The organism is Amycolatopsis sp. EV170708-02-1, from assembly GCF_022479115.1.
In the GTDB taxonomy this organism is placed as follows: domain Bacteria; phylum Actinomycetota; class Actinomycetes; order Mycobacteriales; family Pseudonocardiaceae; genus Amycolatopsis.
Genome location: NZ_CP092497.1, coordinates 7,583,409 through 7,640,627 on the forward strand (window position 1 = coordinate 7,583,409; position 57,219 = coordinate 7,640,627).

General features: G+C 68.6%; 48 protein-coding genes and 3 pseudogenes (2 of these 51 running past the window's edge). 16 read left to right on the forward strand and 35 right to left on the reverse strand.

Annotated elements, in window-relative coordinates:
* The 5 genes from MJQ72_RS34275 to MJQ72_RS34295 form a co-directional block, all read left to right on the forward strand.
* On the forward strand, positions 1-782 hold the 3' portion of the coding sequence (locus MJQ72_RS34275) for an ABC transporter ATP-binding protein (RefSeq protein WP_240595229.1). 106 nt of this gene lie to the left of the window's left edge; the window shows 782 of its 888 coding nt (coding positions 107-888); its start codon lies beyond the left edge, outside the window; it ends in the stop codon at positions 780-782.
* Positions 779-1,825, forward strand: a complete 1,047-nt coding sequence (locus MJQ72_RS34280; RefSeq protein WP_240595230.1) for an ABC transporter permease — start codon at positions 779-781, stop codon at positions 1,823-1,825. The genes MJQ72_RS34275 and MJQ72_RS34280 overlap by 4 nt, the downstream gene beginning before the upstream one ends.
* Before the next feature lie 10 nt (positions 1,826-1,835).
* Positions 1,836-2,585 (forward strand): SDR family NAD(P)-dependent oxidoreductase, encoded by a 750-nt coding sequence (locus MJQ72_RS34285; protein ID WP_240595231.1) that lies wholly within the window; start codon positions 1,836-1,838, stop codon positions 2,583-2,585.
* 61 nt (positions 2,586-2,646) lie between these two features.
* Positions 2,647-3,630, forward strand: a complete 984-nt coding sequence (locus tag MJQ72_RS34290; RefSeq protein ID WP_240595232.1) for a hypothetical protein — start codon at positions 2,647-2,649, stop codon at positions 3,628-3,630.
* A gap of 116 nt (positions 3,631-3,746) precedes the next feature.
* Positions 3,747-5,003: an HNH endonuclease signature motif containing protein gene (locus MJQ72_RS34295; protein WP_240595233.1), complete on the forward strand. Its 1,257-nt coding sequence runs from the start codon at positions 3,747-3,749 to the stop codon at positions 5,001-5,003.
* A 287-nt stretch (positions 5,004-5,290) separates the two neighbouring features.
* Here MJQ72_RS34295 and MJQ72_RS34300 read toward each other — a convergent pair whose 3' ends face one another.
* From MJQ72_RS34300 to MJQ72_RS34310, 3 genes are all read right to left on the reverse strand, one after another.
* The gene (locus tag MJQ72_RS34300) at positions 5,291-6,487 is read right to left on the reverse strand and encodes an FAD-dependent monooxygenase (RefSeq protein WP_240595234.1); all 1,197 of its coding nucleotides are present in this window, start codon (positions 6,485-6,487) and stop codon (positions 5,291-5,293) included.
* A gap of 18 nt (positions 6,488-6,505) precedes the next feature.
* A complete protein-coding gene (locus MJQ72_RS34305; RefSeq protein ID WP_240595235.1) occupies positions 6,506-7,075 on the reverse strand; it encodes a TetR/AcrR family transcriptional regulator in 570 nt (189 codons plus the stop codon).
* Positions 7,076-7,140: 65 nt separating this feature from the next.
* The gene (locus MJQ72_RS34310; protein ID WP_240595236.1) at positions 7,141-7,839 is read right to left on the reverse strand and encodes a type 1 glutamine amidotransferase domain-containing protein; all 699 of its coding nucleotides are present in this window, start codon (positions 7,837-7,839) and stop codon (positions 7,141-7,143) included.
* 120 nt (positions 7,840-7,959) lie between these two features.
* Between MJQ72_RS34310 and MJQ72_RS34315 the strand changes: the two genes are divergently transcribed.
* Together MJQ72_RS34315 and MJQ72_RS34320 are read left to right on the forward strand one after the other, a co-directional pair.
* A complete protein-coding gene (locus MJQ72_RS34315; RefSeq protein ID WP_240595237.1) occupies positions 7,960-8,862 on the forward strand; it encodes a LysR family transcriptional regulator in 903 nt (300 codons plus the stop codon).
* Positions 8,863-8,951: 89 nt separating this feature from the next.
* Positions 8,952-9,140, forward strand: a complete 189-nt coding sequence (locus MJQ72_RS34320) for a hypothetical protein (RefSeq protein ID WP_240595238.1) — start codon at positions 8,952-8,954, stop codon at positions 9,138-9,140.
* Between the two features lie 9 nt (positions 9,141-9,149).
* On the opposite strand, the gene MJQ72_RS34325 is transcribed toward MJQ72_RS34320, so the two are convergent.
* Entirely contained in the window at positions 9,150-10,106 is a 957-nt protein-coding gene (locus tag MJQ72_RS34325) for a GlxA family transcriptional regulator (RefSeq protein ID WP_240595239.1), read from the reverse strand.
* A gap of 86 nt (positions 10,107-10,192) precedes the next feature.
* On the opposite strand from MJQ72_RS34325, the gene MJQ72_RS34330 reads away from it, so the two are divergent.
* The 3 genes from MJQ72_RS34330 to MJQ72_RS34340 all read left to right on the forward strand — a co-directional run bounded on the left by MJQ72_RS34330 (position 10,193) and on the right by MJQ72_RS34340 (position 13,067).
* Positions 10,193-10,336: a hypothetical protein gene (locus MJQ72_RS34330; RefSeq protein ID WP_240595240.1), complete on the forward strand. Its 144-nt coding sequence runs from the start codon at positions 10,193-10,195 to the stop codon at positions 10,334-10,336.
* A 25-nt stretch (positions 10,337-10,361) separates the two neighbouring features.
* Positions 10,362-11,117: a hypothetical protein gene (locus MJQ72_RS34335; RefSeq protein ID WP_240595241.1), complete on the forward strand. Its 756-nt coding sequence runs from the start codon at positions 10,362-10,364 to the stop codon at positions 11,115-11,117.
* A 201-nt stretch (positions 11,118-11,318) separates the two neighbouring features.
* Positions 11,319-13,067: a BCCT family transporter gene (locus MJQ72_RS34340; RefSeq protein ID WP_240595242.1), complete on the forward strand. Its 1,749-nt coding sequence runs from the start codon at positions 11,319-11,321 to the stop codon at positions 13,065-13,067.
* A 50-nt stretch (positions 13,068-13,117) separates the two neighbouring features.
* Here MJQ72_RS34340 and MJQ72_RS34345 read toward each other — a convergent pair whose 3' ends face one another.
* From MJQ72_RS34345 to MJQ72_RS34450, 22 genes and pseudogenes are all read right to left on the reverse strand, one after another.
* Complete coding sequence (locus MJQ72_RS34345; RefSeq protein WP_240595243.1) at positions 13,118-13,483, reverse strand: DoxX family protein; 366 nt, start codon at positions 13,481-13,483, stop codon at positions 13,118-13,120.
* Positions 13,483-13,959 (reverse strand): carboxymuconolactone decarboxylase family protein, encoded by a 477-nt coding sequence (locus MJQ72_RS34350; RefSeq protein WP_240595244.1) that lies wholly within the window; start codon positions 13,957-13,959, stop codon positions 13,483-13,485. Before MJQ72_RS34350 ends, MJQ72_RS34345 begins: the two co-directional genes overlap by 1 nt.
* Before the next feature lie 28 nt (positions 13,960-13,987).
* On the reverse strand, positions 13,988-14,851 hold the full coding sequence (locus tag MJQ72_RS34355; protein ID WP_240595245.1) for a sigma-70 family RNA polymerase sigma factor: 864 nt from the start codon (positions 14,849-14,851) through the stop codon (positions 13,988-13,990).
* Positions 14,852-14,968: 117 nt separating this feature from the next.
* Positions 14,969-16,861: an OmpL47-type beta-barrel domain-containing protein gene (locus MJQ72_RS34360; RefSeq protein WP_240595246.1), complete on the reverse strand. Its 1,893-nt coding sequence runs from the start codon at positions 16,859-16,861 to the stop codon at positions 14,969-14,971.
* Positions 16,862-16,932: 71 nt separating this feature from the next.
* The gene (locus MJQ72_RS34365) at positions 16,933-20,898 is read right to left on the reverse strand and encodes a ThuA domain-containing protein (RefSeq protein ID WP_240595247.1); all 3,966 of its coding nucleotides are present in this window, start codon (positions 20,896-20,898) and stop codon (positions 16,933-16,935) included.
* A 13-nt stretch (positions 20,899-20,911) separates the two neighbouring features.
* Complete coding sequence (locus MJQ72_RS34370) at positions 20,912-21,934, reverse strand: multicopper oxidase domain-containing protein (RefSeq protein WP_240595248.1); 1,023 nt, start codon at positions 21,932-21,934, stop codon at positions 20,912-20,914.
* A gap of 14 nt (positions 21,935-21,948) precedes the next feature.
* A complete protein-coding gene (locus tag MJQ72_RS34375; protein WP_240595249.1) occupies positions 21,949-22,845 on the reverse strand; it encodes a sugar phosphate isomerase/epimerase in 897 nt (298 codons plus the stop codon).
* A gap of 10 nt (positions 22,846-22,855) precedes the next feature.
* Positions 22,856-23,859, reverse strand: a pseudogene (locus tag MJQ72_RS34380) (sugar phosphate isomerase/epimerase family protein).
* Positions 23,859-26,948: a ThuA domain-containing protein gene (locus MJQ72_RS34385; RefSeq protein ID WP_315860778.1), complete on the reverse strand. Its 3,090-nt coding sequence runs from the start codon at positions 26,946-26,948 to the stop codon at positions 23,859-23,861. Before MJQ72_RS34385 ends, MJQ72_RS34380 begins: the two are co-directional and overlap by 1 nt.
* 214 nt (positions 26,949-27,162) lie before the next feature.
* The gene (locus tag MJQ72_RS34390; RefSeq protein ID WP_240595251.1) at positions 27,163-28,536 is read right to left on the reverse strand and encodes an alkaline phosphatase family protein; all 1,374 of its coding nucleotides are present in this window, start codon (positions 28,534-28,536) and stop codon (positions 27,163-27,165) included.
* Positions 28,533-29,603 carry a metabolite traffic protein EboE gene (eboE, locus tag MJQ72_RS34395; protein ID WP_240595252.1) on the reverse strand — a complete coding sequence of 357 codons (1,071 nt, stop codon included), beginning with the start codon at positions 29,601-29,603 and terminating at the stop codon, positions 28,533-28,535. The genes MJQ72_RS34390 and eboE overlap by 4 nt, the downstream gene beginning before the upstream one ends.
* Positions 29,600-30,463, reverse strand: a complete 864-nt coding sequence (locus MJQ72_RS34400) for a TatD family hydrolase (RefSeq protein WP_016331785.1) — start codon at positions 30,461-30,463, stop codon at positions 29,600-29,602. Before MJQ72_RS34400 ends, eboE begins: the two co-directional genes overlap by 4 nt.
* Before the next feature lie 4 nt (positions 30,464-30,467).
* Positions 30,468-31,880, reverse strand: coding sequence for an EboA domain-containing protein (locus MJQ72_RS34405; RefSeq protein ID WP_240595253.1), 1,413 nt, complete (start codon positions 31,878-31,880; stop codon positions 30,468-30,470).
* The gene (locus MJQ72_RS34410) at positions 31,877-32,725 is read right to left on the reverse strand and encodes an SCO3242 family prenyltransferase (protein ID WP_038518478.1); all 849 of its coding nucleotides are present in this window, start codon (positions 32,723-32,725) and stop codon (positions 31,877-31,879) included. The genes MJQ72_RS34405 and MJQ72_RS34410 overlap by 4 nt, the downstream gene beginning before the upstream one ends.
* Complete coding sequence (locus tag MJQ72_RS34415) at positions 32,722-33,879, reverse strand: inositol-3-phosphate synthase (protein WP_240595254.1); 1,158 nt, start codon at positions 33,877-33,879, stop codon at positions 32,722-32,724. Before MJQ72_RS34415 ends, MJQ72_RS34410 begins: the two co-directional genes overlap by 4 nt.
* 109 nt (positions 33,880-33,988) lie before the next feature.
* Complete coding sequence (locus MJQ72_RS34420) at positions 33,989-35,158, reverse strand: Gfo/Idh/MocA family protein (RefSeq protein WP_240595255.1); 1,170 nt, start codon at positions 35,156-35,158, stop codon at positions 33,989-33,991.
* Positions 35,159-35,200: 42 nt separating this feature from the next.
* Positions 35,201-36,252: pseudogene (locus MJQ72_RS34425) on the reverse strand (substrate-binding domain-containing protein).
* Between the two features lie 22 nt (positions 36,253-36,274).
* Complete coding sequence (locus tag MJQ72_RS34430; protein ID WP_240595256.1) at positions 36,275-37,288, reverse strand: ABC transporter permease; 1,014 nt, start codon at positions 37,286-37,288, stop codon at positions 36,275-36,277.
* Positions 37,285-38,774 (reverse strand): annotated as a pseudogene (locus MJQ72_RS34435) (sugar ABC transporter ATP-binding protein). Before MJQ72_RS34435 ends, MJQ72_RS34430 begins: the two are co-directional and overlap by 4 nt.
* 7 nt (positions 38,775-38,781) lie before the next feature.
* Complete coding sequence (locus MJQ72_RS34440) at positions 38,782-40,002, reverse strand: ROK family protein (RefSeq protein ID WP_240595257.1); 1,221 nt, start codon at positions 40,000-40,002, stop codon at positions 38,782-38,784.
* 352 nt (positions 40,003-40,354) lie between these two features.
* Entirely contained in the window at positions 40,355-41,557 is a 1,203-nt protein-coding gene (locus tag MJQ72_RS34445) for an ROK family transcriptional regulator (protein WP_007034224.1), read from the reverse strand.
* Between the two features lie 92 nt (positions 41,558-41,649).
* A complete protein-coding gene (locus MJQ72_RS34450; RefSeq protein WP_240595258.1) occupies positions 41,650-43,017 on the reverse strand; it encodes a DHA2 family efflux MFS transporter permease subunit in 1,368 nt (455 codons plus the stop codon).
* 92 nt (positions 43,018-43,109) lie between these two features.
* Here MJQ72_RS34450 and MJQ72_RS34455 point away from each other — a divergent pair, with 92 nt between their 5' ends.
* Positions 43,110-43,667, forward strand: a complete 558-nt coding sequence (locus tag MJQ72_RS34455) for a TetR/AcrR family transcriptional regulator C-terminal domain-containing protein (protein WP_240595259.1) — start codon at positions 43,110-43,112, stop codon at positions 43,665-43,667.
* A 23-nt stretch (positions 43,668-43,690) separates the two neighbouring features.
* On the opposite strand, the gene MJQ72_RS34460 is transcribed toward MJQ72_RS34455, so the two are convergent.
* Positions 43,691-44,353, reverse strand: a complete 663-nt coding sequence (locus tag MJQ72_RS34460; RefSeq protein ID WP_240595260.1) for a response regulator — start codon at positions 44,351-44,353, stop codon at positions 43,691-43,693.
* On the reverse strand, positions 44,350-45,882 hold the full coding sequence (locus MJQ72_RS34465; RefSeq protein ID WP_240595261.1) for a sensor histidine kinase: 1,533 nt from the start codon (positions 45,880-45,882) through the stop codon (positions 44,350-44,352). Before MJQ72_RS34465 ends, MJQ72_RS34460 begins: the two co-directional genes overlap by 4 nt.
* A 132-nt stretch (positions 45,883-46,014) precedes the next feature.
* Here MJQ72_RS34465 and MJQ72_RS34470 point away from each other — a divergent pair, with 132 nt between their 5' ends.
* The 5 genes from MJQ72_RS34470 (at position 46,015) to MJQ72_RS34490 (ending at position 51,270) form a co-directional block, all read left to right on the forward strand.
* Positions 46,015-46,983, forward strand: a complete 969-nt coding sequence (locus tag MJQ72_RS34470; RefSeq protein WP_240601490.1) for a tripartite tricarboxylate transporter substrate binding protein — start codon at positions 46,015-46,017, stop codon at positions 46,981-46,983.
* Positions 46,980-47,474, forward strand: a complete 495-nt coding sequence (locus MJQ72_RS34475) for a tripartite tricarboxylate transporter TctB family protein (RefSeq protein WP_007034229.1) — start codon at positions 46,980-46,982, stop codon at positions 47,472-47,474. Before MJQ72_RS34470 ends, MJQ72_RS34475 begins: the two co-directional genes overlap by 4 nt.
* Positions 47,474-48,991 carry a tripartite tricarboxylate transporter permease gene (locus MJQ72_RS34480; protein ID WP_240595262.1) on the forward strand — a complete coding sequence of 506 codons (1,518 nt, stop codon included), beginning with the start codon at positions 47,474-47,476 and terminating at the stop codon, positions 48,989-48,991. The genes MJQ72_RS34475 and MJQ72_RS34480 overlap by 1 nt, the downstream gene beginning before the upstream one ends.
* 120 nt (positions 48,992-49,111) lie before the next feature.
* A complete protein-coding gene (locus MJQ72_RS34485) occupies positions 49,112-49,666 on the forward strand; it encodes a hypothetical protein (RefSeq protein ID WP_240595263.1) in 555 nt (184 codons plus the stop codon).
* A gap of 167 nt (positions 49,667-49,833) precedes the next feature.
* Complete coding sequence (locus MJQ72_RS34490) at positions 49,834-51,270, forward strand: DUF1996 domain-containing protein (protein ID WP_396427020.1); 1,437 nt, start codon at positions 49,834-49,836, stop codon at positions 51,268-51,270.
* A 235-nt stretch (positions 51,271-51,505) separates the two neighbouring features.
* Here MJQ72_RS34490 and MJQ72_RS34495 read toward each other — a convergent pair whose 3' ends face one another.
* The 7 genes from MJQ72_RS34495 to MJQ72_RS34525 form a co-directional block, all read right to left on the reverse strand.
* Positions 51,506-52,195, reverse strand: a complete 690-nt coding sequence (locus tag MJQ72_RS34495) for a hypothetical protein (protein ID WP_016331765.1) — start codon at positions 52,193-52,195, stop codon at positions 51,506-51,508.
* A 121-nt stretch (positions 52,196-52,316) separates the two neighbouring features.
* Positions 52,317-53,018, reverse strand: coding sequence for a Crp/Fnr family transcriptional regulator (locus tag MJQ72_RS34500; protein WP_240595265.1), 702 nt, complete (start codon positions 53,016-53,018; stop codon positions 52,317-52,319).
* A 29-nt stretch (positions 53,019-53,047) separates the two neighbouring features.
* Positions 53,048-53,413 (reverse strand): hypothetical protein, encoded by a 366-nt coding sequence (locus tag MJQ72_RS34505; protein WP_016331763.1) that lies wholly within the window; start codon positions 53,411-53,413, stop codon positions 53,048-53,050.
* Positions 53,414-53,463: 50 nt separating this feature from the next.
* Positions 53,464-53,973 carry a hypothetical protein gene (locus MJQ72_RS34510; RefSeq protein WP_240595266.1) on the reverse strand — a complete coding sequence of 170 codons (510 nt, stop codon included), beginning with the start codon at positions 53,971-53,973 and terminating at the stop codon, positions 53,464-53,466.
* A gap of 1 nt (position 53,974) precedes the next feature.
* Positions 53,975-55,729 (reverse strand): substrate-binding and VWA domain-containing protein, encoded by a 1,755-nt coding sequence (locus MJQ72_RS34515; RefSeq protein ID WP_240595267.1) that lies wholly within the window; start codon positions 55,727-55,729, stop codon positions 53,975-53,977.
* 37 nt (positions 55,730-55,766) lie between these two features.
* Entirely contained in the window at positions 55,767-56,174 is a 408-nt protein-coding gene (locus MJQ72_RS34520) for a hypothetical protein (RefSeq protein WP_240595268.1), read from the reverse strand.
* A protein-coding gene (locus MJQ72_RS34525) for a P-loop NTPase fold protein (protein ID WP_240595269.1) crosses the window boundary here: on the reverse strand, positions 56,105-57,219 show its 3' portion. It continues 1,003 nt past the right edge of the window; 1,115 of the gene's 2,118 nt are visible here — the last part of the coding sequence; the start codon falls outside the window, past its right edge; the stop codon is at positions 56,105-56,107. Before MJQ72_RS34525 ends, MJQ72_RS34520 begins: the two co-directional genes overlap by 70 nt.

Here is a 57,219-nt window from a genome sequence, read left to right on the forward strand (position 1 = left end):
TCGGCCCCAACGGAGCGGGCAAGACCACGCTGCTGAACATGGCCGCCGGCCAGCTGCCGCCGACCACCGGCCGGATCACCGTGCTGGGCGAACGTCCCGGCGCCGGCCCGGCCCAGCTCGCCAAGGTCGGCTTCGTCGCACAGGACACCCCGACCTACGCCGGCCTTTCCGTCGAAGACCATCTGCGGCTCGGCGCGCGGCTCAACCCCGGCTGGGACGACGCGCTGGCCAGGGACCGCGTCGCCCGCCTCGGCCTCGATCCCGCACGCAAGGCCGGAAAACTCTCCGGCGGCCAGCGCGCCCAGCTGGCCCTCACCCTCGGCGTCGCGAAACGGCCGGAGCTGCTGCTCCTCGACGAACCCGTCGCCGCGCTCGATCCCTTGGCACGCCGCGAATTCCTGCAGGGGCTGCTCGAAGCCACCGTCGAGCAGGAGCTGAACGTGGTGCTGTCATCCCATCTGGTCTCGGACCTGGAACGCGCCTGCGACTTCCTGATCGTGCTCATCGATTCCCGTGTGCAGGTGTCCGGCGAGGTCGAGACCCTGCTCGCCACCCACCACCGCCTGACCGGCCCGCGCCGCGACGCCGCCCGGCTCCCGTCGAGCCAGCACGTCGTCTCGGAAAGCCATACGGACGTCCAAAGCACCTTCGTCGTCCGCACCGCGGAGCCGATCCACGATCCGGTCTGGACGGTGAGCAAGCTGAGCCTCGAAGACCTCGTACTGGCCTATCTGACCAAAACCACCGCGCACCACCGGCGGATCCTGGAGGTCCGGAGATGATCTGGCTGACCTGGCGTCAATTCCGGCTTCCCGCCGCGTCCGTGTTCGGGGCGCTGGCAGTGCTCGCGCTCGTCCTGGCCGTCACCGGGCCCGCCATTTCCGGCGAGTACGCCGCCGGGATCGCGACCTGCGCGGGCGACACCGCCGCCTGCGACGACTTCGCCCAGCGATTCCTCAACGACCACCAGAACACCTTCCTGGCCGTGACCGCGCTCGTGCTCCTGCTGCCCGCGCTCATCGGCCTCTTCTGGGGCGCTCCGCTGTTCACCCGCGAACTCGAGGCCGGGACGCATCGCCTGATCTGGAACCAGAGCGTCACCAGGACGCGGTGGCTGGCGGTGAAACTCGGGATCACCGGCGTGGCCGCGATGCTCGCCGGTGGCGTCGGCAGCCTGGCGGTGACCTGGTGGGCGAGCACCTTCGAACAGGCCGCGGTGAAGGACTTCCCGCGGCTTTCGGCGATGGTGTTCGACGCACGCGGCGTCGTCCCCATCGCGTACTCGGCGTTCGCCTTCGCGCTCGGCGTCACCATCGGCATGCTGGTGCGGCGCAGCCTGCCCGCGATGGCTGTCACGCTGGCCGCGTTCGCGGTGATCCAGGTCGCGGTGCCGATCGTCGTCCGGCCCCATCTGCTGCCCTCCATCGACGCGACCGTCGAGCTCTCTCCGTCCACTGTGGATGGAATCGGCCGGAACCCGAACACCGGGGTGCTGCATTTCGAGGCCAAGGCACCGGATCCCGGCGGCTGGCTGCTGGCGGGCGAAACCGTCGACCCGTCCGGAAAACCCGTCGAGAACGTCACCATGCCGACGTCCGGCGGCCCGTGTTCGCCGTCTTCGCCGCCCGGCGGCCGGGCCACCGCGGCCGACCCGATGGACCTGTGCCTGGCCGAAATCAACCGGCTCGGCTATCGGCAACATGTGATCTACCACCCGCCGACCCGATTCTGGCCGTTCCAATGGATCGAGAGCGCGCTCTATCTGGCGCTCGCCCTCGGTCTCGCGGGATTCTGCTTCTGGTGGATCCGCCGCCGTCTCGCCTGAAAGGACCTCGATGCTCGACCTGACCGGCACCACCACCCTCGTGACCGGGGCCAGCGGCGGGATCGGCCGCGGTATCGCGCTGCGCTTCGCCGAGGCGGGCAGTGCCGTCGCCGTGCACTATCACCGTGACGAAGCCTCGGCGCGCGCCGTCGTCGCACGGATCCACGACGCGGGCGGCACCGCCGAGACGTTCGCCGCCGACCTCACCGACGACGGCGAATGCCGACGCCTCGTGGCCGCCGCCGCGGCCTGGACCGGGAGGCTGGACACCCTGGTCAACAACGCCGGCGTGCAGCCGGTCGAACCTCTGCCGGAAATGTCGGCGGAGAGCTGGCGCGCCATCCTCGACGCGAACCTCACCAGCGCGTTCTCGTGCACCCAGGCCGCGGCCGAAGTGATGAACGGTGGCAGCGTCATCCACATCGCCTCGATCGAAGCGGCCCAGCCCGCGCCGGGGCACGCGCACTACAGCAGCGCGAAAGCCGCCCTGGTCATGCACGCCCGCGCCGCCGCGCTCGAATACGGGGCGCGGGGACTACGCGTCAACGCCGTCTCCCCCGGCCTGATCGACCGGCCCGGCCTCGGCGACGCCTGGCCGGAGGGCGTCCGCCGCTGGCGGCAGGCCGCGCCGCTGGGCAGGCTCGGCACCCCCGGCGACGTCGCGAACGCGTGCCTTTTCCTCGCCTCGCCGCTCGCGTCGTGGATCACCGGGCACAACCTCACCGTGGACGGAGGCGTCACCGCGCATCCCACCTGGTGATCTCGGCGTATGTGTCATCTGACGTGGAACCCCGGCATTCTTCGCGCCTAGCGTTTCGCACATGACGCGGACGACGAAGATCCTGCTGGCCGTGACACTGGTGTTCACCGGCCTCAGCACCGGCACCGCGAGCGCGGACGCCGGCTGCACGTGGACACCGGGCACCCTGCCGCTGCCCGCCGGGAGCACCACGGGTCAGGTCAGCGGCGCCGCGAACGGCGGCTGGTTCGTCGGCAGCGGCTCGACCACCGACGGCGTCCGATGGCACCACGGGACCGCCGAAATCCTGGGCCAGGCGTTCGGCCGTCAGACCATACTGAGGGACATCAACGACTCGGGCGTGTCGGTCGGCACCACGATCGTCGACTCGTTCGAAAACGGCGCCGTCGTCCACCGGAACGGGCGGTATGAACAGCTGCCGGTGCCGCAGGGCTATCGGGCCGGACGGGCCAAGGCGATCAACGACGCCGGCGACATCGTCGGCATGGCTTCGAGATTCGCGGACACCTTCGACCTGATGCTGTGGCCCGCTTCCACGCCCGGTGTGGTGCGGGTGATCAATCCCGACCCGGCCGTCTACTCGTATGTCAGCCCGGTCGACATCGACGAGCAGGGCCGGATCCTCATCCGCGCCGAAGGGCAGCGGCTCGCCTACTTCGTCCGCGAAGCCGGCGGTTCGCTGACCGAACTGTCGCTGAAGACCGACCGCGTGGACGCCTTTCGCGGCGGACGGATATCCGGTGAGATCTACGAGAACGGCAAGTTCGTGACGGTCGAATGGGATACCGCCGGGCGGATCGTGCGGCGGCTGGACGTCCGGGCCCGGGAGTCCGTGGTCGATTCGGGCACACTGACCTCGGGCACCTACCGGACCGCCGACAAGCGGTACGCGGTCGGCGTCTGGGAGAACGGCGCACTCACGCACACGCTGCTCACCGACACTGACGGAGCCTTCGGGAGGCCAGTGCTCACCGATGATGGCGTGGTCACGGTTTCGTACTACTACACCGGTGTCATCGCGACGTTCACCCGAAGCTGCTCGTGAAGCGTCAGGTATTCGGTTCTGACGGAGTCACCCGGCCCCCGTTTCATTGATGAATAGTGCGATATAGTCTGAATATGCTATAGCACAGGTGTTCGACTCGGCGTAGCGTTGATCTTGTGTCCAGCGACGATGCCTCTCCGAAGACGTCCACCGAGTGGTGGCGCGTCGATACGGCGACGCTGCATGCCCGTAAACAGGAACTCGAAGTGGTGAAGCGGCGGTTGGATGCGGAGCAGAACGCGATCCTCGCGGAAATCAACTCCCGTGGGGTGCGGGGTTGTAGTGGTCATTCGACGTTGGCGGGGTTGATTGTCGAGGATTTCCTGGTGTCGGACAAGGAAGCCAACGCCCGCGCCGACCGCGTCCTCGCCCTGCACCCTGGCCCGTCGATCGGCGGCGACCCCGAACCGCCGCTGGCGCCGTTGACGGCTGAGGCTGCTGCGGAGGGCGCGATCGGCGGCGGCCAGATCGACGCCATCATCAAAACCCTCGCCCGCATCCCCTCCACCGTCCCCGAAGCGGACGTCCGGGCCGGAGAGAAGATCCTGGTCGAACTGGCCCGGCACGCTGGGCCACGGCAGATCGCCCGCGCCGGACGCCGCCTGCTGGATGAACTCGACCCCGACGGGAAGGAGCCTCGCAACGAGGATCCGAAAGAGACCCGGCCGGAGTTGCGGTTCGTGAAGCACCGCGACGGCACCCTCGGCCTCAAAGCACGCCTGGACCTGGAAACCTACGCCCGCCTCAAATCCGACCTCGACCCGATGGCCAAACCCCACAAAGCCATCGACGGCGTGCGGGATCCCCGTAGCCAGGACGAACGTTACGGGGATGCCTTCACCGACTACGTCCGCCTGAAAACCACCAGCCGTAACCTTCCCGGCCAAGCCGGGGAAGCGACACACATCCTCGTCACCATGTCCTACGAGGATTTGATGAACGATCTCGGCGAAGCCCACCTCGACCTCGTCGGGCCGATCAGCGCCACCGACGCCCGCATCCTCGCCTGCGACGCCCGTGTCAGACCTGGCGTTCTCGGTACCGCGGGCGAACCGCTGGACATCGGCCGCTCCAAACGCACCGTGTCCCTCGCCCAGAAATACGCGCTCACCCTCCGCGATGGCGGTTGCGCCTTCCCAGGCTGTGACATGCCGGTGCCGCGGTGCACCGCTCATCACATTGTTTTCTGGCGGCACCACGGCGAAACGAAAATCGACAACCTCGTCCTCCTCTGCACCAAACACCACCGGCTCATCCACCGCAGCGAATGGAAAGTCCAGATCGCCCAAGACGGCCTCCCCGAATTCACCCCGCCCGCTTACCTCGACCCGACCGGGACCCCGAGGCGCAACACGATGCACCTGAGGACATAGACCGACCCGATCGGACTCGGAACCCCGGCCGCGACCGACCCTCCCCACGGATGGAAAGCCCAGGCCATCCAAGACAGACTCCCCAAATACGACCCTGCCCACCCGACCGGAACACCGGGCCATACCGACCCGCTCCGCTGAAACCGAAATCACGAAAAGCGATCACCCTGCCCGCGCATCGCCCAAGACGGCTTCCACGAATTGCCCGCTAGACCTCCGAGGCCCAGTGAAGCTTCCGGAACCGAGTCACCCGGCGGCTTCGGCGCTCCAGAGAGCGTGTCGAAAGGTCACCGGCTCCGGATCTCGGCCCCATGCTTCAGGTTCGTCACCAGTGCCGTCGACTTGCCCGTGACGGCGGCCGCGAGCGGTCGTTCGAGTCCCGGGAGCCGGGCCACGTGAAGAAAACCCCGGCGCGCCAGGAGCAGGAATCGGTTGGCGGGCAGGAACCATCGCGCACCCCGGCGGGCGACCTGCTGCTTCTCGGTCACCACCGGGCGGACCAGGCTCTCGTACTCCACGAGCGCGGTCTCGATCGAGGCCGCCCGGGTGAGCTGCTCGGCGAGCACGAACGCGCCCGCGATACCCAGTGAAGCGCCCTGACCGGCGAGAAGGGAGACGGCATAACAAGAATCGCCGACGAGCACGACCCGTCCGCGGCTCCAGGAAGACATCTCGATCTGCGCGACCTGGTCGTAGTACACCTCGCCGGGAGTCGGGCACAGGTCGAGCGCCTTCGGCACCGCCCAGCCGAGCGAACCGTAGGTCGCGCGCAGCGCCGCTCGCGCGTCGGCAGGCAGGGCCGGATCCGTCGTGCGGTGCACGGCGAACGCCGCGAGCTTGCCGTCGCGGAGACCGTAGAAACCCATCTGCATCCCGACGGTGTCGGTGAGGCAGAACCGCTCCCCCACCTGTGCCCGGATCTCCTCGTCCTCGAAAACGAAGGCCGCCGTATGAAACCCGAGATGACGCAAGAACCGGCTCTCTTCGCCGAAGACCAGCCGCCGCACGGTCGAATGGATCCCGTCGGCCCCGACCAGGAGATCGGCTTCGAGCGCCTCGCCGTCCGCCAGGGTGACCCGCACCCGGTCGCCGAGATCCTCGACGCCGTCGACCCCGGCACCGAACCTGACGTCCACTGTGGACGGAAGTCCGGTACGCAGCACGCGTTCCAGATCGGGCCGCATGATGCTGCAGAGCCGTCCTCGCACCGACTTGGCGAACTGGACGTAGTCGATCGCCGCCCGGCGGCGCCCGCGTTCGTCCAGCAAGCTCGCCTCGTCCACCTGATACGCCGCTTCTTCGACCTGGGGCAGCAAGCCCATTTCCTCGACGGCGTCGAAGCCGGGGCCGAAGAAGTCGATCATGTAGCCCTGCTCCCGCGGCCCCGCGGCGCGTTCCAGCACCACGACCTCGACGTCCAGCGCCGCGAGCCGGTGCGCCAGCGCCAGACCGGTGATCCCGGCACCGCAGATCGCCACCTTCATGGGGTCCCTCCCTTTCGTTCAGCCGACCAGCCTGCGCAGGACGGCCGGGGAGACGATCCGGCCGGACTCCGGTCCGAGCGCCCGATGCAGCAGAAGCCCGTCCACGGCGGCGAGAAGCGCAGCGGCGGTGTCCTCGGCGTCGGCCACTCCCCGCTGCGCCAGCCACCCGCCGAACCTGGCACGCAGGTCGGCGAGCAGCTCACGAATGCCTTCGCGCAAGGTGTCGTCGCGGGTCGCGGCGAGGTAGGCCTCGGCGAACAGCAGCGACATCGGGTCGGTGCCGGAGTATTCGCCGATCGACGCCAGCAACGCGTCCACCGCGTCGGCCGGCGTCTCGACGGCCTCCAGTGCCGGCTCGAAAGCGAGCGCGACTTCGCGCATCGCGCCGAGTACGGCCTCGATCATCAAGGCCTGCAGCGACGGGAAGTGGTAGTGCACGACGCTCGGCGTGACACCGGCGCGCTCGGCCAGGATCCGGGTGCTGACCGCGGACCAGCCGAGTTCGGGCACGAGCGCGACAGCCGCTTCGAGCAACCGTTGCCGAACGAGCCTGCCACGCGCCGCGGCCGGGGATCCTGCCACCGTCATCTCCTAGGGCGTTCGTCCTGTACGACTGCCCTGATCGTATGCCCGGATCCGGCCGCGGCGCAAACTCACGCCGTCTGCAGCCGCGCCACCACGCGTTCCGCGGTGGCGACACTGGACTGCGGGTTCTGGCCGGTGACCAGGTTTCCGTCGACGACGACCTCGCTCGACCAGGCGGCCGCCGGAGTGACGATCGCGCCCTGTTCCCGAAGCCGCGCCTCGACGAAGAAGGGGGTCTTCTCGCCCAGACCGCCCTGCCGTTCCTCCTCGTCGCTGAACGACGTCATCGAGCGGCCGGCGAAGGTGAACGAGCCGTCCTCGCGGCGCGCGCTGAGCAAGGCGGCGAGTCCGTGGCAGAGCGCGGCGATGGTCTTGCCCTGCGCGTCGGCGTCGTTCAGCAAGACGCCGAGGTCGGCGTCGTCCACCAGGTCGGTCATCGGGCCGTGTCCGCCGGGCAGGTAGAAGGCGTCGTAGGTGTCGGCCGAGACTTCGGAGAGCTTGAGCGGCGCCGAAAGATCGAGCCCCTTGAGGTACTCGGCGAATTTCGCGCCCGCGGCCGGGTCGACGCCGCCGCGTTCGTCGAGGCTGATCGGATCGACGGTCGGCCGGAGCCCGGACGGCGTCGCGATCTCCACCTGGTGGCCCGCCGCGGCGAGCACCCGGTGCGACTCGGCGACCTCTTCGGCCCAGAACCCGGTCGGGTGGTCGACGCCGTCCGTGAGCCGCACGTGGTCCGCGGCCGAGACGATCATGAGGATCCGCGCCATGACTGTTCCTTTCGTTGTCCGGGGGCGTTGTGCCCACTGCCCGCTTCAACCGGGTCGTTGCCGCGAGTACTCCGCGACGGCGGCTACGATCCATAAGATTTCTTATGGAAGGTGACTTGCATGCCCAATTTGGACCGGCTGGCGACCTTCCTGTCGATCTACCGGCTCGGCTCGCTCTCCGCGGCCGCCGCGGAGCTCGGCCTGACCCAGCCCGCCGTCACCGGGCAGTTGCTGAAGCTCGAGGAGGAACTCGGCGAGCAGCTCTTCGTCCGGTCACGGCTCGGTGCGGCGCCGACCGCCCGCGCGGCCGAACTCGCCGCCAGGATCGGCACCCGGATCGACGAACTGCGGGGCGCTCTGGCGACGGGCGACGACGACGTCCAGTACCGCGAACAGGTGGCGCTGGGCGGCGCGAGCGACGGCATGGCGACGCGGTTCCTGCCCGCGCTCGCCCCGCTGACCGAACGCGGCCTGCGGCTCGACGTCACCCTCGGGCTCGCCGACGAACTCCTGTCCACCCTCGAAGCCGCGCGCCTCGACCTCGTCATCTCGTCGGTCCGGCCGCGGCGACGCGGCATCACCTCGATTCCGCTGATCGACGAGGAATTCGTGCTCGTCGCCGCCCCCGCGCTCGCCCGGAGCGTCGATCCCGCGCTGCTCGCCGCCGACCCGGTGCCGGCGCTGGCCCATCTGCCGCTGATCGCCTACGCCGCCGATCTGCCGATCATCCGCCGCTACTGGCGCAGCGAGTTCGGGCGGCGGCCGCCGAACCGTGTCGCGATGGTCGTGCCCGATCTCCGCGCGATCCTCGCCGTCGTCGTCGCGGGCGCCGGGGCGAGCGTGCTGCCGCGCTACATCGCCGCGGCCGCGCTCGAAGCGGGCTCGGTCTCGATAGCGCACACCCCGGAAGTGCCGCCGCTGAACACCATCCATCTCGCGCACCGGTCCGGCCCGGTGCGGCCGGTCGTGACCCTCATCCGCGACAGGCTGCTGGACCGCGCCCGCGCCTGGGGCTCACTCTAGAACCGCCCGGGGCGCGGCAAAAATGACCTCTTTCCCCGTCGAAACCCCCGCGAGGCTTGCCCTTTTCCGAATCCGATCCTGGAGGGCACATGGTCTCGAAACCCCGCCTCGCGCTCGGAATGCTCGTCTTGGCCGCCTTGGCGGGCGGATTGCTCGCGTTGCTCATCTCGCTCGACGTCGGCGCGTTCTGGGCCAAGACGCTGCCGCTCGTCTTCCTGGCGGGTGGCGCCGCGTTCGCGCAATCCCTCGGCCTGTTCAACAAAGCACCGAAGGACTAGGGGCGGGCGTCAAACGCGCTGCGGCGCGAAGGTTCGCCGGTAGTCCTGCGGGGAAACGCCGACGACCTTGTGGAAATGGTGCCGCAGCAAGGCTCCTGAGCCGAAGCCGCAGCGGCGCGCGACCTCGTCGATGCTCATCCCCGTCCCCTCCAACAGCGACCTCGCGTGCAGAACCCGTTGTGTCGAAAGCCATCGGTGCGGTGTGGTGCCCGTCTCCGCGACGAACTTGCGGGCGAAGGTGCGCTCGGACATCCGGGCCCGGCGGGCCAGATCGGCGACGGCGTGTTCGTGGTCGATGGTGTCGAGCATCCAGGTGAGCACCGGCTGGAGGCTGTCCCCGGTGCACTCCGGGATCGGCACCTCGACGAACTGACGCTGCCCGCCTTCCCGTTGCGGCGGCACCACCATGCGCCGGGCGATCACGGTGGCCGCGGCGGAGCCGAGTTCCCGCCGGACCAGATGCAGGCACGCGTCGATACCGGCGGCCGTTCCGGCGCTGGTGATGATGTCGCCGTCGTCGACGAAGAGGACGTCCGGATCCAGCTGCGCCTGGGGAAAACGCTTCCGGAACTTCGCGCTGTGCCGCCAGTGGTTGGTGCACCGCCGCCCGTCGAGCAGACCCGCGGCACCCAGCACGAACGCGCCGGTGCAGACCGAAAGCAGCGTGGCTCCCCGCGCCGAGGCCGTCCGGAGCGCTTCGAGCACCGCGGGCGGGTATTCGTCGCGCACGTCGCAGGCGGGGACGACGACGAGGTCCGCGTCCTCGGTCGCTTCGAGACCGTGCTCCGGCGTGACCTTGACGCCGTGACCGAGGCTGAGCGGCTCTCCGGCACGCTCCCCGCACACGCGGAAGTCGAGCAGTGGCACTCCGTCATCGGTGCGGTCGTAGCCGAACACCTCACAGACGACACCGAACTCGAAGGCGGCGAAATCGTCCAGCAGCACCACGGCGACGCTCTTCAGCATGCCCGGAGCATAGCTGGCAGGATTTTGACGCACAACGACAGAACTGCCACTTTTGGCAGGATGTCGAGTGGCGCAAACTTACTGCCATGACCGCAATCATCGTCACCCTCGCCCTGATCGCCCTCGTCACCTACCTGCTGGAGCGCAACCACGCGCGGCAGGCCCGCCCGGACGCCGCCGGCGGAGACTCGCTCGGCCGGCCCTTCTGGAGAGGGGGCGCCACGGTCTAAAATCCCTCCGAACCTGGGGGGTTTGATGGCCGGCAGACGGCGTTTCGTTCGTCCTGTCCTGTGGAGCGCGGCCGTACTGCTCGGCGGCGGAGCATTCTTCGCCGCCGTCCTGGCGGCCGACATTCCGTACGCGGACACCGCTCCGGCGCCGACGAGTTCCGTACCGAAGAGCCCCACCTCGGTCGAAGCGGCGCTCCCCGACGCGACCTTGACCGTCGCGACCACGGGCGTCCGCGCGGGGCCGGACGACCGCACCCTCCTGCTCCAGGTGGCGATCCCGAAATGCGGCCGCGACCCGCGGATCGAAGGCCTGACCGAAGAGAACGACATCATCTATGCGTACGTCGTCATCACCCCCGGTGCCGCCGACTGCCGGGAAACGGTGCCTTCGGAGATCAAGCTCACCACCGCGGCCCCGATCGCGAACCGGACGCTGATGCTGGACTGGAGCGCGGGCCCCTGGAACAAACTGCCGGATGGGACCTGGGGTCACTGCGGCGCGCTGGGCTGCCACCCGCCCGCCGATCACTGCGCCGACGTCTGGGTCGAGCAGACCCGCGGCGAGGCCATCGACATCGACACGCGCGCCTGCGACCAGCGGTGGCTCGTCGTCGACCGCACGAACTTCCCCCAAAGCCCGTCTCTGCGCGTGCTCTACCGCTGGGCGACCGAGGGATGGCAGTCGGTGACGAGCGTCAAATCCAAGGGATGCGAGGAAATCCTCGCCAAGGAACCCCAGTTCAGCAGGGTTCTCTGCGAGAAACTCGGCCCGATCTCCTGACCGCCGGTGTCACGAGCGACACGTTCCCCGCCGAGATCGACGACGATGATCGCATCCGCCGAGGTCAGGCCCACAATCAGCGGTTTAAACCTCTTCGCCCGCATTTTCTGCCGGTTACCAGTTTTCTGGTTAGGGTGCAGTGGTGCAAACGGGTTAACTCGGGCGGAAGGAGATCGCGCCGTAGTCGGCGCGTGTCTGAACATGAGTTCGCAGGACGGTAAACAAGCGGAAGAAGAGGTCGTCGCGGAGACCGCGTCGGACCTCGCCCACGCGCCGGACACGACAGGTCCGGGGCACCCGCCCGATGAGCACGTCCCGCTCGACCTCGCCGCCGAACGCCCCGCCGAGACCGACCGGACCGTTTTCGGTGTGGCGGCGGTGCTCGCGCTCGCGATCATCGTCTGGGGTGTCCTCTCCCCGGAGAGTCTCGCGAGTGTCGCGTCGACCCTCCTCAACGACGCCGTGATCCCGTACGGCGGCTGGGCGTTCGTGTTGACCGCGAGCGGTTTCGTGCTCTTCGCGGTCTGTCTGGCCATAAGCCGCTACGGCCGGATCCCGCTGGGCGGCGACAAGGAACTCCCCGAATTCCGGACGTCGTCGTGGATCGCGATGATGTTCAGCGCCGGTATGGGTATCGGCCTGATGTTCTTCGGTGTGTACGAACCGGTTTCCCACCTCGCGAGCCCGCCCCCGGGCACCGCGGCACCGAACTCCGACGAAGCCGTCCACACCGCGATGGCGACGACGTTGTTCCACTGGACCGTGCACCCGTGGGCGATCTACGCCGTCGTCGGCCTGGCGATCGCGTACAGCACCTTCCGCAAGGGCCGCAGCCAGCTGATCAGTTCGGTGTTCGCGCCGCTGATCGGCAAGCGGCGCACCGAAGGGCCGCTGGGCAAGGCGATCGACATCATGGCGATCTTCGCGACCCTGTTCGGTTCGGCCGCTTCGCTCGGCCTCGGCGCGCTCCAGGTCGGTGGCGGGATGGGCGCCGTCGGCTGGATCGACGATCCCGGCAAGGGACTGCTGGTCGCGATCATCGCGATCCTCACCATCGCGTTCATCGCGTCGGCGGTGTCCGGGGTGGCCAAGGGAATCCAGTGGCTGTCCAACATCAACATGGTGCTCGCCGCGGTACTCGCGGTGTTCGTGCTGGTGGTCGGGCCGACCGTGCTCATCCTCAACATCGTGCCCGGCGCGATCGGCGACTACTTCCGCGAGCTGGCGGAGATGTCCGGCCGTACCGGGATGACCGGTGGCGAAGAGATGCAGACGTGGCTCGGCGGCTGGACGGTCTTCTACTGGGCGTGGTGGATCTCGTGGACGCCCTTCGTCGGCATGTTCATCGCGCGGATCTCGCGCGGCCGCACCATCCGGCAATTCATCTTCGGTGTCATCGCGATCCCGAGCGTCGTGAGCCTGATCTGGTTCGCGATCTTCGGCGGCGCGGCGATCAGCAGGCAGCGGGCCGGGACGGACATCGCGGGCGCGGGCAGTGCCCAATCGGCGACGTTCGAACTGCTCGAGACCCTGCCGTGGTTCGTCCCGATCGCGATCCTGGTGATGATCCTGGTGTCCATCTTCTTCGTCTCCGGCGCGGACGCGGCGTCGGTGGTGATGGGCACCTTGTCCCAGCGCGGAAGTGTGCATCCGAAGAAGGGTGTCGTCATCTTCTGGGGCGTGCTGATGGGCGCCGTCGCGGCGGTGATGCTGCTCGTCGGCGGGAACAAGGCGCTGACCGGGTTGCAGAACCTCACCATCCTGATCGCGGTGCCGTTCGTGTTCGTGATGGTCGGGTTGTGCGTGTCGGTCTGGAAGGACCTGCGCAACGACCCGCTGATGAAACAGGAAGACGCGATGATGTTGTCGCTGAAGGAACTGCACGAGGAACGCACCAACGGTGGCCACGGCCGCCGTCGCATCCTCGGCCGGTCGAAACAGCGCACCTGAGTCGATGAGTACGTGAAGGCCCCCTTCGGTGAAGGGGGCCTTCACGTATTTCAGGCACGTCCGATCGCGACGAAAGCGCACAACGCGAGATACCCCAGGTCCAGCAACGCGATCAGGGATTCGCGGCGGCGCAGCCGCACGACCACCGCCCCCGCCATGACCAGTGCCAGTCCGAGGGCCGCCAGCGGCACCAGCGCCGGGGCGATGCCGAGCAGTGCGGGAAGGACCAGGCCGGCCGCGCCGAGGATCTCGACCACCCCGATGAACTTCACCGTGCCGGGGCCGAAATCCAGCACCCAGCCCGCGGCCGACCCGACCCCGGCGATCGTTTCCCTTCGCAGGAACAGTTTCCCGACGCCGGACACGAGGTACATCACGGCCAGCAGACCGGCGACGATCCACAGCGCGGTCTCCATCAGTGCGCCGCGAACTGGCCGGGTGTGTAGTCACCGGCCGGCTGCCGGGTGATGACGTTCAGCCGGTTGAAGGCGTTGATGAGCGCGATCTGGGCCACCAGCGCGACGAGCTGGTCGTCGTCGTAGTGCTTGGCGGCGGCCTCCCACGCCTCGTCGGTGACACCGCTGCCGTCGGCGAGACGGCAGCCCTGCTCGGTGAGTTCCAGCGCGGCGCGTTCGGCCTCGGTGAAGACCGTCGCCTCGCGCCAGCACGCGACCAGGTTCAGCCGGGTCGTGGTCTCCCCCGCGTGCGCCGCGTCCTTGGTGTGCATGTCGAGGCAGCCCGAGCAGCCGTTGATCTGGCTGGCCCGGATGTTCACCAGTTCCCTTGTCGCCAAAGGAAGTTCGCTGCCGTCGAGGACCTTCGCGGCCGAGACGAAGTGCTTCACCAGCTTCGGCGCGAGAGCGGTCTTGAGGAATTCGAGCCTTGCCTGCATGGGATTTCTCCTTCTCGTCGGTGTTCACTTACTTCGACGAGGAGGACTCCCGAGAGGTAACACCCATGGCCGCGAGGCGACGCGGGTCACTGACGGAGTCGATCGCGACGATGCGGCCGTCGACGATGGTGCAGCTCATCACGCCGCCCAGCCTGCCGCGCTTGTCCCAGGTCACGACGCCGGGTTTGCCGCCGATCAGCGCGGGACGCATGATCCCCACGGCACGGGCACCGCGCTGGGCCCGGGTGGCGACCTCGGCCGCGCCCAGCCGCACGACCTCGCCGTGACGGGTCTGCGAGCGCCAGGTCACGTCGGGGTCGAGCACCTCCAGCAGCCCTTCGAAGTCCCCTTCGCGGGCGGCCGCGAGGAACGCGTCGACGACGGCGCGTTGCCGCGGCTCGTCGGCCGGACGCTGTCCCCGCACCTTCCGGCGGGCCCGGCTGGCGAGCATCTTGGCCGCGTCCGCGGACTTTCCGAGGATCTCGCCGATCTCGGCGAACGAGACCGCGAACAGGTCGTGCAGCACGAACGCCAGCCGCTCGGCCGGGCCGAGGGTGTCGAGCACCACGACCAGCGCCACCCCGACCGATTCGGCGAGCAGCGCGTCTTCCTCCGGCGAGTCTTCGAGCACCAGCAGCTCGGGCGGCTCGTCGTAGGAATCCTCGGGGCGGGTCTTGCGGGAGCGCAGGACGTCGATGCAGACACGGCCGACGACGGTGGTCAGCCAGCCGGACAGGTTGTCGATCGTGCCGGCGTCCTGGCGGGCGAGCCGCAGCCAGGCCTCCTGGACCGCGTCCTCGGCGTCCGTGCGGGAGCCGAGCATGCGCTGGGCCACGGCCACCAGACGGCCGCGCTGCCCCTCGAACGCGCTGGCCAGCGCCTCACCGGTCATGTCGATACCTTTCTCGCGCCGAACCCGTCATGGACATGACGAACGCGACGCGAGAAAGGTAACAAGAGCTCGTGAGTGGCAAGGACGGTTAGAACCGTCCTTGCCACTCACGAGGCCCTAGACGTCCCGGATCGGCGTCTTCACGGTCTTCTTCATGCCGGGGTTCTTCGTCTCCGGCTTCTTCTTTCCGGGCCCCGGCTCGGGTTCGGCGGTCGTGCCGCCGATACCGGAGTCGATCGCCGCCGTGACGATCAGGTTCCGCTCGTCGGACGAGATGACCCCGCCGTCGAGGAGTTCCTGCGTCACGGCCCGCACGTAGGTCACGAACTGGTCGTTCGACGAGTAGTCCGACTCGTCGTCGATCACGTCGTTGATCGTGCAGCCGTTCCCGGTGTCGCGGTTCTCGACCTGGCTGTCCGCCGTGCCGAGGATCACGGTGTCCCGGACGTCGGAGTCCGGGCAGGCGTCCGGACCCGGCGGCGCGGCGACGATGGTGAACGCGCCGCCCTGTTCCGCCGAGACGTTGCCCGCCTTGTCCGACGCGCGGTAGGTCAGCGTGTGCGTGCCGAGCGCGGTCACCTTCACCGGCGCGGTGTAGACCGTCCAGGCCCCACCGTCCAATTTGTACTCGATCTTGTCCACACCGGACCCGGTGTCCGTCGCGGTCAGGTTGATGGTCGCGTCCTCGATGTACGACCAGCTTCCGTCCAGATCGCCGCTCACCACCACGGAGACGACCGGCGCGGTGCTGTCGTCGCCTTCGACGATGGTGAACGTCGCCGTGCCTTCCGCCGAGACGTTGCCCGCCTTGTCGGTGGCGCGGTACTTCACGGTGTGCGCGCCGACGACGGTCAGCGCGAGCGGCGCCGAGTACGTGAGCCACGGGCCGCCGTCGAGGTTGTACTCGACCTTGCCGACACCCGAGCCGGTGTCGGTGGCCGTGAGGGTCACGGTCGCCTTGCCGACGTAGTTGCCCGCGGTGTCCTTGGTGCCGGTCACTTCGGACGTCACCGTCGGCGCGGTGGTGTCACTGCTGACGACGGTGAAATGCGCCATGCCCTCCGGCGAGGCGTTGCCCGCCTTGTCCGAAGCGCGGTACGAGACCATGTGCATCCCGGGCGCGGTGACCGCGACCGGAGCGGTGTACGCGGTCCAAGCGCCTTCGTCCACTTTGTACTCGACCTTGTCGACGCCGGAACCCGCGTCGGTGGCGGTGAGCTTCACGGTGGCGGTGTCGAGGTAGTTGCCCGCACCGTCCTTGGTCCCCGTCACCTCGGCCGTCACCGTCGGCGGTGTCGTGTCGCCGGGCTGCCCGGTGACGACAGTGAACGACGACATCCCTTCCGGCGAAACGTTGCCCGCCTTGTCGGAAGCGCGATAGTGGACCATGTGCGCGCCGGCCGTGGAGACGACCACGGGTGCGGTGTACGCGGTCCACGCGCCGCCGTCGAGCTGGTACTCGACCTTGTCCACTCCGGACTGACTGTCCGAAGCGGACAGATTCACCGTCGCGGAACCGACGTAGTTCCCGGCGGTGTCCTTGGTGCCGGTCACGTTCGCGGTCACGGTCGGCGGGGTGGTGTCGGCGCCGCCGCCGTCGGTGACGACGAACTCGCCCATCATCTTGGTGTGGCCCTGGATCGTGCAGTAGTACCGGTACTTGCCAGGGGTCAGCGTGACCGTGGCCTCGTGCACGCCGTTCTTGTCGTCGTAGGGGTTGGCGAGGATGTTGAGGGTGACGTCGTGGTTGTAGCCCGGGGTCTCGGTGTCGAACGTCAGCGTGTGCGACATCGTCGAGCCGAGCTCTTCGGTGTTCTTGAAGACGATCGTGGTCTCACCGGCCACCGCGGTGGACGGCGCGCTGAGGTAGTGGTCGGTGCTGTCGCCCGCGGTCCATTCCAGGGTCTGGACGGGTGCGGCGGAGGCGGGGGCGGACGAGCCGGGTAACACCAGGCCCGCCAGTGCGAGCGTCGCGGCCACCAAAGCCACGACGAGGGTTCTTGGGGACATCGCAGGGAAACCTTCCGTACAAGGGAGACCGGCCGGGCACACGGGACCCGCGCGCCCGGCCGGTTTTCGCGCTACAGCTGCCGCACCCGGATGTTGCGGAACTCCATCAGGTCGTTGTCACCGTGGTTCTGCAGACCGATGAACCCGCTGACGAACTGCCGGAAGTCGGTGGACGGATCGCCCGCCCGCGACGATTGGATCCCCGGCGCGTTCTCGAACTCGTTGATCACCACGCCGTTGCGGATGATCGTGTACTTCTGCCCGACGACCTTGATCTCGTACTCGTTCCAGGTCCCCTTCGGCTTCACGCCCGCCTGGTCCAGCGGCCGCGGGTCGAAGTTGTAGATCGACCCGGTCTTCTGCGGCTCACCGGTGGCCCCGTCGTACAGCTGGACCTCGTGTCCACAGTAGATCGCGACCCAGGCCTGTGACGTCCTCGCCGAACCGACCGTGCCGCAGCTACCCGGCGGACGCTGCTCCAGCGGAGTGCGCGGGTCCGGGAACCGGACGAACACACCGCTGTTGGCGCTGCCGGTCGGCGCGATGTCCTTGAACTGCAGCTTCACCGAGAAGTTGCCGAACTGCCGTGCCGAGTACCACAGCATGCCGAGCCCGCCCGACGGTCGCAGTGACCCGTCCGGCTGGATGGTGAACTGCCCGGACGGCGCCTGCGACCAGTTGCGGAACGATTCGGCCGTGCCGTCGTAGATCGCGTCGTAGCCGGTGACGCCCTTGTTGCCGATGGGCGACGCGGCGGCCGCGGCGTTGATCTTGTCCGACTCGGCCGCGTTCAGCACACCGAGGTCACCGAGCCGGTCCACGGCCTGGGTGACGTGGTTGACGAAACCGGCGTGGGAGGTCCACGTGCTCTCGTCGTCGATCATGTCGTCGACCGTGCAGCCGCCACCGGCGTTCCGGTTGGTCACCCCGGTGTCGGTGTCGCCGATGGTCACCGTGGCACTGGAATCCGCCACGAGACAGCCGACGCTCACCGAGTTCCGCGTGGTCACCGTCTCGCCGTCCGCGTAGGTCACGGTCAGCTTGGCGGTGTAGAGACCCGTGCGCGGGTAGGTGTGCCGCGGGTCGGGCTGCGTCGAGATCGTGCCGTCGCCGAACTCCCACTTGTAGGAGACGCCGCCGGACTTCGACCCGGTGAAGGCCGCGGTGAGCGGCTTGTTCTGCACCATGGTCGACGCCGCCGCCGCGGACGGCGTGGCCTCGCCACCGGTGTAGCTGATCTTCAGCAGCTTCTGGTTGTTGGTCAGGGTGAAGAAGCCGCCGCCGTAGTCGAGCACGTACAGCGCGCCGTCCGGCCCGAACTTGGCGTCCATCCACTGGTTCAGCTTGGTGTCGCCACCGCCGGTCGGGATGATCTGCCGCACCGTCTCGGCGAACACCGGCGGATCCTGCTTCGCGACACCGTTCGGGTCGAGGGTGACCGCGATCCGGTTCTGCCCGTTGCTCTGGTCACCGATGAACCACTTGTCGTTCCAGTACGACGGCCACGCGACGCCGCTGTTGGTGTTGACCAGTTCGCGGTGGTACGTCGGCCCGGTCATGACCGCCTGGCCGCCACCCTTGAGGTAGGGCTGCGTGTAGGTGGCCTCGGCCGCGTTGTACGTCGGGACGGAGCTGTTGGGGCGGTTGGGGAACACCGGCCCGCCGCCGTCCGGCGAGTACCAGATCATGTTCTTCTTGATCGGCGGCAGGTTCACCAGGCCGGTGTTGCGCGGCGAGGTGTTGACCGGGTTGTCGCAGTCGTACCAGCCGGTGAGCACCGCGGCGTCGGTGCTGCTGCGGTCGCGGTACGGCTGCTTGTTGCCCATGCAGTACGGCCAGCCGTGGTTGCCCGCCTCGGTGATGACCGTGGCGGTCTCGTACTTGGCCGGGCCGAGCTCCGGGCTCGGCGAGCTCGCGTCCGGGCCGACCCACGCGGCGGTCAGCCAGTTGGTCTTCTTGTCGACTTGCAGACGCGAGATGTTCCGCACGCCCATCACGTAGATCTCGGGCCTGGTCTTGTTCCCGGGGTCGTTGGCCTCGGGGAACAGGTTGCCCGCCGGGTTGGTGTAGGTACCGTCCGGCTCCGGGTGGATCCGCAGGATCTTGCCGTTGAGGTCGTTGGTGTTACCGGCGGTGCGGCGCGCGTCCTGGAACGAGACGCCCTTGTAGTCCTGGGTCCAGTTGTTGCCGGAGTACCCGTTGGAGCCCTGCGACGAGTTGCTGTCGCCGGAACCGATGTAGAGGTTCCCGTCCTTGTCGAAGTCCATGCCGCCGCCCGCGTGGCAGCAGCTGTGGACCTGGACGTCCCACGACAGCAGATCCTTGCGGGTCGCCTGGTCCAGCGTCTGGTTCTTCAGGTCGTAGGTGAACCGCGAGACCGTGCGCTTGCCGATCCGCTTGTCGATGTCGACCGACGCGTGCGGCATCCAGTAGGCGTACATGAAGCCGTTCTCGCTGAACTTCGGGTCCAGCACGAGACCGAGGAGGCCTTCCTCGTTCTTGACCAGTTCGTCGCCGCTGCCGCGGTTGCCCATCACCTTGAGCGTGGTGAGCAGCTTCGGCTTCTTGGTGACCGGATCCCACTGGTGGATCGTGCCGCAGCCGGCGCCGATCTCGGGGTTGGTCCAGTCGTTCGGCGCGGGCACGACGTTGCCGGCGCAGGCCGCGCGGCCGATGTAGAACACCCGGCCGTTCGGCGCGATGGTGAGCCCGTGCGGCTCGCCCATCTGGTCCAGCTGGCCGGGCTGGTTGATCCCGGTCAGGCGCTCGACCTTGTAGTTGGCCGCGATCCCCGCCTTGCAGTCACCGCGCACCATGCCGGTGGTCCACTTCAGCGCGCCAAGGATGTGGCTTCGGAACTGGGCTTCGCCGTAGCTCGCCTCGGTCCGGCCCATGCCGGTGTAGAAGGAGCGGCCGCCGTCGTAGTCACGGCACCACGAGATCGGGTGGAAGGCGCCGTTCGCGCCGACACCCGGCTTGTAGGTCGATTCCTCGACCTGCGCGACCGTGTGCACGGTGCCGACCGGGTTGACCTCCCAGTTGAGCCACCGGTCGGTGCGCACCCACTTCTGCGGCAGGCCCGCGGTGGCCGGGTTCGCCTTGTCGAGGACGTCGACCGTGGCCTCGGCCGGCGGGGCCTCCGGCGGCGGCGGGGTGGTCGAGTTGTCCTTGTACAGCTTCCAATCCGCCAGCTGGATGAGCGGGTCACCGGCGTTGGCGGTGATGTTCAGCCGGTAGTTCGCGTACGCCGTGGTGTTGGTGAAGGTGAACTTGCGGCTCACGAACCGGTCGGCGAACGTCTCGTTGGTGCGGGTGTCGAGATCGGTCCACGTGGTCCCGTCGTTGGAGCCCTGCAGGGTCCAGCTCTTGGGGTCACGTCCGGGGAAGTCGTTCGCCGAGACGAGGTCGTAGCTGCTGACCGCGACCGGGGCGGCCATCTTGTAGGCGACCCAGCCGGTCGGCTGGAAGGCCAGCCACTTGGTGTTCTCGTTGTTGTCGGCGAGCTTTTCCTTGGACTCGTTGGGCGCGTTCTCCGCGCTCGCGGTGACCGAGGCGACCGCCTCCGGCGTGGGACGCGCCCCCACCGGACGGGCGCCGATCAGGCCGGAGAACCACTGCGAACCGTCCTGGGCCCGCGCGGCGTCGGACAGGCCGAGGAACCCGCCGCCCGCCTTCATGTAGTTCTGCAGCGAGGTTTCCTGGTCGCGGTTGAGCGTGATGCCCTGCGCGGAAAGGAAGACGACGCCGCGGTACTTCGCGAGGTTCGCCTGCGTGAACACCGCGGGGTCCGAAGAGGACGAAACGGAGATCCCGTTGGCCTGGCCCAGGCTCGCGATCGCGTCCGTGGCGCGCAGGACGGGGTCCTTCTGGTCCGCGGCGGTGCCGTGGAAGACCAGGACGTTCACCGGGACGTTCGTCGCGGCTTCGGCGGTCACCGGTGCGATGGCCAGCGGAAGCCCGGAAGTGACGACGGCGCCGACCGCGAGCGCGGCCAGTGACCGTCTGCGGAGCCGACGTTGCGAAAATACTCGTCTCAAGTTCTCGCTCCTTTCAAGACTGGTGATGGTGGGCCGAAGCCCCGGTGGCGTCCGGAGTGGACGTGGTGGTGTGCTGATGTCCCTTGAAGCGGTCGATCGCCTCCTGGGCGCCCGCGGGCATCCCGCCGTCGGCGTTGCGGACCAGGAACACGCCGGACATGCCGTCGTCCGAGTGCTGCTGGACGTGGCAGTGGTACATCCACGCGCCCGGCCCGACGCCGTCACCGGCGATCACCTGGAACCCGAAGGAGTTGCCGGGGTCCAGGGTCTTGTTGTCGAGGATCGGGGCGTTGTCGGTCGCGCTGGTGAGCATGCCGGTGCGGGTGTCCGCCCAGCGGTGCGCGTGCAGGTGGAAGGTGTGCATCAGGTTGCCGTGCCCGATGCAGATGAACTCGACGCGTTCGCCGAGGTTCGCCTCGAAGATCGGCGTGTTCGGGGCCACCTGGTGGTTGATCCACATTTCGGTGAACACCACGGTGAACTGCTTGCTGGGCAGCAGATCCCCGCGCCTGCGCACGATCAGGCCGCCGTAGAGCCCCTTCATCAGGCCCGCGGTGCCGTGGTCGCCGCCGAACGCGTGGTCGTGGTAGTGCCAGTACCCCGCGCTGCCGGGCATCCAGAAACCGTTGGCCGCCTGGTAGGCCGTCCGGGTCTTCCAGGTGTAGGTCTTGGTCTCGTAGGGCTTGTTGAAGGAATCGTTGAACGGCGAGCCGTCGGATTTGGTGTCGTAGTTGACGCCGTGCGGGTGGATCGAGAGCCGCTGGTCGGTGTTGTTGACCAGCTCGATCACCAGCGTGTCACCCTCGTAGCACTCCAGGAGCGGCCCGGGGATCGTCGGTTTGCCGGGCTCGAGCCCGTAACCGACCCGGGTCGTGCCGGGAACGTAGTCGGCGTAGACGGTGATGTTGCGGGTCATCCCCGCGGCGGCGGCCGGCGCGGAGCCGGCGCTCGCCGAGACCACGACCGGGGCGATCACCCCGGCCGCGGTGCCCGCGAGCATCGATCTGCGGGACAGCCCGCGTTTCTTGTTGTCCATTGTGGATTCCCCAGCTAGAAGCGGACGTTACGGAGATAGGTGAATCCGGTCTGGGCGGTGCTCAGGGGATCCGTGGGGTTGTCGTGCTCGACGATGTATTCGGCGAGGTGGGGACGGGTGTGGGAGAAGATGCGGGGGAAGTCGATGACGCCCTTGCCGGGGTCGACCATCTTCCCGTCCGCCGTCCGGTCCTTGACGTGGTACTGCACCACGCGCGGACAGTGCTGCCGGTACAGGGAAACCGGGTCCATCCCGCCTTCCACCGCCCAGAACAGGTCGATCTCCAGGTGCACGTAACGCGGGTTCGTGTTCCTGGTGAGCACGTCGTACGGGCGCACGCCGCCGATCGGCGCGAACTCGTGCGCGTGGTTGTGGTAGCCGAGCGGAATCCCGGCCTGGCGGAACTTCCGGGCCGCCGCGTCCATCCGGCCGGCGAACTGCTTCCAGCCGTCGATGGTGTCGAAGTTCGCCCACGGCACGTTGGCGCGGGTGTTCCCGAGGACCTTCGCGTCGGCGATGGTCTTGTCGAGGTCGCCGTCGATGCCGACGTGGGTGGACGTCGCCTTGATGTGGTTCTTGTCCAGCAGACCGCGGAACTCCTCGGCCGTGCGGCCGTAGGTGCCCGCCAGTTCGACCTTCCGGTAGCCGATGTCCGCCAGCGCGGACAGGGTTCCCGGCAGATCGGCCTGCAGCGCGGTGCGCAGGGAGTAGAGCTGGATGCTGATCTTCTCCACCGGGACCCGGCCCCGACCGTGATGGCCCTGTCCCTCGGTCTCCGCCTCGGTGGCCGCACCGGCGGCGTTGGCGAGGCCCGGCAGGGCTACCGCCGCACCGACCGCGACCGCCGCCGTCGCCGCGCCACGGAGGAGTGTCCGTCGAGAGTGGAACCGCTCAGCTTCTTCACCGCACATGAAACCGCCCTCACTTCTGGTTGCTGAAAGCCGCGTCGAAGGCCGCCGACGGCTTGTCGAACAGGAGCCCCCGCAGATAGGTCACGGCCTCCGCCGCGCCCCGGAGCCGGTCCATGCCGGCGTCCTCCCACTCCACCGAGATCGGACCGGCGTAGCCGATCGAATTCAGTGCGCGGAAACAGTCCTCCCAGGGCACGTCGCCGTGCCCGGTCGAAACGAAGTCCCAGCCGCGTCGGGGATCTCCCCAGGGGAGATGCGAGCCGAGCCGTCCGTTCCGTCCGTCGAACCGTTTCCTGGTGTCCTTGCAGTCCACGTGGTAGATCCGGTCGGCGAAGTCGAGGATGAAGCCGACCGGGTCGAGGTCCTGCCAGATGAAATGCGAAGGATCCCAATTCAGCCCGAATGCCGGACGGTCGCCGACAGCTTCGAGCGCACGTTTCGTGGTCCAGTAGTCGTAAGCGATCTCCGACGGGTGGACCTCGTGGGCGAACCGCACGCCCACCTCGTCGAAGACGTCGAGGATCGGGTTCCACCGGTCGGCGAAGTCCTGATAGCCGTCGTCGATGACCGCCTGCGACACGGGCGGGAACATCGCGACGTACTTCCAGGTCTTCGAACCGGTGAAGCCGATCACCGTGTCCACACCGAGTTTCGCCGCCGCGCGGGCGGTGTCGGCCATCTCCTTCGCCGCCCGCTGCCGGACGCCTTCGGGCTCACCGTCCCCCACACCCGGGCGGGGATGATGGCCTGGTGGCGTTCGTCGATCGGGTCGTCGCAGATGGCCTGCCCGACGAGATGGTTGGAGATCGCCCACACCTTGAGGCCGTGCTCGGCGAGCAGCTTGAGCCGCCCGGGCACATAGTCCTCTTCGGACAGTGCGCGATCGACCTCGAAGTGGTCTCCGGAGCACGCGATTTCGAGGCCGTCGTAGCCCCATTCACTGGCCAGCCTGCACACCTCGGTGAACGGGAGATCCGCCCACTGGCCGGTGAAGAGGGTGATCGGACGGCTCATCAGTTCTCCTCGAAGGTGATCGCGTCGACGTCGAACAAGCCGCCGGAACCGCCCTTGAACACGAGGAACAACGGGCCGGTGCCGCCGGGGTCGGTGATGGCGGAGGCCGGGATGTCGGCGTAGGTGTCCCAGCCGCCGGTGTTGGCGACGGTGACCGTCTGGACCAGCGGCCCGTCCACCGCGCCCGAGCGCACCTCGATCGTGCCGCCCGCGCCGCCGGACGAGACCCGGTAGCCGATGCCGCCGACGCCGACGAGGTTCACCGGGTCGAATTTGATCCAGTCACCGGATTCGATGTGGCCGACGCGTTTTCCCCCGCTCGCGCCGGCGTGCGCGACGACCTCGATGCCGCTGGACTGGGTGTAGAACTCGGCCTGCTTCAGTTTGGGCTGCAGGATGGATTCCGCCTCGCCGGTGAGCGCGGGCACGCCGTTTCCGCCGTTGTCGGTGTAGCTGGCGTTGATGACACCGAAGACGTTGGCGTCCGCGCCGTGTCCTTCGTCGGCGGGCGTGGCGATGGTGCCCTCACAGCCGGTCGCGCGGCTCAGCGGATGTCCGTGGCCCTCGTGGCCGAGGATGTATTCGACGGTCACCTTCGAGCAGTCGATCGGGTTGTCCTCGGCGTCGGTCACCTCGACCTTGAACGGGACCATGTCGCCGAAGCTGAACACGCTGCCGTTGACCGGCGTCTTCAGCGTCACCACCGGCGCGGTGTTGCCGACGGTGACCACCACGCTCGCCGAACCGGTCAGCCCGGTCGAGTCGGTGACCGAGAGCTTCGCCGTGTACTGGCCGTTCGCGGCGTAGGTGTGGGAAACCGGCGTGGCTTCGGTGGAATCGGTCGTGCCGTTCCCGTCGAAGTCCCAGGCGTAGGTGAGCGCGCCGCCGTCGGGGTCGTTCGTCCCGGCCGGGTCGAACTTGACGGTCAGCGGCGCCTGGCCGGACGTCTTGTCCGCGGCCACCTGGGCGACCGGCGTCCGGCGGCCCTTGGTGTAGTCGATGCGGTAGACGGCGGATTCCTTGGAGCCGCCGAAGTAGCCGGTGCCGTAGTCGAGGACGTAGAGCGCGCCGTCCGGGCCGAACTCGAGGTTCATCGGGCGGACGAGGTCCATCGAGTCGAAGAACGGCTTGATGGCGCCGCGTTCACCGTTCGGGCCGACGGTGATCTCCTTGATCCAGCCGCGTTCCCATTCGTAGGCGAAGGTCTTGCCGTCGAAGTACTCCGGGAACTTGGTCTGCGACGGGTTCTTCGCGTCGAACTGGTAGACCGGGCCGCCCATCGGCGATTCGGGACCGGTGCCGAACTCGGGCAGCGAACCGCCGTCGTAGGGGATCCACGCCTTCTCGACCGGCGGCAGATCGGTCAGCCCGGTGTTGCGCGGGCTGGTGTTCTTCGGCTTGGCGCAGTCGAAGGCGGCGCCGGACTGCTTGGTGGCGAAGTCGTAGTCGATGAACGGCTGGTTGTCCCCGACGCAGTACGGCCAGCCGAAGTTGCCGGGCTTCTTGATCAGGTTGAACTCGACCGTTCCGCCGGGGCCGCGTTTCGGGTCGGCCGCGCCTGCGTCGGGACCGTAGTCGGCCAGGTGGATCCAGCCGGTCTTGCGGTCGACGGCGAACCGGAACGGGTTGCGGAAGCCCATCGCGTAGATCTCGGGCTTGGTCTTGGCCGTGCCCCGCGGGAACAGGTTGCCCTGGGGGATCGTGTACTTGCCGCCCGCGCCGACCTTGATCCGCAGCACCTTGCCGCGCAGATCGTTGGTGTTGGCCGAGGTGCGCTGCGCGTCGTAGACCGGGTTGCGGTCGGCGCGCTCGTCGATCGGGGTGAAGCCGTCGGAGGCGAACGGGTTGGAATCGTCCCCTGTGGACAGATAGAGGTTGCCCTTGGCGTCGAAGTCGATCTCGCCGCCGGCGTGGCAGCAGATCCCGCGTTCGGCCGGGACCTGGAGGATCTTCTGCTCGCTCGCGAGGTCGAGTTTGTTGTCGGTGCCCAGTTTGAACCGCGAAAGCTGGTTGTAGCCCTTGAACGGCGCGAAGTCCGCGGGGGTGCCGTTCTCCGGCGCGTCACCGGCCGGGGTGTTCAGCTTGGGCGCGTAGTACAGGTAGACCCAGCGGTTCTTGGCGAAGTCCGGGTCGATGGCGACACCCTGGAGGCCGTCCTCGTCGTGGTTGTAGACGGGGATCTGCCCGGCCAGCGACGTCGTCGCCGACGAACTGGTGTACCAGACGCGGCCGTCGCGCGAGGTGTGCAGGACGTCGCGGTTGGGCAGCACGGAAAGCGCGATCGGCTCGCCGGTCTTCTCCTCGCCCTTGGCCAGGGTGATCTGGTCGAAGTCCGCGTCGACCGGGTCTTCCTGTGTCTTGGCGCAGCCCGCCTCGCTCAGCTTGGTGGCGTACTTGATGCCGCCCGCCAGATGCTTGAGGAAGGCCGGTTCGGCGTAGGAGGCCTTGGTGTGCCCGCCGCCGGTGTACCAGGAGCGGCCGCCGGAATTCTCGTGGCACCAGGCGATCGGGTGGTCGCCCATCGCGCCGTCGCCGGGCTGGTAGCTCTTCTCGTCGAGGCTCGCGAGCACATGGACGTTGCTGCGCGGGTTCTCGCGGTAGTTGTACCACTCGTCGGTGCGCGGCCAGGTCTCCGGAAGATCCACAGTGGACACGTGCTCGTGGTCTTCGACCCTGACGTTCGCCTGCTGGATCTGCGGGTGGGACTTGAAGTACGCCCCGACCAGCTCCCCGTACCAGGGCCAGTCGTATTCGGTGTCGGAGGCGGCGTGCACGCCGACGTACCCGCCGCCTCCCTTCACGTACCGCTCGAACGCAGCCTGCTGCTCCGCGTTCAGCACGTCACCGGTGGTGGAAAGCCAGACCACCGCGTTGAACCGCTTGAGGTTCGCGTCGGTGAAGGCCGCCGCGTCCTCGGTGGCCTCCACCGCGAAATGGTTCTGCGCCCCCAAATCCTTGATCGCCTTGATGCCGTCGGGGATCGAATCGTGCCGGAAGCCCGCGGTCTTGGAGAACACGAGCACCGTGGCCGCTTCGTGCGCCGATGCGGTCTGCATCGGTAGCGCGACGCCTGTCAGAGCCGTGACCATGGATGTGACGAGCACACCCAATCGTCGTTTCAAAGACATAGCAGTAGCGATCCTTTCGATGAGCGGCGGCGATCAAGGAAGGAGTTGCGGGTGGAGCGTCCTTTCGGGTGAGGTGGGGACGGATGGTGCGGGCGGGGAGGGGGGCGCGGTGGTCGTGAGTGGTAAGTGCCGTTAGAACGTCACTTACCACTCACGACCCCCTGTACCCGACGCCCTACTTCAGCCCTTGCAGCGACAACAGCAGCGGATGGACGTCGGTCGCCCCCACCCGGCCGGACGGCTCGAAGGCCGGGTCCGAACAGAGCAGCACCGGACCGTCCTCGCCTGCATCCGGGAGCCGTCCGTGTGAGCCGCGCACCCAGCGCGGATCGGTCGGGACGACGTCCATCGCGTACCGGAGCCCGGCGAACTTCTTCGCCAGGTTGAGCCTGGCCCGCGCCTTGGCGAATTTGTCTTCCGGGTCGAAGAACAGCTCGGCGGGGTCGTAACCGGGTTTGCGGTGGATCTCGACGCCGCGCGCGAAGTCGGGCTTCCGCGCGTCGTCGAGCCAGTAGTAGTAGGTGAACCACGAGTCCGGCTCGGCGACCGCGACGAGTTCACCCGCGCGTTCGTGGTCGATCCCGTACCGAGCCTGCGCCTCGCGGTCGAGCACCTCGTCGACGCCGGTGAGCTCGCCGACGATCGCGCGCACCCGCTCCAGATCAGCGGAGTCGCGGACGTAGACGTGCGCGACCTGGTGGTCGGCGACGGCGAACGCGCGCGACGCCCACGGGTCGAGGTACTCCATCCCCGCCTGGGTGTAGACCTCCAGCAGGCCCTCGCGCCGCAGTGCCCGGTTGATGTCGACCGGCCGGTGCACGTTGGTGATCCCGTACTCGCTGAGCGCGACCACGGTCGCCCCGGCGTTGCGGGCGTCGTCGAGCAGCGGCGCGAGCGCGTTGTCCAGTTCCCGTGCGGCCTGCCGGGCCTGCGGCGCGTCGGGGCCGAAGCGCTGCAGGTCGTAGTCGAGATGCGGGACGTAGGTCAGCAGCAGATCCGGCCGCTTCTCGCGCAGGATCTGCCGCGACGCGCCGATCACCCACTTGCTCGATTTGATCGACGCCGTCGGGCCCCAGTACTGGAAGAGCGGGAACTCCCCCAGCGCGCCGGTCAGCTGGTCGTGCAGTTCGGGCGGGCGCACGTAGGCGTCCGGTGACTTGCGGCCGTCGGCGTGGTAGATCGGCCGCGGGGTCACCGTGACGTCGGTGCTCATCCCCATCGCGTACCACCAGCACACGTTCGCCGACGTGTAGCCGGGGTGCGCGGCCCGCGCGGTCTCCCACAGCTTCTCGCCGCCGACGAGCCGGTTGTGCTGGCGCCACAGGAAGATCTCGCCGAGCTCGCGGAAGTACCAGCCGTTGCCGACGATCCCGTGCTGCGCGGGCATGAGCCCGGTGAGGAACGTCGACTGCGCGCTGCAGGTGACGGCGGGCAGCACCGTGCCCAGTTCGGCCTGCCAGCCGTCGCGGGCGACGGCGGACAGTTTCGGCATGTCCCGCAACGCCTTCGGGGTCAGCCCGACGACGTCGATGACGACCAGCGGATTCATGCGGACGCCCCTTCCTTGACGAGGTTCGCCTGTGCCCATTCGAGTTCCGCGGCGATCCCGCCGACGAGGTCGCCCGCGTCCGGGAGCACGCTCCAGGTGTAGGTCTCGACTTCGATATGCGGTTCGCCGGGCAGCCCGGCGGCGACGGTGCGCAGGACGTCGGTCGTGGTGGACAACGGCGCGGCCGGGGCCTGGTGAAGCGGCATGTGGAAATGCACCCGCCACGGCCCTTCCCCCGGCAGGTCGGTCCACGCCTCGGGCAGGTCGTCGGCCTTGCGCACGAAACCGCCCGAAAACTCGCGGACCTGGTGCAGGTACCGCGGTTCGGCGAACGCCGCCAACGCCTCACGGGCTTCGGCGGGGTTTTCGACGTGCAGTGCGGCGGAAGCCTGCACCTTCACGATGTCCACATCGGACTCCGCGATCGCCTTGAGCGTCTCCGCCGGGTCGGCGAACGACACCGCGAGATGACAGGTGTCCAGGCACAGCCCGACGTGCTCCGGGTCGACGCGGCCGGACAACCAGCCCAGCGCGTCGGCCACGGTGTCGAGCACGCAGCCGGGTTCGGGTTCGACGGCCAGTTTGATCGGCCGGTCACCGATCGCGCGGACGACCTCGGCGAAAGCCTCGGTGGCGCGGCGGTCGTCCGATTCGGTCCACGGTTCACGCCAAGCCAACGGCAGCGTCGATATGCTGCCGTAAGAAGCATCATCGGCGAGGAGGTCGGACAGCACGTTCACGCAGTCGATCGTGTACGCGACCCGGTCCGGGTGTGTCCACTCAGGACGGTAGACCGCGTGCTTGACGACGTCGTCGTGGAAGCCGCCGTACGGGAAGGCGTTGAGCGTGTACACCGACAGCCCGCGGGCGTCGAGTTCGGCACGGAAACGCTTGCGCGCCTCGGTGTCTTCGGCGAGCCCGCGCGCGACCGGCGCGGAAAGCCACAGTCCGACACCGAGCCGATCGGCGCCCAGCCGTTCACGCACCGGGAGCGCGTACCGCTCCAGCTGCGCGACGATGCCGTCGACGTCTTCGGCGGGATGGACGTTCGTACAGTAGGAGATCATTTGCGGGCACCTCGCAGGACCGAGTTGCCCTCGAACGTCACGGCCTCGCCGGTGAACCCGGGCAGCGGGTCGAGCGTGAGCCTGCCGCTGAGGCCGTAGAAGTCGACCGGGTTCTGCCACAGCACCTTGTCGACGTCGGCCTCGGTGAACCCGCCGTCGAGCATCGCCTGCCCGGTCTTGGCGGTCTTCAGCGGATCGGACCGGCCCCAGTCGGCGGCCGAGTTGACGATCATCTGGTCCAGCCCGTACTGGCGCAGGATCTCGACCATCCGGTGTTCGTCCATTTTGGTGTCCGGGTAGATGGAGAAACCCATCCAGGCACCGGAATCCTTGACCAGTTTGACGGTGACCTCGTTGAGGTGGTCGACGACCACGCGCTCCGGCGCGACGCCGGCCTCGCGCACGACGTCGAGGGTGCGTTTGGTGCCTTCCAGCTTGTCGCGGTGCGGGGTGTGCACCAGGACGGGGAGGTCGTGCTCCAGCGCCATCGCCAGCTGCTGGGAGAAGACCTCGTCCTCTTCCTTGGTCATCGAGTCGTAGCCGACCTCGCCGACCGCGACCACGCCGTCCTTCGCCAGGTACCTCGGGAGCACGTCGAGCACCTCGCGGCAGCGGGGATCGTTGGCCTCCTTGGGGTTCAGCGCGATCGTGCAGTGGTGCCGGATGCCGAACTGCGCGGCGCGGAACCGTTCCCAGCCGATGAGCGCGTCGAAGTAGTCGGTGTACGAGCCGACGCTGGTGCGCGGCTGCCCCAGCCAAAACGCGGGCTCGACCAGCGCGCGGACACCGGCCGCGTACATGGCTTCGTAGTCGTCGGTGGTCCGGGAGGACATGTGGATGTGGGGATCGAAGATACGCACTGGCTCAGTTCTCCTTGAGCAATGAGAGGGCGTCGGCGGGAACGTCACGTCCGGCCGCCCTGCGTTCGTCGGCGAAATCGGCGAGCATCCGCTTCAGCTCGTCGTCCGCGCGGGAAGTGAGGTCCGCGACGGCGGCCAGCGGCACACCGACGAAGACGCATTTGAGGACGCCGTGGCGCCACGTGTGGTCGTCCAGGAACCGGGCGAACGCCCCCATGGCGGCGGCGACCAGCCTGATGTCGTTGGCGCGCAAGGCGTCTTCGACCAGCTTGATCCCGGCGTCGGTGACTTCGGCACCCGGCGACTCCAGCGTGGAGAGCGCCCGCAGGACCCCGCGCCGCTCGGCGTCGTCGCCGTAGCGGTAGAGATCGCGCAGTTCCGCGGCCAGCGCCGCGTCGTCGAGGACTTCGGCCAGCACCGACACGAGCCGGACCCGCGCCCGGTCGTCGACGGTGCCGTGGACCAGCCCCTGCGGATCGGTGTCCGGGCGCAGCGCCGCACGACCGACCTCGCGGCCGACGGCCGGGAAGATCGCGCCGATCACCGACGGCTTCTCCCGGATCCGGCGTTCCGCCTTGGCCTGCCACGTCTGCGGCATCGCCGCGGTGAGCGCCTCGAAGGCCCGGCGCGCGGTGTCCGGCGCGGCGTGGCTGTGCCGGGGCAGTTCGACCGCGGCCAGCCCGGTGTAACCGATCTCCGCCAGCGCGGCCAGCGTCCCCGGCAGATCCAGATGCCCGTCGCCGAACTCCAGATGCTCGTGGACCCTCGGCAGCATGTCGTCCAGCTGCACGTTCCACAGCAGCGGACCGGCGAGGCGGACGCATTCGGCCGCGTTCACCGGCTCGACCGCGACGCAGTGCCCGACGTCGAGCGTGACCCCGAACAGGTCCGGTTCGCCGAGTTCCTTGCGCAGGTCCAGGACCTGGCCGAGATGCTGCACGAGGTGGCCGGGCTCGGGTTCCATCGCCAGCCGCACGTTCAGCCGCGCGGCGTGCTCCAGGACCGCCGCGACCCCTTCCCGCAACCGGGACCAGGCGAGGTCGTTGTCCACAGTGGACACACCCGACCAGAACGAAACACAGTCCGCACCGAGGTCCCCGGCGATCCGCAAGGCCCGCGCCAGGAAGTCGATCCGCAACGCGGGATCGTCCGAAAGCAGCGTCGGCGAATGCTTACGCCACGGGTCGAGCAGGTACCGCGCGCCGGTCTCGATGACGACGCGGTTCAGGCCGAGCGCCGAGAGCCGCGAGGCCACGTGGTCGACCTGGCGCGCCAGGTCGTCGGCGAACGGGTCGAGGTGGTCGTGGTCCAGCGTCAGCGCCACCCCGGTGTACCCGAGGTCGGCGATCACCGCGAGCGCGTCGTCGAGGCGGTGGTTGGAGAAGCCGTTGGTGCCGTATCCCAAAGAAAACGTCATGTGGGGCTCACCTTCCTCGACAGCTTGCGGGCGATCGGCAGCGCGGCCGCGACCAGCGCGGCCCCCAGTACCGAGCCCTTGGCCGTGACCGCCGCCTGCAGCGGGACCATGCCGTGGATGCCGTTCTTCGTCGCCGACCGCACGGACTTCGCCGACGGGTCGCGGACGGCGTCCGCCTGCGCCCGGCCGACCAGGCCCGCGTAGCCCGAACCGGCCGCCATCGAGGCCGCGCGATGCCAGCCGCCCCGTGCCGGTCCGGTCAATGCCAACGTTGTCGCCGCGCAGCTGGTGGCCAGCGCCGCCCGGGCGGTCGCCGGGTTCGCCCCGTGGACCTCCCCTGTCGACAGCGCGGTGACACCGAGCGTGTGGACACCCACCGCAGCCGCGGCAGTGGCCGCCTTCTTCGGGGAGTCACCGGCGCCCAGCAGGACGTCGAGCGTGCGGCACGCCGCCATCGCCACCGGTCCGGCCGGAGTCGGCTTGAGCACGGTGTCGTAGGCCCACACCGACGCCGCGAGCGGAACCGCGACGCGCATCGCCCGGCGGCCGCCACCGAGCGCCGCCAGGCCGAGTCCGGCGGCGGTCAGCGCGGCCCCGGTGGTGAGCGCCGCGCCGGCACTCACCCGCCCGGACGGGATCGGGCGCTCGGGCCGCTCCACGGCGTCGAGCTTCCGGTCCGCCCAGTCGTTGAGGGCCATCCCGGCCCAGTAGAAGGCGACCGAGGACAGCGGCAGCAGCAGCCGTCGGCCGGTCATCTTGAGCCCCGCCGCGGCGGATCCGGCGACCGTGTCGCCGAGTACCGTCAGCGCCGCGGGCGCCCGGACGAGTTCCACATAAGCCTTCACAGGGCGGCCGCCCAGGTGACCAGGCGGGCGGTCTGCTCGGCGAAGCGGTGTTCGTCGCTGCCCAGCGGATCCTTGAAGAAGAAGCCGAGTTCGGTCAGCGCGCCGCTCTGGCCACCGGCGTGCGCCGCGGTGACGAAGCGGGCCAGATCCAGGATCAGCGGCGCCGCGAGCGCGGAGTCGTAGCCGGTCCAGGTGAACTGCAGGCTCATGCGCGCGCCGAGGAAACCCTCGAACGACACGTGGTCCCACGCGGTCTTGATCTCGCCGAGATCGGGCACGTTGTCGATGTGCAGCGGCGCGGTGACGTCCTCGCCGAGCAGCGCCGCGAGCCCGCGCGCCTTGGATTCCAGCTTGCTGTTCGCGGTCACCGGGTCGGCGAGGGTCTCGCCGTCGCCGCCGCCCAGCAGGTTGGTGCCCGCCCAGGAACGGACCTTCAGCGCCCGCGCGCTGAACATCGGCGCGAGCACGGTGCGCAGCAGCGTCTCGCCGGTCTTGCCGTCGCAGCCCGCGTACGGCAGGCCTTCCCGCTCGGCGAGTTTCCGCAGCGCGGGCAGGGTGATCCCGGCGGACGGCGTGAACTCGACATACGGGCTTCCCGCCTTCAGCGCCGCGTAGGCCGACAGGGAGCTCGACGGGAGCACTGCCCGCGTCGGATCGGCCAAAGCCGCTTCGAGTGCGTCCAGATCGTCGTGTTCGGGCAGGTGGGGGCACGGGGCCTCGGTGGAGGACACGTTGACCACCACGACCCGCGCGAGGTCGTGCCGGTCGGCGAAAGCTCGGATGTCCGCCGTGAGCCTTGCGGCCGCGTCCGCCTGGGCACCGGTATGCGTCGCCGGGTGGTAGCCGTCGCGGATCTCGGCGTCCACCTCGGCCAGCCCGGACCGCACCGCGGAGAACACCGATAGCCCGAAGACACCGGCGTGCGCCAACTGCTCGGCACGCTTCTCGAGCGGGGTGTGCACGATGTCGTGGCCGCCGAGGACCAGATCGTCCCAGCCCGGCAACGGAACCCCGGCGAACGCGGGCAGCTCGGTGACGCAGCCGCCACCGCCGGCCACCCCCGCGCGGAGCGCGAGGAGCCCGACCGCCGCGGTAGTGGCGACAGACCCCCTCGCCCCGATCAACCAGATGCCCGTACGCTCGTGAGCAGGCATTTCTCCACCTTTCCAGAACCCGAGAACTCCAACCTCCGATGGTCGGATGTTTCGGATCGAACCAAGTCGCAGTGATAGCCGTCATGCGACTTTCGGCTGGATCTCTCCCTCAGTTACTCCCCTTCACGGTGACAACGGGCACAGTGGTCCATCGCGCCTCGTCGGACGCGCTGCGCTCGACCGCGTCCAAGACCTGCTGAACCCTCAACCCGTCCTCGAAGGACGGTTCGGGATCCTTGCCTTCGCCGATCGCGGTGAGCAGATCGGCGACCTCGTTGGTGAAGGTGTGCTCGTAGCCGAGCAGGTGGCCCGGCGGCCACCACACCCCGACGTACGGGTGCTCGGGTTCGGTGACCAGGATCCGGCGGAACCCGGCCTCGGTGGCGGGCTGGCCACCGTCGAAGAAGGACAGTTCGTTCATCGACTCGAAGTCGAACGCGAGGCTCGCCTTCGACCCGTTGATCTCCAGCCGCATCGCGTTCTTGCGGCCCAGCGCGAACCGGGTCGCCTCGAAACTCGCCACCGCCCCGCCGCTGAACCGGCCCAGGAACAACGCGGTGTCGTCGACCGTCACCTGCCCGGTGCCGCCGCCACCGTCCGGCCGCTCCTTGACGAACGTGTTGGTCAGCGCGGAAACCCCGGTGATCGTGTCGCCCGTGACGAACTGGGCGGCGTCGACGATGTGCGCGCCGAGGTCGCCCAGCGCGCCCGAGCCCGCCTTGTCCTTGTGCAGCCGCCAGGTCATCGGCGCCTGGGCATCGGACAGCCAGTCCTGCAGGTAGACCGACCGCACGTGGCGGATCTCGCCGAGCGCCCCGCTCGCGACCAGTTTCCTGGCGTGCGCGAGCGCGGGCACCCGGCGGTAGTTGAACGCCACCATGGACCGGACGCCGTTGGCCCGTGCCTTCGCCGCCGCCTCGGCCATCGCTTCGGCCTCGGCGAGGGTGTTGGCCAGCGGTTTCTCGCACAGCACGTGCTTGCCCGCTTCGAGCGCGGCGATCGCGATCTCGGCGTGGCTGTCGCCCGGCGTGCAGATGTCGACCAGGTCGACGTCGTCGCGGGCGATCAGCGCGCGCCAGTCCGTCTCGACGTCTTCCCAGCCGAACCGTTCCGCCGCGGCCTTCGCCCGCACCTCGTCGCGGCCGCCGAGCACGGCGAGTCTCGGGATCAGTGGCGGCGTGAAGAACCGGTGCACGCTGCGCCACGCGTGCGAATGCACCGCACCCATGAACGCGTGGCCCACCATGCCGATCCCGATCGTTTCCTTTGCCGTGCTCATGCCCCTCCTATGTCTCCGCTTGCGTCTGTCGGGTACGCGGGTTTACGAGTCGAAGCCGACGTCCATGTACTTGTCGACGTTCTCCTTGGTGACCACCGCGGAGTACGTGGTGATCTCGGCGGGGATCTCGTGCTCGGCGAAGTCACCGGCGCCCTTGCCCTGGCCGAGCAGGCGCGCGAGCGAGATCGCCGAGGACGCCATCGACGGGCTGTAGAGCACGGTCGCCTTCAGCGGTTCGGCGTCGGACTTGATCAGGTTCATCGCGTTCTTCGATCCCGCGCCGCCGACCATCAGGAAGTTCTTGCGGTTGGCGTTGTGATCGCCGCGATGACGCCGACCCCCTGGTCGTCGTCGTGGTTCCACAGAGCGTCCAATTTGGACGCCGACTGCAGGAGGTTCGACGTCTGCTGCTCGCCCGACTCCGGGGTGAACTGCGCCGAGACACGCGGGCCGACCGTGAAACCCTGACGGGTCAAGGCATCCTTGAAGCCCTTGCTGCGTTCCTGGGTCAGCGGCAGCGAGTCGATCCCCGCGACCTCGCCGATCACCGGGCTGGCGATGTTCTTCGCCTTCATCTGCTGGGCGATGTAGTTCCCGGCGTTGACACCCATGCGGTAGTTGTCGCCGCCGATCCAGGTGCGGTACGCGAGCGGGGTGTCGAAGACGCGGTCCAGGTTGATCACCTGGATTCCGGCGTCCATCGCCTGCTGGCCGACCGCGGTCAGCGCCTTGCCGTCGAACGGCAGGATCACCAGGACGTTGACCTTGGCGTTGATCAAGGTCTCCACCTGGGAGATCTGCTGGTTGACGTCGTTGGTGCCCTCGGTCGCGTTGAGCGTGACCTCACTGAACTTCTGCGCCTGCGCGCGGGCGTTCTTGGTGATGGCCGCCATCCAGCCGTGGTCCGCGGCCGGCGCTGAAAACCCAATTGTCACTGGACTTCCGGGCTGCGAGTTCGCCCCGGCGTTGGCCACGTTGGCCGCGTTGTTCTGCGCCGGTGCCTCGTTCGAGGTGCACGCGGTCAGCAGCGCACCCGCTCCGACGGCCGCGCCTCCCAGCAGGAAGCGACGACGATGCAGGGATTGTTCGGTCATGACGACTCTCCATCCACGGTGATCAAGTACTCGTCTTGGATTTCTTGACGGAGCGGAACTGCAGTAGCGCGGCCAGGACGATGATCACGCCCTTGGCGATGTTCTGGATGTCGGTGTCCAGGTTGTTGAGCGTGAAGATGTTGGACAGCACGGTGAAGATCAGCACGCCGATCAGGGTGCCGATGAGCGAGCCGCGGCCACCGGTGAGCAGGGTGCCGCCGATGACGACCGCCGCGATGGCGTCGAGTTCGTAGAGCATGCCGTTGGTCGAGGCGCCCGCGGTGGTGCGGGCGACGACCATCAGCGCGGCGATACCGCAGCACAGCCCGGCGACGCCGTAGACGAGCGCGGTGTGCCGTTTGACGTTGATGCCCGCCAGCCGCGAAGCCTCGGCGTTGCCGCCGACGGCGAAGGTGCGGCGGCCGAACGTGGTGCGGTTCAGCACCACCCAGCCGACGGCGAACACCAGCGCGAACATCCAGATCAGCACCGGGATGCCGAGCAGGTCACCGCGGAAGAAGTCCAGGAAACCCGCTTCCGACACCACCTGCGTGCGGCGGCCGCTGATGCGTTCCGCGAGACCGCGGGCCGAGACGTACATCGCCAAGGTCGCGATGAACGGCACGATCTTCCCGTAGGAGACCAGGATCCCGTTGATCAGCCCGCAGCCGAGGCCGACCAGGAGTCCACAAAGGATCATCACGAACGGGCCGTAGGACTGGGTGGCCAAGGTGGTCAGCCAGACACTGGACAGCGCCACGATCGACCCGACCGAGAGGTCGATGCCGCCGGCGATGATCACGAAGGTCATCCCGACGCTGACCACCCCGATGGCCGCGGCGAGCCGCAGGATCGTGGAGATGTTGCCGTCGGTGAAGAACTGGTCCGGCCGGGTCACGCTCCCGACGATGCACAGGATCACCAGCACCCCGGCAAGGCCGAGCAGCCGGGTGTCGAGCGAGAAGTTTCGCTTTTGCTTGGGTGGCAAGGGTTCCACGGCGCTCTCCGCACGCACCGATTCGGCTTGGTCGGTCACGCCGCACTCCCTTCGAGAATCACGTCGAGCACTTCCGCCTCTGTCAGCTCCGCGGACGGCTTTTCAGCCAGGACACGTCCTTCACGCAGCACCAGCACCCGGTCGGACAGGCCGAGTACCTCGGGATCTCGCTGCTGACGAGCACGATCGCGACCCCGGTCGCGGCCAGCTCCTCGATCAGCCGGTACAGCTCCGCCCGCGCGCCGACGTCGACCCCGCGGGTCGGCTCGTCCAGCAGCAGGACCCGGCAGCCGCGGACCAGCCAGCGCGCCAGCACCGCCTTCTGCTGGTTGCCGCCGGACAGCGTGCGGATGATCCGGTTCGGGTCGGCGGGCCGGAGATCGAGGCGCCGCAGGCTTTCCCCGGCGTCGTCGAGTTCCCTGCCCCGCTCGGTGAACCCGAACGTCGCGTATTTGCTCAGGCTCGCCAGGGTCACGTTGTGCACGACGGGCAGGTCCAGCAGCAGCCCCTGGCTCTTGCGTTCCTCCGGCGCCAGGCCGATCCCGGCCTTGACCGCCGCGGACACACTGCCCGGCCGGACCGGTTCGCCGTCCACCGACACCGAACCCGTGTCCTGTTTGCGTGCGCCGAAGATCGTCTCCAGCAGCTCGCTGCGGCCCGAGCCGACGAGGCCCGCGATCCCGACGACCTCCCCGGCGTGCACGGTGAAGTTCACGTTCTCGAACTCGCCGACGGTGGTCAGGTTCTCCACCTTGAGGACCTCGTTGTCCGGGTCGACGTGTTCCTGATGACGCGGGCCGAAGACGGTTTCGACCTTGCGGCCCGCCATCAGCGCGACGAGGTCGGAGGTCGGCGTCTCCTTGGCGTCGAGTCCGGTGGAGACGGTCTTGCCGTCCTTCAGCACGGTGACGCGGTGGCCGATCCGGCGCAGTTCTTCGAGCCGGTGGGAGATGTAGACGATCGCGACACCTTCGGCGGTCAGCTCGCCGACGATGCGGAACAGGTTGTCGACCTCTTCGCCCGCCAGCGCCGCTGTCGGCTCGTCCATCACCAGCAGCTTCGCGTCGTAGGCGAGCGCCCGCGCCATCGAGACCAGCTGCTGACCGGCGGCGGACAGCTTGCCGACCTCGGTCGACGGAGCGATCTCGGGATGCCCGAGCCGCGCCATCAGCTTGGCGGCCTTGTTCCGGGACTCGCTGATCCGCGTGAACCCGAACGTCGCGCGCTCGCGGCCGAGGAAGATGTTGTCCGCCACGGAAAGCCCGGGCACCAGGTCGAGTTCCTGGTACATGGTCGCGATGCCGATCTTCAGCGCGGCGACCGGCGAGGGCAGCGTGACCGGCTCGCCCTGCCAGAAGATCTCGCCGCCGTCGGGCCGGTGCGCTCCGGCGAGCGTCTTGATCAGCGTGGACTTGCCCGCGCCGTTCTGGCCGAGCAGGCAGTGCACCTCGCCGGGTTCGACGTCGAAGTCGACCCCGTCCAGCGCACGCACCCCGGGGAACGTCTTCACGATCCCCGGACGGATAGAAGGGTCATGCCGGAGCCTCCTCGGCCGTGGTGGGAACTAGCGTCGGATCGGCGAAAAGCCGTTCGGTGGCGAGATGCGCGGCGCCGCGCAGCGGGGCGGTGGTGCCCAGCGGCGACGGCTCGACGCGGCAGGCGGGCTCGTGCCCGAGCGGACGCGCGGACAGTTCGCGGCGCACCGGCTCGACCAGCCATTCGCCCAGTTCGGCGAAGTAGCCGCCGAGGACGACGAGGTCCGGGTCGAGCACGTCGACCACGGTGGACACCGCGATGCCGAGCGCGACCCCGAGTTCCGAGACCGCCGCGACCGCGCGCTGGTCACCGCGCTGCACGCGGTGCTTGAGCAGCCCGACCCGGCCGTCGACGCCGAGCGCGGGATCGTGCAGCGGGTCACCGGGCGAGGCGGCGCCGCGCAGGACGGCGTTGAGCCCGGCCTTGGTCTCCAGGCAGCCGACCCGGCCGCAGGGGCACTGCTCGCCGGACGGGTCGACGGTGATGTGCCCGACCTCGCCCGCGAAACCCCTGGCACCACGCAGGATCGCGCCGCCGGAGACGAGTCCGCCGCCGACGCCCGTCCCGCCGCTGAGGTAGAAGAGCTCCCGCACGCCTTTTCCGACTCCGGCGACGGCCTCGCCGACCGCGCCGAGGTTGGCCTCGTTGTCGACCGCGATGGCCTCGACCGGCAGGCCGAGCCGGGCGGCGAGGAGGTCGGCGATCTCGGCGTCGCGCCAGCGCAGGGTCGGCGCGAACCGGAGGACCGCGGCGGCCGAATCGACCAGGCCGGGCACGGAGACCGTGACCCCGACGGGCTGGTCTTCGAGCAGCACCTGCCGCGAGAGGAAGGCGAGTTCGTCCATGCTCCGGTGCAGTCCGAGCGCGGCGACGTCGGCGGTCTCGGTGCGTTCGGCGACCACGCGGCCGTCGAGGTTCGTGACGACGGCGGCGAAGCGGTCGGCCTCGACGCTGAGCGCGAGCCCGCACGCGCTGGCGCCGTTCAGCTCGACCAGCTGGCTGGGCCTGCCGTTGCCGCCGCCCTGGAGTCCGGCGGAGCGGACGAGACCGCGTTCGGACAGCTCGGTGATCAACCCGGAGACGGCCGCCTTGGTGAGCCCGCAGCGCGCCGCGAGCTGGGTGCGCGAGAGCGGCCCCGCGCGCAACGCCCGCAGGAGCGCGGCGAGGTTCGCGGTGCGAGGGCTGACCGGGTCGAGCCCGGGTTCAGTCGCGGCCACACTGCCTCATCAGACGAGTCCCCACTTACGATTCGGCCGTAACAAACTTTGTTACTTAGCCAGCGAAAGTAGGATGGCGCCCGTCACCCGTCAAGGTGACAACAGGACAGAAATGTCGACTAAAGCCCGCCGTCACCCGATTAGCCGTCTCAAACGGCACAGACTTTCGTACGTTTCGAGCGAAAGTCTGTACGAACTTGACGTTACTAATCGGAATCAGGTGAGTGCCCAACGTGCCGCTGGGTGCGCCCAAGGACGGGCTGAAGGACGCTTTCACCGCATGCGATGCGACGAAAGCGTCCTTCGCCGCGTGGCATGCGGTGAAGGACGCTTTCAGCCCATGGACCCGGGGTCAGCTGCTCAGCGTGAAGGCCCGGTCCGTGGCCGACCAAGCGGCCCCGATGACCCCGGCGGTGTCCCCCAGCTCGGACAGCACGATCGGCAGGTTCCCGGTCGCGAGCGGCAGCGACCGCCGGTAGACCGAGCTGCGGATCTCCGCGAGCAGCTGATGCCCCAGCTGCGCCACGCCACCGCCGATCACGACCATGCCCGGGTTCACGAAACTCACCAGCGACGCGACCACCTGCCCGAGCCGCCGCCCGCCGTCGCGGATCAGGTTGACCGCGCCGAAGTCGCCCGACGCCGCCGCCCGGCCGACGTCCTGCGCGGTGATCGCGCCGCGCGCCGCGACGACGTCGGCGAGGTACGTCGACCGGCCGCTGCGCGCGAGCGTCAGCCCGTCACGGGCCAGCGCGGCGCCGCCGAAGTACGCCTCGAGGCAGCCCGTCTCACCGCAGGCGCAGGTCGGCCCGTAGTCGTCGAGGCGGATGTGCCCGATGTCGCCCGCGGTGCCGGCGACGCCGCGGTACACCTTGCCGCCCAGCACGATCCCGCAGCCGATACCGGTACCGATCTTGACGAACACCAGGTCGTCGATGGAGCGCGCGACCCCTGCGTGCCGTTCCCCGAGCGCCATCGAGTTCACGTCGTTGTCGACCGTGACCGGGCAGCGCAGCAGACCGCCGAGATGGTCGCGCACGGAGAACCGGTCCCAGCCGGGCATTATCGGCGGCGCGACCGCCATACCTTCGGCGAAACTCACCGGGCCCGGGAGGCCGATCCCGGCGGCGATCAGCTTGCCCGGCGCCTCTTCGCGGATCTTCTCCGCCAGCGCGACGACACGTTTGAGCACGGCGTGCGGCCCCTGCCGGACGTCGCAGTCCTCGACGGTGTGCACCAGCACCTCGCACGAAGCGTCGGTGAGGGCGACCCCGACCGACGTCGCGCCGACGTCGACCGACAGGACCCGCAGGTCTCCCGCCAGCCGCACCAGGGTGGACCGCCTGCCGCCGCGGCTCGCCGACGGACCCGCGGTCTCGACGAGGCCGACCTCGGCCAGCCGCGCGACCTCGGCCCCCACCCGAGCACGCGGCAGCTCCAGCCGTTCCCCCAGTTCGACCCGGGACATCGGGCCCTCATCCCGCAACAGGGTGAGCAACTGGGTCTGGTGCCGGGTTTCGACCATCGGATGCTCCGAGGTGGATGCCGTGCTCATTCACCTGAGCCTACGGCGTTGTCCACCCGCTGTCCCGAACGCCACTGGAAACCTTCACGACTCCCGGACGGGAACAAACCCACCGGCACCCGTCAGTCCTTTGTGGACATCTCGGCGCGGACCAGGAGCCACGACGGGATCAGCACGATGGCCGTGATCCCGGCGATCCACCACTGCGCGCCCGCGACGGCCGCGGCGGACCCGGGAGCGGCGGCGAGCCGCGCGGCGACGACCACGGTCAGCGTCGACGTCCCGAAGGACCCACCGATCCGTTGCAGCATGGCGAAGAGCGGCATCGCGTGGGAAATTCGCTCTTGGGGCACCGACACCAGGCCGGTGGCGAGCGCCGGGGTCGTGGTCAGCCCGATACCGCAGCCGCGGACCACCTGGACGGCCGAGAGCCACCAGTAGTCGTCGGATCCGGTGAGCAGCGCGAGCGGCACCGTCCCGATGACCGTGACGATCAGCCCGGCGAAGATCACTCGCGCGCCGCCGATCCGGTCGGTCAGCCTGCCCGCGAGCGGAAGCGCCAGCACCGTGCCGAGTGCCAGCGGCGCGGTCAGGAATCCGGTCACGACGAGGCTTTCGTGCCGGACGTCGAGATAGTACAGCGGCAGGACGATCATCGAGCCGAACAGCGCGATCCCCATCCCGAAGATGACGGCGGCGGCCGAGGAGAACGTCCGGTCGCGGAACAGCCGCAGGTCGAGCAGTGGCGCGGGCGACCTCAGCGCGGTGACCACGAAGACGGCGAGCAGGATCGCACCGGCGACCGCCGCGATCGGCGCGGCTTCGGCGAAGCCGTAGACGAGCAACGGCACCCCGGTCGCGGTGAGCACCAAGCCACGCCGATCCAGCGGACGGGTGTCGACGGGCCCTTCCCTCGGCAACCGTTTCCGGCCCAGCAGCAGGCAGAGCAGGGCGAGCGGCACGTTCACCAGGAACAGCCACGGCACGCCGAACCGGTCGGCGAGCACGCTGCCGGCCAGGGTGCCGAGCACGGGAGCGAGGTAGATCGGGATGCTCAGCACGGCCATCATCCGGCCGAGCCGCTTCGGCCCCACCATCGTCGCGAACAGGATCTGTCCCGCCGGGACCAGCAGTCCGCCCGCGGCGCCCTGCAGGACACGGAAGGCGATCAGCGCTTCGACCGAGGGCGCCGCCGCACAGAGCGTCGAGAAGACCGCGAACAGACCGACGCACACCAGCCACAGCCGCGTCGTCCCGAAGCGACGGCTCGCCCAGCCGCTCACCGGCACCATCGCGGCGAGCGCGAGCAGGTAGCCGGTGGCGATCCACTGGGCGGTACCGAGCGGTGCACGGAATCCGGCAGCGATCGTGCCGAGCGCGACGGTGACGACGGTCGACGTGAACATCGACAGGAATCCGCCGAGGGTCAGGATCGCGGCCGTCCCCCACAACGCCGGGGTCAGACGCTCCTCATCGGGACTTCCGATCATCCTACCTGCCGATCTTATCGCTGTTAAGATCTTAACGGTGATAAGAACCGGCCGAGTTGTCAACTCCGATACGGACGGGCGAAGGTGTGCGCATGGTCGTGAGACGGGATGGCTACGTCCGAGCCGCGCTGGAACTCCTCGACGAGGTCGGGCTGGACGGATTGAGCCTGCGCAAGCTCGGGGAGAAGCTCGGCGTGCGCGGCCCCGCGCTCTACACGCATTTCGAGAGCAAGCAGGCGCTGCTCGACCAGATGGCCGAAACCATGCTGGACGACCGGCTCGCCCCGCTCGACGATCCGGCGGCGATGGACGACTGGGCCGGGTGGCTGGCCCGGCGCGCCCGCACCATCCGCGCCACGCTGCTGTCCTACCGGGACGGTGCCCGCCTGCACGCCGGCTCCCGCCCCACCGGCCGGTCGGCGATGACACCGCTGATCAAACCGTTGCTGCGGGCGGGTTTCACCGAAGAGGACGCGACGCACGCCATCCTCGCGATCAGCCGGTACACCCTCGGCTGCGCGATCGACGAACAGCAGCACGTCGAGGGCGGCCACGACGAGGATCCGGCCGCCTCGTTCGAATACGGCCTCGCACGTCTGATCGCCGGGCTCCGCGCCGACGTCGAGCTCGCGAATCCGGACGTCGCCTAGGCGCATTCAGAGGACGAAACGCGTCACGACCAGAGGTAGCGGCGTTCCGGTCGCCCGGTCCCGCCGTACTTGAGCGTCACCTCGGCCTTCCCCGTCGCCACGAAATGCTCCAGGTACCGGCGCGCGCTCACCCGCGCGACGCCGGTCGCCTCGGCGCATTCGCTCGCCGACATCCCACCGGCCGCGCCCCGCAGCGCGGTCTCCACCAGCCGCGCGGTCTCGGCGGTGAGTCCCTTGGGCAGCACGGGTTTCGCGCTCGGCCGCGCGCCGAAGACCTGGTCGACGTCGGCCTGCCCGGCCTCGGCGAGCCGGTCCAGGCGCCGGTGCAACGACGCGAAATGGGTGAGCTGATCGCGCAGCGACGCGTACTCGAACGGCTTGATCAGATAGTGCAGCACCCCGCCCCGCATCGCCTGCCGCACGGTTTCCACGTCGGTCGCGGCGGTGATCAGGATGACGTCGACGTCTTCGGTCGCGCGCAGTTCGCGCAGCACCGAAAGCCCGTCGAGATCGGGAAGATAGACGTCCAGCAGCACCAGATCCGGTTTCAGCTCCCGCGCCAGGCGGAGCGCGTCGGCGCCGGTGTGCGCGACCCCGACCACCGCGAAACCCTCCGTCCGTGTGACGTATCCACTGTGGACCTTCGCGACCATGAAATCGTCGTCGACGACGAGCACCTTGATCATCGCGGCAACCTCGCCGTGAACACCGCGCCGCCGGAGTTGTGCACCTCGACCGAGCCTCCTCGCCGCACGCACGCCTGCCTGATCAGCGCGAGCCCGAGGCCGCGCTGGCCGTGCGCGGCGGCCTTCGTGGTGAAGCCGTGCTCGAACACTTCCTCCGCGATCTCCGGGGCGACCCCCGGCCCGGAGTCACGGACCTCCACCCGCACTTCGTCCTCCTCCTGCCAGACCCCGACCTCGATCCAGCCCCGCTCACCACCCAGCGCGTCCAAGGCGTTGTCGACGAGATTTCCCAGCACTGTCACCAAATCCGTGGAAAGGGCGTCCTCGACGCGGTCCAGTTCGCTGTCCGGGGCCATCCGCAGCCCGACCCCGCGTTCCGCCGCGAGCGACGCCTTCGCGATCAGCAGCGCCGCCACCGCCGGGTCGCCGACGCGTGAGCCGACCTCCGCACGCCACTCCCCCTGCGCCGAGCTGATCCGGCTGACGTAGCCGCGGACCTCTTCGTATTCCCCGAGTTCCAGCAGCCCGGAGATGGTGTGCAGCCGGTTGCTGAATTCGTGCGCCTGCGCTCGCAACGTGTCGGTGGCGTGCCGGCTGGCGTCGAGTTCGTCCCGCAGGGTCATCAGATCGGTGCGGTCCCGCAGGGTGACCACGGCTCCCCGCACGTCGATCGGCATCCGGTTCAGCGTGAGCACCTTCCCTTGCCGCAGCACGATCTGGTCGGCGCCGGTCGCGCGGCCGGTGAGCAGGTCGCGGATGCGTTCGTTGAGGTCGAGGTCCTCGACCGACCGGCCGACGGCGTCGTCCGGCAGCGCCAGCAGTGCGCGCGCCTGATCGTTCACCAGGGTGATCCGGTGCTGCGGGTCCAGGCCGACGACGCCCTCCTTGATGCCGTGCAGGAGCGCCTCCCGGTTCTCGACCAGCGCGGTGATCTCGTGCGGTTCCAGGCCGAGCGTCTGGTTCTTCACCCGCCGTGCCAGCAGCAGCGAACCGCTCACCCCGATCACCAGCGCGACCCCCAGCACGCGCAGGGCGTTGTCCGGCGAGTCGAGGAAACCGGCGAAGAATCCGGGCGACTTCGAGCCCGCCGCGACCATGCGGACCACCTTGCCGCCCTTCTCGTCCAGCACCGGGACGTGCGCCACGATCGAACCGTCGAGTTCGCCGACCCACGACCGTCCGGAAAGGACGGTGCTGTCGCCGAGGTCGAGCAGCGTGCGCACCTGCCCCGGATCAGGTGACGCGAGCACATAACGGTCCGCTCCCGCGATCACGACGAAATCGACCCCGGAGAGGCTTCGCGCGGTCTCCGCGGGCGCGTTCAACTCCCACGGGCCGTTTTCGAGATCGCCCACGATGCCCTGCGCGGCGACACTCTCCGCGACCGAGAGCGCCCGGCGTCCTTCGGTGGTGCGGAAGTTGTTCCCCGCCTGGGTGACGGCCAGGACGCCCACCGCGCACAGTAGGCAGGTGACGACTACCAGTTGCCATACGAGGAGCTGGCGGGCCAGTGAACCCCGAGCACCCATCGCCACCTCCGCGTGACCACAAAGAACAAAAGAACCCTTAGGCGTCTAAGCGAGACATCTCTGTTTACACGAGTGCAACATGTCCAACCACGCGGCAGAGAGGCGGGGATCACAGTGAAGCCCAGTAGCTGGTTGGCCATCGCGGCGGCGCTCGTCGCCGTTTTGCTGGTGCCACCGTTGCTCACCCCGGGCAGCGAGGCCGACGAGGGCTCGCAGATCCGGTCGTTGCGGGTACTCGTGCCCAACGCGCCCGGCGGCGGTTACGACATCACGGCGCGGACCGCGACCAAGGCCATGGAGGACGCCGACCTGCTCGGTAACGCGGAGGTGTTCAACCTCCCCGGCGCCGGCGGCACGGTCGGCCTCGGCCGCACGGTGGCCGAACGCGGCAACGGCAAACTCGTCATGTCGATGGGGCTCGGCGTCGTCGGCAGCGTGTTCACGAACAAGTCGCCGTCTTCGCTGCTCGACACCACACCGGTGGCGAAGCTGATCGAAGAGTCGGACATCGTCGTGGTCGGCAAGGATTCGCCGTACCAGAACATCGGGCAGCTGCTCGAAGCCTGGAAGCGGGACCCGGGCGCGGTCCAGGTCGGCGGCGGTTCGTCCCCCGGCGGGCCGGACCACCTGGCGCCGATGCTGATGGCGAAGGCGATCGGGCTCGCGCCCAAATCGGTCAACTACGTCCAGTACGACGGCGGCGGCGAGCTGCTCGCGTCGGTGCTCGGCGGCAAGGTCGCGTTCGGCGTCTCCGGTGTCGGCGAATACCGCGACCAGATCGCGGCGGGCACGCTCCGGGTCCTGGCGGTGACGAGCGAGAAGCGGCTCCCCGGGATCGACGCGCCGACGCTGACCGAGTCCGGTGTGGACGTGAAGTTCACGAACTGGCGCGGCATCGTCGCGCCGCCGGGCATCACCGAGTCGGACCGCGCGAAGCTGGTGAGCCTGTTCGAGCGGTTACAGAAGACGCCGCAGTGGCAGGAAGCCTTGCAGCGCAACGGATGGACCGGCGCGTTCGCGCCCGGTGAGCAGTTCGGTTCGTTTCTCAAAGAGGAGAACACTCGAGTGGCAACGGTGCTGAAAGAGCTGGGTCTGGCATGACCACGTGGCTGAAAGGACGCTCCGAACTCGGAGTGAGCGTGGTGCTCGTGGTGCTCGGCGTGCTGGTGCTGACCGACGCGCTGAGCATTCCCACCGACTTCGCCCAGCGCGGTCCCGTGGGGCCGAAGGCGGTACCGGTCCTGGTCGGCTCGCTGCTGCTGATCGTCGCGGTGCTGCTGGCGCGCGACGTCCTGCGCGGCGGCAAGGGCGAGGCCGAGGGCGGCGAGGACATCGACCTCACCGCGCCCGCCGACCTGCGCACGGTCCTGTTGCTGTGCGGTGCCTTCCTCGCCAACGCGGCGCTGATCGGCCTCGTCGGGTTCCCGATCTCGGGCGCGATCCTGTTCTGGGGCGCGGCGTTCGCCCTCGGCAGCCGCAACCTGGTGCGTGACCCGCTGATCGCGGCGGGTATGTCGGTCGTGACCTTCCTGATCTTCAACAACCTGCTCGGTGTCCCGCTGCCCGGTGGCCCGTTGATGGAGGTGTTCTGATGCTGCAGCAACTCATCGACGGGTTCGGCACCGCGCTGACCCCGACGCACCTCGCGCTCGCCGCGCTCGGTGTGCTGCTGGGCACCGCGATCGGTGTGCTGCCGGGGATCGGCCCCGCCATGGCCGTGGCCCTGCTGCTGCCGGTGACCTACGGTATGGAGCCGACGGCGGCGTTCATCATGTTCGCCGGCATCTACTACGGCGGCATGTTCGGCGGCTCGACGACGTCGATCCTGCTGAACACGCCGGGTGAGAGCTTCTCGGTGGTCGCCGCGATCGACGGAAACCCCATGGCGCGCAAGGGCCGGGGCGCGCAAGCGCTGGCCGCGGCCGCGATCGGGCACTTCGTCGGCGGCATCCTCGGCACGATGGCGCTGGTGCTGCTGGCGCCGATCATCGCGAAGTACGCGGTGGACATCGGCGCGCCCGACCTGTTCGCGATCATGGTGCTGGCGTTCATCGGGGTGACCTCGGTGCTCGGCAACTCGCGGATCCGCGGTGTCGCTTCGCTGCTGATCGGCCTCACCATCGGGCTCGTCGGCCTGGACGAGATGACCGGCCAGTCGCGCCTGACCTTCGGTTCGCTGCATCTGGCGGACGGCATCGACGTGGTGATCGTGGCGGTCGCGCTGTTCGCCGTCGGGGAATCGCTGTGGGTCGCCGCGCATCTGCGGCGCAACACCTTCAAACCGATCCCGGTCGGCAGGCCGTGGCTCTCGCGCGCCGATCTGAAGCGGACCTGGAAGCCGTGGCTGCGCGGTCCGGTGATCGGGTTCCCGTTCGGGGCCATCCCGGCCGGTGGCGCGGAGATCCCGACTTTCCTTTCGTACCTGACCGAAAAGCGGCTGTCGAAGCACAAGGACGAGTTCGGCAAGGGCGCCATCGAAGGGGTCGCGGGTCCGGAGGCGGCCGCGTCGTCCTCGGCGGCGGGCACGCTGGTCTCGATGCTGACGCTGGGCCTGCCGACCACCGCGGTCGCGGCCGTGATGCTGGCGGCGTTCCAGCAGTACGGCATCCAGCCGGGCCCGCTGCTGTTCGAACGCGAGTCGAAGCTGGTGTGGGGCCTGATCGCCTCGCTGTTCGTCGGCCTGACGCTGCTGCTGGTGCTGAACCTGCCGCTGGCGCCGCTGTGGGCGAAGCTGCTGCGCATCCCGCGGCCGTACCTCTACGCGGGCATCCTGTTCTTCGCCAGTGTCGGCGCGTACGCGGTCAACGCGGACATCTTCGACCTGCTGGTGATGTTCGTGATCGGCCTGATCGGGTTCGCGATGCGCCGCTACGGATTGCCGGTGCTGCCGGCGATCATCGGCGTGATCCTCGGCCCGGCCGCCGAACAGCAGATGCGGCGCGCGCTGCAGCTCAGTGACGGCGAGCTGACCGGGCTGGTCAACACCCCGTTCGCGATCGTGGTCTACGTGATCATCCTGGTGATCCTGTTCTTCCCGTTGATCAAGCGTTTCCTGCCCGCCCGGCCCACCGCACCCGAGCCGGAGCCCAAGGACAAGGTCGACGCCTGACCGGCGGGAACCCGGCCCGGCCTCGACTGCCCCGAGGCCGGGCCTTCTCCCTCTCCGGAAGGAGGGATCATGTCCGCGCGAGTGATCTTTCCGGCGCCTCACGGCGACAGGATCGGTCTCATGCAGATCCTTCACCGGCCCCCGGCCGTCAGCGACACCGAGCGGCCTGTCCCCCGCTGGGCGACGCGCCTGGCTTACGCGCTCCCCTGGCTCCTGCTGCCGTCGTGCCTGTGGCGGCTGCCCTTCGCCGTCCATTTCGAAATGGGCCAGGTCCACGATCGCGCGATGCCGGACTACTGGCTGAGCGTCCCGTACGTCCTCACGCTCAGCGTGCTGTCCGAAGTGATCGCGCTTCTGGCCATCGGGCTGGTCCGAGGCTGGGGCGAAGTGGTGCCCCGATGGATTCCCTTCCTCGGCGGCAAACCCGTCCGGCCTCTCGCGGCCGCCGTCCCCGCTGTCGTCGGGGGCTTGATCCTCACCGCGCTCTTCACCTCGATCCCCCTCGGTGACGGCCGGCGGCTCACCGTGTTCGGTATCGCCGAAAACGCCGCTTACGTCAGCGAGGGCTGGGAAACGCTGGCCACGATCTGCATCGCCCCGCTCACCTTGTGGGGGCCGATCACCATCGTTCTGGGACTCGCCTATCACCACCGCCGCAAGGTAACGAAAGCATAACGGCGAGGTCGCGTTTTGAACCGGCTGTCTCTCGGGGCCGTTTCAGCCAACGCGGAGTCAGTGACGCCGGCGTTGCCGGCGCCGCATCCCCCGGGCTCCGCGCAACGACACCGAACGAGGTGAACAAGTTCATGCCCCGTAACCAAAGAACCGCCGGCCGCCATCGCATGGCGCGCCGTACCAAGGTCGCCACGGGCGCCACCGCCCTCGCCCTCGCCGTCGGCGGGATCGTCGTGGTCAACACGACCGGAACCCCCGACGCCGCCAGGGCCGACGGAGCGGACAAAGCGTTCTTCATCGACATCACGAAGGTCCCCCGCGGCAACAACGTCAACCTCGACCTCGCGAAACGAGGCGCACGAGGGACGTTCACCGTGGACTGCGGCCGCAACGAGAACGGCCACTTCAACGGCGACAACTTCATCGCGCAGCCCGGCGTCCGCAATGGAGCCGAACATCTGCACGACTACGTCGGGAACCTGTCGACCAACGCGGATTCGAACAACAAGAGCCTGTTGCGCGCGGGCACCACCTGCAAGAACGGGGACAAGTCGGCCTACTTCTGGCCGGTCATCCGGATCAACACCGAGGAAGAGGAAGAGAACCAGGCGGCGAACGAAGAGAAACTCGCCGCCGATCGCGTCGAAGCGGCCAAGGACGAGGCGGGCGCCCAGGTCGACTGCCCCGACGTCGCCAGCGAACTGGAAGAGGTCCCCGACCAGGCCATGCCCGCGGTCGACGAGAACCTCGACGAACTCGACCGGGAGTCCGAGAACGCGAACAACCAGCTGGCGCAAGGAAAACAAGCCGGGCAGGTGCTCGACGAGCTGAAAAACAAGCGGAAGCCGTCGATCAAGCAGATCGGCGACACCATGCGGCAGGCGGGCAAACCGGTCGCGAAGAACGAAGACCAGCTCGCCGCCTGCGCGGTGAAGCAGAACGGCAAGGGCGGTCTCGACAACGGCGGCGACAACAGCAACGTCAACGCCGCGGGCGACGCCGAGAAGAAGAAGTCCGACGGCAAGGCCGCCGACCTGCCCGGCGTCAACGACAACAACGAGATCGGCAACAACGAGGGCGAGATCCAGCGCGCCGAGAAGGTCGACCTGACCTTCACCAGCGGCGGTGCCCGCCGGGTCGTCGCGATGCCGAAGTTCCTGCGCGTGCTCTACGGCGACGCCAAGCAGAGCACCAACGGCCCGGCCAACGCCCGGCCGAGCTGGACCTGCACCGGCTTCGAGGACCGGCTCACCGAGCTGTACCCGATCTGCCCGCGGGGCAGCAAGGTCACCCGGATCCACTCGTTCCCGAACTGCTGGGACGGGAAGAACACCGACAGCGCCAACCACCGCACGCATATCGTGTTCTCCGACCGCAACGGGAAATGCCCGCGTGGCTTCAAGAACGTGCCGCAGCTGCGGATCACGCTGGTGTACAACATCCCGCCGGAAGTGCAGGCCGCCGGACAGTACGCGGTGGACGCTTTCGCGCAGGAGAAGCACAACCCGCGCTCCGACCACGACGACTTCGCGAACGTCATGTCGCAGCGGCTGATGAACCAGCTGGTGAAGTGCATCAACAGCGGTAAGAGGTGCAAGCAGTAGCAAGCGAGCGGAGGCCGCCGCGGACAGGCGTGTGGTCCCGTCTCGTGAGTGGCGAGGACGGTTCTAACCGTCCTCGCCACTCACGAGGTCTCTGCGAGAGGGCGCGGCGGGGATGACCCGCGCCCCCATCCCCCGCGCCGGGGGTCCGGTTCCCGGCCCGGCGTAGGGGTACCGGGCCGGGAACCGGCGAGCGATACGGTTTTCCCTCCCCGGAAACCGGACCGCCCGGTCTGGGTCAGGCCGTTGTGGACAACCGGCTCACCCGGTCGAACACGAGCGGCACCGCGACGGCCGGGTTCAGTTCGGCGAGGACCGCTTCCGCGTCCAAACCGGGCAAGTGGATCCACGCGCTGTCGGCGAAATCCGGGGTCGTGACGCTGATCCGGGCGCAGCGGGCGGGCGGGACCAGCGCGACCCCGAACGGCTCGACCACGTTGCGCCACACGGATTGCGAAACGATCATCCCGGCGCCGAACTTGTCGCCCGTCGGATCCGAACGGCACCAGTAGCCCACGGCGTCGTTGAAGGTGGAGGCGCACAGCAGCCGGGTCAGCGTGATGTACGTGCGGTGGTAGCGGTGGTTGTCCGCCATCGGTCCCATGTGGACCGCCACCCGGGCCCGCATCGGGACCCTGGCGTAGCGGTTGCGGGTCCGGAGCAGATGGTCCAGGTGGAACGCGACCTCGCAGAGCTGCCCGACGGCGTGGTCCGGATACGCGACCATCAGCCCGTCCCCGGTCTCCCGGAAGTGACGCGCTTCCCCCGGGGCGAGCCCGACCGCGTTGAACGAGCGGGAAACCAGCGTTTCCATCTCGGTCTTCATCGGGTCCAGCAGGTCGTCGCTGGCCTTGGACGAACCGACGATGTCGACGGAAAGCACGGCGTGGGTGTGCGCGTTGTAATGGCCTGAGGTCAGCACCTGCATCTCTGCGACCCCTCCCCTGATCGGTGAAAACTGGCGGCAGGAAGCAGTGTTCCCACTCCTCACCGGAAGTTCTGTTCGGAACCGAACAAAACATGACCTCGCGATGGTCAACGCCAGTGAGCTAAGTCACACCTTTTTCCGTGATCACCCGCAATGCCTCGCGGTCGATGACGGTGATCGCACGGCGCGAACTGGCCACAACTCCCGCCTTCCGGAGCTTGTCCAACGCCTGCGCGACCATGGTCCGGCCCATCGGGATGAACTGCGCGAGTTCGTCCTGGCTCAACGGGATCCCGATCCGCCAGCCGGCGGGTGTCCGGATGCCACAGACGTCGACGAGGTAGTCCAGCCGGGTCGCGACCCGCGCCACCGCCTGCGGTTTCCACGATTGGGTCCGCTGCCGCTGGGCGAGCACGAACCGGCGGGCGACGCTGACGAGCACCTCGCGCATCGCCGCCGGATGATCCAGCAGGAACCGGTTGAACTCGCTCGCCGCGATCCGCCGGACGTGCACCTCCTCGATGGCGACCACGTCGGCCATCCGGATCCCGCCCGCGATCACCGCGATCTCGCCGTGCAGATCGCCGGGCACCCCGACGTCGAGGATGACCGTCGCACCCATCCGGTCGGCACTGGTCACCTTCACGTAGCCGTGCCGCAGCAGCATGACGAAGTCTCCGGGCTCGCCGGCCCGCATCAGCGCCTGTCTGCCCTCGTAGGTCTGCGGGGTTCCCATCTCCAGCAACCGGGCGCGGACGGGTTCGTCCAGTCGCTCCAGGAACGGACGTTCTCTCTCTTCGGCGGCCTCCTGGCCCAAACCCACGAAACACCCTCCCAGGCAGTCGTGAACACCTATCGCGGAGAGTAACCGAGCCGGCCACCCGATCCGGCGGCGGAACCGTCGTGGGTGGTGAAGATGCCGAGCCGGACCAGTTCCGATCTGATCCACTCGGCCAGCCGGTGCAACGGCCCGTCCTCGGCCTCGACGAAATAGCTGTCCACGATCTGGTGTCGCCTATCGGCGTGCTTCGCCGCGTAAAGCAGCGCTGACCGTACCTCCGAAACCTTCAGCGGAGCGACCTTGATCCCTGGAGCGGGCCGCACGGTGCTTTTGGCGGCCATCACCGCCAGCACGGCCTCCTCCAGGCTGAACCGGTGCTCCACCGGCACGACCACATGTTCCACGCCCTCGACAACCCGGCGCCCGATCAACGGCATGCTGTCAGATCAGCATGACGCACGGCCGTAGTCTGTTCGGCACCGAACACTCAACCCGGTTCGACCGCCCGGAGGGCGTCTTCGAGCCTTTCCTGGTACAGCCTCATCCGCTGGACGAGCACCACCCCGGCAGGGGTCCCGTCCCGCACGTGTCGCCCCAGCCTGTCGGTGATCTGCTTCATCTCGTCCCGCAGTTCGTCGACTTCCGGAGTGTTCCGGTTCTTGTGTTCTTCGAGTCGCGCCGCCACCCGCCGGAAGGCTCCGGAAAGCTCCGTCTCGCCTGGCCGCAGCGTTTCGATGGCCGTCAGCGCCCGGCCGAGCAGGCTGAAGTGGTCGAAGTGGGCGGGCTGCGGCGCACGCTTCTCCCGCACCGGCCTCGGCCGCCTCCGGTTCAGCACGAAGAACGCGGTTTCGGCCGGGAACAGCACGGCCACCACGGCGACCGCACCGAACAGCCAGGCCTGCGGATGCGGATAGGTCACGGCGCGGCCGATCATCCCGGCGATCAGGCCGAGCACCACCGCGACGACGTGGAACGGCCGGTTGTCGTGGTCGGCCATGTCAGAAGTTGCTGAAGACGTTGACGAACATCTTGTCGATGCCGTACGGGTCGACGGCCTGATAGCTGCGGGCCTTGGACTTCTGCGCGATCTCGTCGAGGACGCCGCTGTCGGCCTGCGCGCCGTAGGCCATGGTGAAGATCCGGACGGAGTTGTCCAGCCGTTCGGCGTCGACGTTCTGCAGCACCTGCTCCCTCGTCCCGGCTTCGGTGTTCTGGCCGTCGGTCAGGAAGACGACGGCGTTGATGAGATTCGGATCGAACTCGCGCCGCATCTTGCCGTTGGCCGCCATCACCGTCTGGTACAGCGCCGTATCCCCTTTCGGGGTCAGGTTCTCGACCAGCTGGAGCATCGGGCTGCGGACGTTCTTGACCTTGCCGATCGGCATCTTTTCCTCATACCCGTCCGAGAACGTCCACAGCCCGACCTCGTCTTCGGGATGCAGGTACTCGAGCTGTTTCCGGATCGCGGGTTTCAGCAGGGCGATCCGGCTCTCGGAGTACGGCTTGTCCTTGCGGTTCTTGTCGAACGGCTCGTTCATCGACCCGGACAGGTCCAGTACCAGCAGGATCCGGCCGCGCCGCTGCGTGTACTCCCAGCCGTCCAGCATCTTCTGGATCTGCTCGCCGGTGGGGACGCCGATCTTCGGCGGCTCCTGGGTCCCCTGGGCGCCCACGATCCTGGCCAGTTCCGGGCTCGGTTTGCCGTCGGGGTCGCGGAACCCGAGATCGCGGAACCGGTTCTGCTGGCCGTCCTCCCGCAGGAAGTCGTAGAAGTCCTTGGCCGCGGCCTGCTGCTCCGGCGACGCGCTCGCGGTGATCAGGAAGGGGTGGTCGATCAGCATCGTCCCCTCCTTGGGATGCACGGCGACCAGCGGACGCATCGGTGCGACGGGATTCGCGTTCAGCTGCGCCGGATCCCCGGTCGGCACGCCGCGGTTGTAGAGGTAGACCATCTGCTCCTGCATCGCCATCGCGCTGATGTACGGCGTGGGCTTCTTGCGGTCCTCTTCGTACAGCGTCTTCAGGAACGCCACCGAATCGTCGCTGTAGTAGGCGACCGACGCCTCGATCCCGCGGACGAACTGCACGGTCTCGGCGGTACCGATCTTGCCGTAGTCGCCACCGGTCGCGGCGAAGTAGGTCGCGATGGTCGCCGCGAGCCCGGACGTCGACCGCCGCGGATTGTCCTTGCCGAGCGTGAAGTTGCCCCACTTCGCGTACTCCGCGCCCTTCGAGGCCCAGCCACCGTCCCGGTTCACCTCCAGGACGTCACTCCAGCCGAGGGTCTTTTCCGGCCAGCCCATCGCCTTGGCCATCGGTTCCGGCATCGCGATCACCATCGGGCTGGTCGCGAGCGACGTCTTCGGCCCGGATTTGATCCTCTCGCCCTTCCCGCGCTGCCGCAGCAGATCGAGCCAGAGCGACGAGCTCGGCAGCCAGACCTGGGGCTCGGGCTGGTGCTGGTCGATGTCGTTCCAGCCGTCGGCGATGAGGTCGAGCGTGGCACCCGAGGTCTTCTTGTGCGCCTCGACCTTCGCGCACTTGCCGCCGTCGAACGTCCGCCCGGTGTCGTTGTACCGCCCGGCCAGCTCGGCGATCAGATCGCCCTTCTCCGTGGAGGAACTGGTGACCAGCCGGACGCAATCGGTCCTGGCCGCGTTCGACGGCGCGGCCACCGTGGTCGCGAGCAGAACGATCACGAGCGTCCCGACGAGCGCGCCGAAGACGAGCGAAAGCCAGCCTGATCTCCGCATGCGCCGCCCCCTAGCCGTCGTAGGCGGGCAAGTGTAGCTACAACGTGGATCCCGGTTCCGACTCCTCGGTCACCAGATCGTAGGTTTCGAAACTGAAGCGCGCGAGAGTGCCCACCCAATTCCGGTAAACCTGTAGATCATCGAAGGATTCGACGTCTAGCCGCCATTCAGGTGGAAAGGCGTCACGCGACGATTCCCCGGCGGAAAGCGCGATGAACGTCGCACGTGCGGCGTCCGGATCGGCGACCAGCAGAGCCAGCAGGACGAGCACCGCGCGATAGGGGCCGCCGACGAACGCCTCCAGTTCGACGTCCGGGATTCCGATGCGGACGAGCCGGTAGAGGTTGACCAGTTTCCGGATCTCGCGCGGCGTGTTCAGCCTTTTCCGCAGCACGTGGACGAAATCGCGTTCGACCTCGGTGAGCCGCAACCGATCCGGCCGCATGTTGTAGAACGTCGGCGGGGGCGTGTCCTGGACCACGACCTCCTCCTGTTCACCGCGTTCGGGGAGCTCTCGTCTTCCGGCCATTCTTCGTGCGCGGGTGTGGCCGGTTCCCGTTCTTCGATCGGCATCAGGGCGTCGATCAGTTCGTCCGCCGCGTTTCCCATGGGGCGCAGGGCGAACACGATCTGGAAGATCTTGTCGAGGTACTCCGTCGGGCTCGTCTCCCCCGCGCCGAACAGCTCTTCGTGGTGCTGGTCGAGACATCGCCGCAACCACCGCGGGTCGACGGCCACCACCACGACGAACGCGGGCAGGGCCAGCAGCAGATGGACCGCGGCCAGCACTTCGATCACCTTCGACGGCGGGCAGCGGTCGAGGTCGTCGATGTAGAGCACGATCCGCTCCAGCGGCGGCTTGCCCTTGCCGCCGGTCAGCAGCCATTGCTCCCGCGCGTCGGCCAGATCCGCGCTCAGGTCCGCGAGATCCTCGCGGACCCGGGCGAAAACCCCTTGGTAGTCCCCGTATCTACCGGCCTTCGCCTCCTCGATCAGATCGCCGAGCCTGCCGGCCGCGTCCAGCCGCCGGAGCCGTTCCTCGGTCTCCCGCACCTCGGTCTCGAACCGCTCCTCGCGTTTGTCGACGTCGTGCCGCAGTTTGTCCAATATGGACTTGACCGGCGCGAGCGCGGCCCTGGCGGTGGTGAGCGCCGGGGTCAGCACGGCACCGAGCGCGACGACGGCGCCCGCGGCGGCGAGAATCGCGTTGTGCCACAAGGCCCATCCGGTGATCGCCGCGGCGATGCCGAGCACTCCCGCCACCGCGTAGCCGGCGACCGCGAGCCGTCGACGCCGCCGTTCGGCGCGGTCCACCCCGGACACCAAGAGCCGCCAACGCCACGTGAGCGGAGAGTCCGCCTTGACGGCTTTCAGCCCGGCGAGCCGGGCCCGCAACTCTTCGCGTTCGGCGTGGACCTCACCGGCGTCCGCGTGCGCCTCGGGCGCCCCGAGGTTGCGGAACAGATGGTCCACCAGGCCGACCCACAGAT

Bases quoted from the DNA above. Each gene is read 5' to 3' on its own strand.
- MJQ72_RS34280 (WP_240595230.1), top strand. From the start codon at position 779: ATGATCTGGCTGACCTGGCGTCAATTCCGGCTTCCCGCCGCGTCCGTG.
- MJQ72_RS34285 (WP_240595231.1), top strand. From the start codon at position 1,836: ATGCTCGACCTGACCGGCACCACCACCCTCGTGACCGGGGCCAGCGGC.
- MJQ72_RS34290 (WP_240595232.1), top strand. From the start codon at position 2,647: ATGACGCGGACGACGAAGATCCTGCTGGCCGTGACACTGGTGTTCACC.
- MJQ72_RS34300 (WP_240595234.1), bottom strand. From the start codon at position 6,487: ATGAAGGTGGCGATCTGCGGTGCCGGGATCACCGGTCTGGCGCTGGCG.
- MJQ72_RS34305 (WP_240595235.1), bottom strand. From the start codon at position 7,075: ATGACGGTGGCAGGATCCCCGGCCGCGGCGCGTGGCAGGCTCGTTCGG.
- MJQ72_RS34310 (WP_240595236.1), bottom strand. From the start codon at position 7,839: ATGGCGCGGATCCTCATGATCGTCTCGGCCGCGGACCACGTGCGGCTC.
- MJQ72_RS34315 (WP_240595237.1), top strand. From the start codon at position 7,960: ATGCCCAATTTGGACCGGCTGGCGACCTTCCTGTCGATCTACCGGCTC.
- MJQ72_RS34320 (WP_240595238.1), top strand. From the start codon at position 8,952: ATGGTCTCGAAACCCCGCCTCGCGCTCGGAATGCTCGTCTTGGCCGCC.
- MJQ72_RS34325 (WP_240595239.1), bottom strand. From the start codon at position 10,106: ATGCTGAAGAGCGTCGCCGTGGTGCTGCTGGACGATTTCGCCGCCTTC.
- MJQ72_RS34330 (WP_240595240.1), top strand. From the start codon at position 10,193: ATGACCGCAATCATCGTCACCCTCGCCCTGATCGCCCTCGTCACCTAC.
- MJQ72_RS34335 (WP_240595241.1), top strand. From the start codon at position 10,362: ATGGCCGGCAGACGGCGTTTCGTTCGTCCTGTCCTGTGGAGCGCGGCC.
- MJQ72_RS34340 (WP_240595242.1), top strand. From the start codon at position 11,319: ATGAGTTCGCAGGACGGTAAACAAGCGGAAGAAGAGGTCGTCGCGGAG.
- MJQ72_RS34345 (WP_240595243.1), bottom strand. From the start codon at position 13,483: ATGGAGACCGCGCTGTGGATCGTCGCCGGTCTGCTGGCCGTGATGTAC.
- MJQ72_RS34350 (WP_240595244.1), bottom strand. From the start codon at position 13,959: ATGCAGGCAAGGCTCGAATTCCTCAAGACCGCTCTCGCGCCGAAGCTG.
- MJQ72_RS34355 (WP_240595245.1), bottom strand. From the start codon at position 14,851: ATGACCGGTGAGGCGCTGGCCAGCGCGTTCGAGGGGCAGCGCGGCCGT.
- MJQ72_RS34360 (WP_240595246.1), bottom strand. From the start codon at position 16,861: ATGTCCCCAAGAACCCTCGTCGTGGCTTTGGTGGCCGCGACGCTCGCA.
- MJQ72_RS34370 (WP_240595248.1), bottom strand. From the start codon at position 21,934: ATGGACAACAAGAAACGCGGGCTGTCCCGCAGATCGATGCTCGCGGGC.
- MJQ72_RS34375 (WP_240595249.1), bottom strand. From the start codon at position 22,845: ATGTGCGGTGAAGAAGCTGAGCGGTTCCACTCTCGACGGACACTCCTC.
- MJQ72_RS34385 (WP_315860778.1), bottom strand. From the start codon at position 26,948: ATGGTCACGGCTCTGACAGGCGTCGCGCTACCGATGCAGACCGCATCG.
- MJQ72_RS34390 (WP_240595251.1), bottom strand. From the start codon at position 28,536: ATGAATCCGCTGGTCGTCATCGACGTCGTCGGGCTGACCCCGAAGGCG.
- eboE (WP_240595252.1), bottom strand. From the start codon at position 29,603: ATGATCTCCTACTGTACGAACGTCCATCCCGCCGAAGACGTCGACGGC.
- MJQ72_RS34405 (WP_240595253.1), bottom strand. From the start codon at position 31,880: ATGACGTTTTCTTTGGGATACGGCACCAACGGCTTCTCCAACCACCGC.
- MJQ72_RS34415 (WP_240595254.1), bottom strand. From the start codon at position 33,879: ATGCCTGCTCACGAGCGTACGGGCATCTGGTTGATCGGGGCGAGGGGG.
- MJQ72_RS34420 (WP_240595255.1), bottom strand. From the start codon at position 35,158: ATGAGCACGGCAAAGGAAACGATCGGGATCGGCATGGTGGGCCACGCG.
- MJQ72_RS34445 (WP_007034224.1), bottom strand. From the start codon at position 41,557: ATGAGCACGGCATCCACCTCGGAGCATCCGATGGTCGAAACCCGGCAC.
- MJQ72_RS34450 (WP_240595258.1), bottom strand. From the start codon at position 43,017: ATGATCGGAAGTCCCGATGAGGAGCGTCTGACCCCGGCGTTGTGGGGG.
- MJQ72_RS34455 (WP_240595259.1), top strand. From the start codon at position 43,110: ATGGTCGTGAGACGGGATGGCTACGTCCGAGCCGCGCTGGAACTCCTC.
- MJQ72_RS34460 (WP_240595260.1), bottom strand. From the start codon at position 44,353: ATGATCAAGGTGCTCGTCGTCGACGACGATTTCATGGTCGCGAAGGTC.
- MJQ72_RS34465 (WP_240595261.1), bottom strand. From the start codon at position 45,882: ATGGGTGCTCGGGGTTCACTGGCCCGCCAGCTCCTCGTATGGCAACTG.
- MJQ72_RS34475 (WP_007034229.1), top strand. From the start codon at position 46,980: ATGACCACGTGGCTGAAAGGACGCTCCGAACTCGGAGTGAGCGTGGTG.
- MJQ72_RS34480 (WP_240595262.1), top strand. From the start codon at position 47,474: ATGCTGCAGCAACTCATCGACGGGTTCGGCACCGCGCTGACCCCGACG.
- MJQ72_RS34485 (WP_240595263.1), top strand. From the start codon at position 49,112: ATGCAGATCCTTCACCGGCCCCCGGCCGTCAGCGACACCGAGCGGCCT.
- MJQ72_RS34490 (WP_396427020.1), top strand. From the start codon at position 49,834: ATGGCGCGCCGTACCAAGGTCGCCACGGGCGCCACCGCCCTCGCCCTC.
- MJQ72_RS34495 (WP_016331765.1), bottom strand. From the start codon at position 52,195: ATGCAGGTGCTGACCTCAGGCCATTACAACGCGCACACCCACGCCGTG.
- MJQ72_RS34505 (WP_016331763.1), bottom strand. From the start codon at position 53,413: ATGCCGTTGATCGGGCGCCGGGTTGTCGAGGGCGTGGAACATGTGGTC.
- MJQ72_RS34510 (WP_240595266.1), bottom strand. From the start codon at position 53,973: ATGGCCGACCACGACAACCGGCCGTTCCACGTCGTCGCGGTGGTGCTC.
- MJQ72_RS34515 (WP_240595267.1), bottom strand. From the start codon at position 55,729: ATGCGGAGATCAGGCTGGCTTTCGCTCGTCTTCGGCGCGCTCGTCGGG.
- MJQ72_RS34520 (WP_240595268.1), bottom strand. From the start codon at position 56,174: ATGCGGCCGGATCGGTTGCGGCTCACCGAGGTCGAACGCGATTTCGTC.